The organism is Edaphosphingomonas haloaromaticamans (genome assembly GCF_001853345.1).
Lineage (GTDB): Bacteria > Pseudomonadota > Alphaproteobacteria > Sphingomonadales > Sphingomonadaceae > Sphingomonas_E > Sphingomonas_E fennica.
This window is the reverse complement of sequence record NZ_MIPT01000001.1, coordinates 2,305,065-2,351,936: the sequence shown is the minus strand read 5'-3', so window position 1 is coordinate 2,351,936 and position 46,872 is coordinate 2,305,065. Positions and strand designations below refer to the sequence as shown.

51 protein-coding genes (1 of these 51 cut by a window edge) are annotated in these 46,872 nt (G+C 64.4%); 31 read left to right on the top strand and 20 right to left on the bottom strand.

Features of this window, described 5'->3' with window-relative positions; all coding sequences use genetic code 11:
• The first annotated feature begins 498 nt into the window (after positions 1 to 498).
• Genes BHE75_RS10950 through BHE75_RS10940 form a run of 4 tightly spaced genes read left to right on the top strand, consistent with a single transcriptional unit; the run spans position 499 to position 2,554 of the window.
• A complete protein-coding gene (locus tag BHE75_RS10950) occupies positions 499 to 1,179 on the top strand; it encodes a hypothetical protein (protein WP_139181706.1) in 681 nt (226 codons plus the stop codon).
• A 29-nt stretch (positions 1,180 to 1,208) separates the two neighbouring features.
• Positions 1,209 to 1,385, top strand: a complete 177-nt coding sequence (locus BHE75_RS24460; RefSeq protein WP_191225185.1) for a hypothetical protein — start codon at positions 1,209 to 1,211, stop codon at positions 1,383 to 1,385.
• 27 nt (positions 1,386 to 1,412) lie between these two features.
• Positions 1,413 to 2,003 (top strand): AlbA family DNA-binding domain-containing protein, encoded by a 591-nt coding sequence (locus tag BHE75_RS10945; RefSeq protein ID WP_070933882.1) that lies wholly within the window; start codon positions 1,413 to 1,415, stop codon positions 2,001 to 2,003.
• Positions 1,967 to 2,554: a hypothetical protein gene (locus tag BHE75_RS10940; RefSeq protein ID WP_070933881.1), complete on the top strand. Its 588-nt coding sequence runs from the start codon at positions 1,967 to 1,969 to the stop codon at positions 2,552 to 2,554. Before BHE75_RS10945 ends, BHE75_RS10940 begins: the two co-directional genes overlap by 37 nt.
• A 112-nt stretch (positions 2,555 to 2,666) precedes the next feature.
• Here the strand turns inward: BHE75_RS10940 and BHE75_RS10935 are convergent, their stop codons facing one another.
• Positions 2,667 to 4,571: a hypothetical protein gene (locus tag BHE75_RS10935; protein WP_070933880.1), complete on the bottom strand. Its 1,905-nt coding sequence runs from the start codon at positions 4,569 to 4,571 to the stop codon at positions 2,667 to 2,669.
• A complete protein-coding gene (locus BHE75_RS10930) occupies positions 4,568 to 6,304 on the bottom strand; it encodes a hypothetical protein (RefSeq protein WP_070933879.1) in 1,737 nt (578 codons plus the stop codon). The genes BHE75_RS10935 and BHE75_RS10930 overlap by 4 nt, the downstream gene beginning before the upstream one ends.
• 274 nt (positions 6,305 to 6,578) lie before the next feature.
• On the opposite strand from BHE75_RS10930, the gene BHE75_RS10925 reads away from it, so the two are divergent.
• The 6 genes from BHE75_RS10925 to BHE75_RS10905 all read left to right on the top strand — a co-directional run bounded on the left by BHE75_RS10925 (position 6,579) and on the right by BHE75_RS10905 (position 13,411).
• Positions 6,579 to 10,619 (top strand): NACHT domain-containing protein, encoded by a 4,041-nt coding sequence (locus tag BHE75_RS10925; protein WP_070933878.1) that lies wholly within the window; start codon positions 6,579 to 6,581, stop codon positions 10,617 to 10,619.
• A complete protein-coding gene (locus tag BHE75_RS10920) occupies positions 10,616 to 10,960 on the top strand; it encodes a lasso peptide biosynthesis protein (protein ID WP_070933877.1) in 345 nt (114 codons plus the stop codon). The genes BHE75_RS10925 and BHE75_RS10920 overlap by 4 nt, the downstream gene beginning before the upstream one ends.
• A 324-nt stretch (positions 10,961 to 11,284) precedes the next feature.
• Entirely contained in the window at positions 11,285 to 11,764 is a 480-nt protein-coding gene (locus tag BHE75_RS10915; RefSeq protein ID WP_070933876.1) for an Hsp20 family protein, read from the top strand.
• A gap of 86 nt (positions 11,765 to 11,850) precedes the next feature.
• Positions 11,851 to 12,372: an Hsp20/alpha crystallin family protein gene (locus BHE75_RS10910; protein ID WP_070935770.1), complete on the top strand. Its 522-nt coding sequence runs from the start codon at positions 11,851 to 11,853 to the stop codon at positions 12,370 to 12,372.
• Complete coding sequence (locus BHE75_RS24680) at positions 12,329 to 12,757, top strand: NADH dehydrogenase ubiquinone Fe-S protein 4 (RefSeq protein WP_084653130.1); 429 nt, start codon at positions 12,329 to 12,331, stop codon at positions 12,755 to 12,757. The genes BHE75_RS10910 and BHE75_RS24680 overlap by 44 nt, the downstream gene beginning before the upstream one ends.
• A 12-nt stretch (positions 12,758 to 12,769) precedes the next feature.
• The gene (locus BHE75_RS10905; RefSeq protein WP_191225183.1) at positions 12,770 to 13,411 is read left to right on the top strand and encodes an HdeD family acid-resistance protein; all 642 of its coding nucleotides are present in this window, start codon (positions 12,770 to 12,772) and stop codon (positions 13,409 to 13,411) included.
• A 65-nt stretch (positions 13,412 to 13,476) separates the two neighbouring features.
• Here the strand turns inward: BHE75_RS10905 and BHE75_RS10900 are convergent, their stop codons facing one another.
• A complete protein-coding gene (locus tag BHE75_RS10900) occupies positions 13,477 to 13,746 on the bottom strand; it encodes an usg protein (RefSeq protein ID WP_014076991.1) in 270 nt (89 codons plus the stop codon).
• Positions 13,743 to 13,976, bottom strand: a complete 234-nt coding sequence (locus tag BHE75_RS10895; protein WP_070933874.1) for a hypothetical protein — start codon at positions 13,974 to 13,976, stop codon at positions 13,743 to 13,745. The genes BHE75_RS10900 and BHE75_RS10895 overlap by 4 nt, the downstream gene beginning before the upstream one ends.
• A 270-nt stretch (positions 13,977 to 14,246) precedes the next feature.
• Between BHE75_RS10895 and groES the strand changes: the two genes are divergently transcribed.
• The 7 genes from groES to BHE75_RS10860 all read left to right on the top strand — a co-directional run bounded on the left by groES (position 14,247) and on the right by BHE75_RS10860 (position 20,637).
• The gene (groES, locus tag BHE75_RS10890) at positions 14,247 to 14,561 is read left to right on the top strand and encodes a co-chaperone GroES (RefSeq protein WP_070933873.1); all 315 of its coding nucleotides are present in this window, start codon (positions 14,247 to 14,249) and stop codon (positions 14,559 to 14,561) included.
• Positions 14,562 to 14,615: 54 nt separating this feature from the next.
• On the top strand, positions 14,616 to 16,238 hold the full coding sequence (groL, locus tag BHE75_RS10885; RefSeq protein WP_070933872.1) for a chaperonin GroEL: 1,623 nt from the start codon (positions 14,616 to 14,618) through the stop codon (positions 16,236 to 16,238).
• Positions 16,239 to 16,335: 97 nt separating this feature from the next.
• Complete coding sequence (locus BHE75_RS10880; protein WP_070935768.1) at positions 16,336 to 17,178, top strand: trypsin-like peptidase domain-containing protein; 843 nt, start codon at positions 16,336 to 16,338, stop codon at positions 17,176 to 17,178.
• A 263-nt stretch (positions 17,179 to 17,441) separates the two neighbouring features.
• Complete coding sequence (locus BHE75_RS10875; RefSeq protein WP_070935766.1) at positions 17,442 to 17,864, top strand: very short patch repair endonuclease; 423 nt, start codon at positions 17,442 to 17,444, stop codon at positions 17,862 to 17,864.
• Positions 17,861 to 19,048: a DNA cytosine methyltransferase gene (locus BHE75_RS10870; RefSeq protein WP_070933871.1), complete on the top strand. Its 1,188-nt coding sequence runs from the start codon at positions 17,861 to 17,863 to the stop codon at positions 19,046 to 19,048. Before BHE75_RS10875 ends, BHE75_RS10870 begins: the two co-directional genes overlap by 4 nt.
• A complete protein-coding gene (locus BHE75_RS10865; RefSeq protein ID WP_070933870.1) occupies positions 19,048 to 19,674 on the top strand; it encodes an Eco29kI family restriction endonuclease in 627 nt (208 codons plus the stop codon). Before BHE75_RS10870 ends, BHE75_RS10865 begins: the two co-directional genes overlap by 1 nt.
• A 12-nt stretch (positions 19,675 to 19,686) precedes the next feature.
• Positions 19,687 to 20,637, top strand: a complete 951-nt coding sequence (locus tag BHE75_RS10860) for an HNH endonuclease (protein ID WP_070933869.1) — start codon at positions 19,687 to 19,689, stop codon at positions 20,635 to 20,637.
• 32 nt (positions 20,638 to 20,669) lie between these two features.
• On the opposite strand, the gene BHE75_RS23275 is transcribed toward BHE75_RS10860, so the two are convergent.
• The gene (locus BHE75_RS23275; protein ID WP_084653128.1) at positions 20,670 to 20,873 is read right to left on the bottom strand and encodes a helix-turn-helix domain-containing protein; all 204 of its coding nucleotides are present in this window, start codon (positions 20,871 to 20,873) and stop codon (positions 20,670 to 20,672) included.
• 120 nt (positions 20,874 to 20,993) lie between these two features.
• Here BHE75_RS23275 and BHE75_RS10855 point away from each other — a divergent pair, with 120 nt between their 5' ends.
• Positions 20,994 to 21,848 (top strand): hypothetical protein, encoded by an 855-nt coding sequence (locus BHE75_RS10855; RefSeq protein ID WP_070933868.1) that lies wholly within the window; start codon positions 20,994 to 20,996, stop codon positions 21,846 to 21,848.
• Positions 21,845 to 22,945, top strand: coding sequence for a hypothetical protein (locus tag BHE75_RS10850; protein WP_070933867.1), 1,101 nt, complete (start codon positions 21,845 to 21,847; stop codon positions 22,943 to 22,945). Before BHE75_RS10855 ends, BHE75_RS10850 begins: the two co-directional genes overlap by 4 nt.
• Before the next feature lie 14 nt (positions 22,946 to 22,959).
• Here the strand turns inward: BHE75_RS10850 and terL are convergent, their stop codons facing one another.
• Positions 22,960 to 23,754 carry a phage terminase large subunit gene (gene terL, locus BHE75_RS10845; protein ID WP_070933866.1) on the bottom strand — a complete coding sequence of 265 codons (795 nt, stop codon included), beginning with the start codon at positions 23,752 to 23,754 and terminating at the stop codon, positions 22,960 to 22,962.
• Between the two features lie 153 nt (positions 23,755 to 23,907).
• On the opposite strand from terL, the gene BHE75_RS10840 reads away from it, so the two are divergent.
• Complete coding sequence (locus BHE75_RS10840; protein ID WP_070933865.1) at positions 23,908 to 24,609, top strand: IS5 family transposase; 702 nt, start codon at positions 23,908 to 23,910, stop codon at positions 24,607 to 24,609.
• Between the two features lie 22 nt (positions 24,610 to 24,631).
• On the opposite strand, the gene BHE75_RS10835 is transcribed toward BHE75_RS10840, so the two are convergent.
• The 3 genes from BHE75_RS10835 to BHE75_RS10825 all read right to left on the bottom strand — a co-directional run bounded on the left by BHE75_RS10835 (position 24,632) and on the right by BHE75_RS10825 (position 26,478).
• Positions 24,632 to 25,282, bottom strand: a complete 651-nt coding sequence (locus tag BHE75_RS10835) for a serine hydrolase domain-containing protein (protein WP_217494720.1) — start codon at positions 25,280 to 25,282, stop codon at positions 24,632 to 24,634.
• Positions 25,252 to 25,449 carry a hypothetical protein gene (locus BHE75_RS10830; protein WP_070933864.1) on the bottom strand — a complete coding sequence of 66 codons (198 nt, stop codon included), beginning with the start codon at positions 25,447 to 25,449 and terminating at the stop codon, positions 25,252 to 25,254. Before BHE75_RS10830 ends, BHE75_RS10835 begins: the two co-directional genes overlap by 31 nt.
• Before the next feature lie 132 nt (positions 25,450 to 25,581).
• Positions 25,582 to 26,478 (bottom strand): LysR family transcriptional regulator, encoded by an 897-nt coding sequence (locus BHE75_RS10825; RefSeq protein WP_070933863.1) that lies wholly within the window; start codon positions 26,476 to 26,478, stop codon positions 25,582 to 25,584.
• Between the two features lie 103 nt (positions 26,479 to 26,581).
• On the opposite strand from BHE75_RS10825, the gene BHE75_RS10820 reads away from it, so the two are divergent.
• The 10 genes from BHE75_RS10820 to BHE75_RS10775 all read left to right on the top strand — a co-directional run bounded on the left by BHE75_RS10820 (position 26,582) and on the right by BHE75_RS10775 (position 35,496).
• Positions 26,582 to 27,106, top strand: a complete 525-nt coding sequence (locus BHE75_RS10820) for a hypothetical protein (RefSeq protein ID WP_070933862.1) — start codon at positions 26,582 to 26,584, stop codon at positions 27,104 to 27,106.
• Positions 27,103 to 28,248 (top strand): nitrilase-related carbon-nitrogen hydrolase, encoded by a 1,146-nt coding sequence (locus BHE75_RS10815; protein WP_070933861.1) that lies wholly within the window; start codon positions 27,103 to 27,105, stop codon positions 28,246 to 28,248. The genes BHE75_RS10820 and BHE75_RS10815 overlap by 4 nt, the downstream gene beginning before the upstream one ends.
• Positions 28,249 to 28,256: 8 nt before the next feature.
• A complete protein-coding gene (locus BHE75_RS10810) occupies positions 28,257 to 28,979 on the top strand; it encodes a DUF3108 domain-containing protein (protein ID WP_217494719.1) in 723 nt (240 codons plus the stop codon).
• Complete coding sequence (locus BHE75_RS10805; protein WP_070933859.1) at positions 28,976 to 29,638, top strand: hypothetical protein; 663 nt, start codon at positions 28,976 to 28,978, stop codon at positions 29,636 to 29,638. Before BHE75_RS10810 ends, BHE75_RS10805 begins: the two co-directional genes overlap by 4 nt.
• A gap of 43 nt (positions 29,639 to 29,681) precedes the next feature.
• The gene (locus tag BHE75_RS10800) at positions 29,682 to 30,092 is read left to right on the top strand and encodes a c-type cytochrome (RefSeq protein ID WP_070935764.1); all 411 of its coding nucleotides are present in this window, start codon (positions 29,682 to 29,684) and stop codon (positions 30,090 to 30,092) included.
• Between the two features lie 127 nt (positions 30,093 to 30,219).
• A complete protein-coding gene (locus BHE75_RS10795; protein ID WP_191225182.1) occupies positions 30,220 to 31,131 on the top strand; it encodes a DUF1838 family protein in 912 nt (303 codons plus the stop codon).
• Between the two features lie 256 nt (positions 31,132 to 31,387).
• Positions 31,388 to 33,775: a TonB-dependent receptor gene (locus tag BHE75_RS10790; RefSeq protein WP_070933858.1), complete on the top strand. Its 2,388-nt coding sequence runs from the start codon at positions 31,388 to 31,390 to the stop codon at positions 33,773 to 33,775.
• Between the two features lie 81 nt (positions 33,776 to 33,856).
• Positions 33,857 to 34,162: a DUF1330 domain-containing protein gene (locus BHE75_RS10785; RefSeq protein WP_070933857.1), complete on the top strand. Its 306-nt coding sequence runs from the start codon at positions 33,857 to 33,859 to the stop codon at positions 34,160 to 34,162.
• Between the two features lie 39 nt (positions 34,163 to 34,201).
• Positions 34,202 to 34,507, top strand: coding sequence for a YciI family protein (locus tag BHE75_RS10780; RefSeq protein WP_015456860.1), 306 nt, complete (start codon positions 34,202 to 34,204; stop codon positions 34,505 to 34,507).
• A gap of 14 nt (positions 34,508 to 34,521) precedes the next feature.
• Complete coding sequence (locus BHE75_RS10775) at positions 34,522 to 35,496, top strand: quinone oxidoreductase family protein (RefSeq protein WP_070933856.1); 975 nt, start codon at positions 34,522 to 34,524, stop codon at positions 35,494 to 35,496.
• A 45-nt stretch (positions 35,497 to 35,541) separates the two neighbouring features.
• On the opposite strand, the gene BHE75_RS10770 is transcribed toward BHE75_RS10775, so the two are convergent.
• Genes BHE75_RS10770 through BHE75_RS10730 form a run of 9 tightly spaced genes read right to left on the bottom strand, consistent with a single transcriptional unit; the run spans position 35,542 to position 44,474 of the window.
• Positions 35,542 to 36,447, bottom strand: coding sequence for a hypothetical protein (locus BHE75_RS10770; RefSeq protein ID WP_070933855.1), 906 nt, complete (start codon positions 36,445 to 36,447; stop codon positions 35,542 to 35,544).
• Positions 36,444 to 37,208, bottom strand: coding sequence for an enoyl-CoA hydratase/isomerase family protein (locus BHE75_RS10765; RefSeq protein WP_070933854.1), 765 nt, complete (start codon positions 37,206 to 37,208; stop codon positions 36,444 to 36,446). The genes BHE75_RS10770 and BHE75_RS10765 overlap by 4 nt, the downstream gene beginning before the upstream one ends.
• The gene (locus BHE75_RS10760) at positions 37,205 to 38,071 is read right to left on the bottom strand and encodes a polysaccharide deacetylase family protein (RefSeq protein WP_070933853.1); all 867 of its coding nucleotides are present in this window, start codon (positions 38,069 to 38,071) and stop codon (positions 37,205 to 37,207) included. The genes BHE75_RS10765 and BHE75_RS10760 overlap by 4 nt, the downstream gene beginning before the upstream one ends.
• Positions 38,071 to 38,904 carry an SDR family NAD(P)-dependent oxidoreductase gene (locus BHE75_RS10755; protein ID WP_015456855.1) on the bottom strand — a complete coding sequence of 278 codons (834 nt, stop codon included), beginning with the start codon at positions 38,902 to 38,904 and terminating at the stop codon, positions 38,071 to 38,073. Before BHE75_RS10755 ends, BHE75_RS10760 begins: the two co-directional genes overlap by 1 nt.
• The gene (locus tag BHE75_RS10750) at positions 38,904 to 39,209 is read right to left on the bottom strand and encodes a hypothetical protein (RefSeq protein WP_015456854.1); all 306 of its coding nucleotides are present in this window, start codon (positions 39,207 to 39,209) and stop codon (positions 38,904 to 38,906) included. The genes BHE75_RS10755 and BHE75_RS10750 overlap by 1 nt, the downstream gene beginning before the upstream one ends.
• A gap of 21 nt (positions 39,210 to 39,230) precedes the next feature.
• A complete protein-coding gene (locus BHE75_RS10745; RefSeq protein ID WP_084653120.1) occupies positions 39,231 to 40,547 on the bottom strand; it encodes an amidase in 1,317 nt (438 codons plus the stop codon).
• Complete coding sequence (locus BHE75_RS10740) at positions 40,544 to 41,917, bottom strand: phenylacetate--CoA ligase family protein (protein WP_015456852.1); 1,374 nt, start codon at positions 41,915 to 41,917, stop codon at positions 40,544 to 40,546. The genes BHE75_RS10745 and BHE75_RS10740 overlap by 4 nt, the downstream gene beginning before the upstream one ends.
• On the bottom strand, positions 41,914 to 43,221 hold the full coding sequence (locus tag BHE75_RS10735) for an MmgE/PrpD family protein (RefSeq protein WP_070933852.1): 1,308 nt from the start codon (positions 43,219 to 43,221) through the stop codon (positions 41,914 to 41,916). Before BHE75_RS10735 ends, BHE75_RS10740 begins: the two co-directional genes overlap by 4 nt.
• The gene (locus BHE75_RS10730; protein WP_236626825.1) at positions 43,218 to 44,474 is read right to left on the bottom strand and encodes an MmgE/PrpD family protein; all 1,257 of its coding nucleotides are present in this window, start codon (positions 44,472 to 44,474) and stop codon (positions 43,218 to 43,220) included. The genes BHE75_RS10735 and BHE75_RS10730 overlap by 4 nt, the downstream gene beginning before the upstream one ends.
• Before the next feature lie 44 nt (positions 44,475 to 44,518).
• Here BHE75_RS10730 and BHE75_RS10725 point away from each other — a divergent pair, with 44 nt between their 5' ends.
• Positions 44,519 to 45,277, top strand: coding sequence for a GntR family transcriptional regulator (locus tag BHE75_RS10725; RefSeq protein WP_084653491.1), 759 nt, complete (start codon positions 44,519 to 44,521; stop codon positions 45,275 to 45,277).
• A gap of 1 nt (position 45,278) precedes the next feature.
• Here the strand turns inward: BHE75_RS10725 and BHE75_RS10720 are convergent, their stop codons facing one another.
• Both BHE75_RS10720 and BHE75_RS10715 read right to left on the bottom strand, forming a co-directional pair.
• Positions 45,279 to 46,367: a CaiB/BaiF CoA transferase family protein gene (locus BHE75_RS10720; RefSeq protein WP_070933850.1), complete on the bottom strand. Its 1,089-nt coding sequence runs from the start codon at positions 46,365 to 46,367 to the stop codon at positions 45,279 to 45,281.
• Positions 46,368 to 46,370: 3 nt separating this feature from the next.
• A protein-coding gene (locus tag BHE75_RS10715; protein WP_015456847.1) for a CaiB/BaiF CoA transferase family protein crosses the window boundary here: on the bottom strand, positions 46,371 to 46,872 show its end. It continues 692 nt past the right edge of the window; 502 of the gene's 1,194 nt are visible here — the last part of the coding sequence; its start codon lies off the right edge, out of view — the gene reads right to left on this strand; the stop codon is at positions 46,371 to 46,373.

Here is a 46,872-nt window from a genome sequence, read left to right as displayed (position 1 = left end):
GGCAACCGCGTGGCTGTTCATCGCCTCGATCCAGCTCCTTACTCGCCGCATCGCAAGAGCATGAAATCAGGCCCGATAGTTTTGAATCAGACTCTGAGGATCGAGATCCTCTCGTCGGCGATCACGGAATTGATCGAGGGTGCCGAAAAAGATGCTGAGGCGGTCTGATCATGGCGAACATCTGCTAAGTCNGACGGTCCGGAAAGGCCGCTTTGAGCATGCTGGCAGGCGCGAGCTGCCATTGCTTCAAGGTGGCATCTCGATCGGACGCGCCGCTTAGCCCGGTGAGTTCGCTGATCTCATCGCTTTCCTGACCTTGGATCGCGCCGCCGCGATCCACAGCGCTGAGTTCGTTATCGACGGTGGCATCGTTCGGACTGATTGAAGTCATGCTGAAAGGTCCGCTCCTAGGCCAACAACGATGCCGTAGATGCCCCCCTGCCTCCGGTTGAGACTTACTGTTTGCTATGGGAAGACATAGCGAACGGGGGAATCGTCGTGACATGGCAGACATTATTGGGGCTAAGCGTGCTCGTTGCGTTCGTCACAACGATCGGCAGTCTCACTGCGCTCTTCTTGAAGGAATTTGTCGCCGCGACTTGGCTAGAGGGCTGGAAAACACGTCAGACCCTGATCGGCGCCTACCGCCGCTATCAGATGCCGATCTTCCGAGCCACCGAAGAACTTTCCAATCGCCTTTATGGCCTGTCGCGCGAAAATAACGATCGCGATGAACGTGAGATCGGCTTCGCGGTTTTACGAAGCCCGGTCGTGCGCGAGCCGAGCGCTGCCGCGAACGATCATTACATACGCTACCGTTTCGTCAGCAATGTCTATCGATTGTGCGCCTTCCTCGGTTGGGTCGAGCTGTACCGGCGAGATATCGGCATGCTGAATGTCGAAGAGCTCGACCGCAATCGCTGGCTCGACGCATGCCTGCGCAATAATCAGAGCGTACTCGCCGATGGTTGGATCAACCAACATGATGATTGGCGGGACTGGCGCGACTGCCTGGTCTTTCGGGAGGAGCTGCGTGCGATCGGCCACGCCATGGCCGCTCCCGGCGACGGCCTTTGCATTCTCGATTTCGGCAGCTTCACTACTGCGCCGAAGATGATCCCGATGGGACGGGACCGGCGCGCTGGTTCGTTCAGGCCGCTCTGTTCTACGAATGCCTAAAGCGCGAAAAGGACTTCCGGCTCATCCGGATGCGGATGTTGGTCGTCTATCTTACCGATCTCATGGAGTTGCTTCAGCCCAAGCGGATCGATCGCAGCCATGTCGCGACCGCCCGGCAGTATCGGCTGAGCTTCGACGCTATCACTGGCGGGACGAACTGGGCGCAAACCCCGCTTCCGGCCGGTGCGCTGCCGGTCCACCAGTAATTTTCCGTCTACACAGGAAGACCGCACATGATCGACCAGCCCATCGACGCAATCGACGAAGCCACCTTGCAGCGCTTGATAGACAACCAGGTTGCCGAAGGCCGCGACCTAGAATTCAAACGCGAACTACCTGCCGGCGGCGACGAGGCGAGCCGTGAATTCCTCGCCGATGTCACGGCCTTCGCCAACGCCCTAGGCGGAGATATCGTTTACGGCCTGGACGAGGCCAACGGAGCGGCGGCGAGCCTGCCCGGTGTGGAGGTCGATGACCCCGACGCCGCCATTCTGAGGCTCGAGGGAAAGCTCCAGACCGGGGTTGACCCGCGCCTAATCGGTGTCCGAACGAAATGGGTGCCGCTAGCCAACGGGCGCGGAGCGCTCGTACTGCGCGTTCCCGGCAGCCTTAGCGCGCCGCATCGCGTCACTTTCAAGAATGGGGCACGGTTCTACGGGCGCAACAGCCGCGGAAAATATGAGCTCGACGTTCACGACCTCCGGCACGCCTTACCGAATCCGCGCAGCTCCCACAGCAGTTCCGTCAGCTTCATGCCGAGGCAATCGCGGCATCGCAGGGCGCCGATATGCCATTTGCCATCGAACAGGCGCCGACGGCCGTGATTTCGGTCGCGCCGCTCGGCCTGTTCCGCGAAACACGTCAGATTACAGTCACCCGGGACAATGCCGTCGTGCCGGTCCGCGTCGGCGCATTCACCTCTCTCGACACAATCGAAGGTGTGCTCATGCATGCGCCGATCGGTGAGGAAGGTCGCGTTGGCTCTTATGCGCTCACCCATCGGAACGGGCGGACGGATTCCGCCTTCGTCATTGGAGGCGTACGGCAGGATAATGGCGAAGAACGCCGCACCGTCTGGCCGACAACCTTCGAGCAAGGTCTCATGAGCATGACGAACGCCACACAGATGCAGCTGCGCCAGCATGGCATCGAGGGGCCTTGGGTGATCCTCACCAGCATCATCGGCGCGAAAGGCTTCCGCATGATCGTCGGGGACGGCTATCCGACCCCAGTAGCGTTCCGAAACAATGTTCTGCTCGGTCAGCACATCGTCGAACATATCGACGCCGAATCTCTGATACCGTACGCCGAGGCATTCTGGCTATTGTTCGGGGTGCAGCGGCCGGCCAATCGGGCGCTCGGCGCCGAACGGTAGGAGGTGCCCATGGATGATGCCAACTGCGCTGTCTCTGCCCTTCGTTTGAGCAACCCAACCACGTCAGGTCGGAATAACTGACAAGCACCGGACCGGTGCAAATCGCAGCTGCTTAATAACCTTCGGCGTCGCCTAGCGCGATGTGCATCGAGAAAGCGCGCGCGGCCTCAACCGTGTCGAGCGTCGCGGCCGCGACAGCGGTCCAGCTAGTGCCTGCCCGCAACATTGGTCGCCAACGGTGCCGGGGAATGGGGCCGCGTGTCGGCTGTGGGCGGCCTGATGCAGCGCTTTGGGTTGGATCCGGGTGATTGCCGTCTTTGGCGAACGCGTCGACTATATCGAGCCAGAGCTGCGGCGGCACCGGCATGCGGTGTACGCGGCATGCGGTCAAGACGATCGGCCAATGCCCAAGTTCGACCACCGACAGCCGGTCATAGTCGGTAATGGCCTCGCATTCGCGCCGCGCCATGAACAGCGTACGCGCCTCGCCCTTGATCGGTGTGACATCGCACAGGACCGAGCCATGGCGATCGTCTCCGACATAGAGCTGCGCTTCGCTGTCCTGGTCGAGGAAGAACATCTGGAAATTGCAATGCGGCAGGTCGTCGGTTTTGAAATCGACGATCCGGTCGAGCACATCGCCGCGTTCGAGCACTTCGGCCCAAAACGCGAGCATTGGAAAGAGCACGCTACCCTCGGTCGCCTCCTGGCGATACTCATCGCTGCTGCTCGCTGGGTGCGACACCAGATACCAGTAGCTTGCGTGCCGCGTGGGATAGGCTCCGTGCGTCCGATAGGCGAACCACGCCTTGTCCGACAGGCTGTCCGCCCATTGTCCGATCGCGTCGTGGAACGGCTTGCGGCAGGCTAGGAAGGTGATCGCGAGACCGATGTCGATCGCCTGCCAGTCGGCGATCGGCGTCAGCAGCGCCGGGTTGTTGCGAATGAGCGCGACCAGCTGGAGCGCGAGTTCGTCGATGACTTGCGCGTCTTCGCCATCGGCTACCGGCTGCGGCGCCTTGGCAAAATCATTGGCCATCCACACCAGCCACAGGCCCCGGAGCGCAATCCGTCCGACCATGTCGAACAGCTTCAAATTCACATCGACCGCACTAATCGAATGGATCGCCGACGATATCGCATGCTGGGTATCGACGTGCGGCAGAATCGTCTTGGCGTAGAGTTCGTCCCAGATCGCATGATGCAGCTCGACCAGCGCGTTGAAAGCAAGCCCCGCAGCTTCACCGGCCTGAGTCGTCTTGCCGAGTTCCTGCTTGAGCAGCTGCCAAGCGTGCAGCAGCGCTATCTCGCTCGCGCGATAGGGCGCCTCGACATTCTCGGCCTCGCGCGCCCAGCCGAACATGATCCAGAGCGACAGGGTCATCTGCCGCACGCGGCGCAGCCGGTCGGTGCTTTTCGGCTTGGCTTGCTCGGTCAGCACGCGGATCAGCTGCCCGAAATGGCTCATCGCCACTTCCGGCTCCTCGACCATCGCCACCGCCTTGCGCAAATGGCCGCGCAGGTCGCCGGACATCAGCCCTTCGCGTAACGGGCCTTCGTCGATCAGCGCGGCGAGATGGTCGCCGTCCCATTGCCTGAAGCTGACGCGGTCGTTCGTGTTGAAGTCGATATAGCCTACGACATCCGAACGGACGCTCTCGTCGATCCCGCCGCCGAAGGTGAGGCAGATGACGACGGGAAGATGCACGTGCTCGACCGGAAGCCGCGCGCGCAGATAGACATGAAGGATCTCGTCGAGCGAAGGTTTGAGCGCCTGCTGCCCGACATTCCAGTCCTGGCGCGTCAGATTGCCGGCCTTGACCGAGAACAGGAAGACCTTCTCCTGCCCGTCAGTGTCGCGGCCAACCGCGCCGATATCGACCCCATGCTGGCGCGTGCCGACGCTCGGGCGCGAAAAGACTCGATAGCCCATCTCGGTCAGGAGATCGGGCAGGATCGCATCCAGCTCGCCGCGCTCGCGCAGCGACGCCAGATACTCGCGGATCATCAGCCTCATTTCGGCAGCCGCTCGACGCGGAAATGCCGCAGCATGAGGTCGATCCCGTGCGGATCGACCACGATCATGCGCGCATATTCGTGGCTATGATGGTGGCTCTGCATCTCGGTGACCATGCGCCGCTCGGGGCCAGGCTCATCGCCGAACGGCGGGACATAGGTGATCGAGCGGTTGCCGTAGAGCAGCACGACCTTGGTCGCGAGCTGCGAGAAGATCGACTCCTTCTCGCCGGCCTTCATCGCGTCTTCCATCTCCTGCTGACGGCGGCGCCATTCGATCATCCGCTCGCGCTCGGACGGGTCGAGCGCCTTGACGCGGCCAACCGCGCGCAGCCCGTCGAGATAGGTCTCGAGCTGCTGGAGCGCTGCCGCGACATGCGGGCTCGCCGGATCGTTCATGTCTTTGGCGGCTTCCCGCAGATGCTCGCCCAGCTCGCCCGAATAATTGACCAGCAGCGGATCGAACAGCAGCTCAGTCGCGCCCTTGATGGCGTCGCTGACGCCGGTTCGCATGATCGCCATCAGCAGCGATGCCGCGCTGATCGGGGTCGTGAAAAGATAGCCGACCGCCTTGCGCGCCAGAAAGATGAGTTCGGCCAGTCCATAGCCGAACGGCGTGAGGTCAGGGCGCAGCACCATCGGCGCGCCATGGACCTTGCACACCAGCGCCATCACCGCTTCGCCGAGCGCACGATCGCCGCTCACGAACCATTCGACCGTGAGCGTGTCGAACCGCGCGCGATGCTTGGTCAGCAGTTGATGCTCGAAACTGTCGAAGCTGTGGACGGTGAGCGTGCCGCGATTGGCGGACAGCACAGTGCGCACGATCGCGATGGCGCGCTCGACATGCTCGCCCGACGTCATCTGGTAAAGCGCATGGTCGAGATGATCGACCGCGACCGGATCGCTGCCCTCGACCGTCTCGGCGATGCCGATGAGCTGGTCGAGGATCGCCGGGGTGATGGCCTTCCACTGGAACCAGAGCGCCTGCATCGCCCGGCGGCGCATTTCGGTGCCGCCGCGCGTCGCGGCGATCGCGACGATCTTTGCAGTGTCGGCCGGGTTGGCCTGTTCGCCGCGGCCGTGCAGCTCGATCGCGGCATAGATGCCGAGCCCGAGGATCTGATCGTCGGCTTCGTGTTCGAGCTGGTCGCCTAGTGCGGCGATCGCATGCGTTGCGAGCGCCGGGGTTGGACCAAGCGAGCCCAGCGCTTCGAGCGCAGCGATGCGCTGAGGTCCGGGTTTGTCCGCGATCAGCGCGAGCGCCCAGTCGAGCGCACCGCCGGGATCATTTGTCGATGCCCCTTCGAGCGCCAGGCGAAGATACCAGCCGTCGCGCGGTGCGGAGAAATCGAGCAATGCGGCGATGGCGGTGGCGCGGCCGGTGCCCTTGCACCAATCGCGGAAGGGCAGCGCGATGAAGGCGCCGTCGCGGTTGGGACCGCCTTCCTCGCCCAGCCGCCTGACCGCCTTCAGCATCTCCTCCGGTTCTGCCGCAAGTTGCGGGAGCGCGTCGGAGTAGAATTGCTGGATCTCGTAGAAACGGAAACTGTCGCCATCACCGTCGAACCCGTCGATCGCGGTCAGCAGATCGAAACGGCCAGAATTGTGAAGACCAATGGCGAGTGCGCGCATCGACGCTTCGTCGGCGTCGTCGCGCAGATTATAGCCACTGACGAAGTCGAGCCATTGGCCCGCTTCGAGCGCCTGGATGATCTCGTCTTCGAGCGTCATGAATCCCCTTTGCCCTGATCGGTGAAGATGGGGTCGACAAGCCGATCCGGCAATGACCTTTTCTCTCTTTGTTCTCCCGTCTCGCATGCGAGCATGCGACCGCGCTCTATGATGCGCTGCGCGCCGCCGAGCGTTTTGCCCGACGGGAATTGGACGACCGTAGCCGATCATCTCGACCGGGTCGCGGCCCACGAAGCACGCCTGTTACGCAGTCGAGGTGTTATGCGGACGCTGCGCGTTGATTGAAAAGAGCAGCAATGATTAAATTAATATCATGGCGGATGTGAAACCAAGTATCGAGATCGACCGGAGGCTGGAGCGCGAAGATCCCACTACGCGCGCGCCGGTCATCATCGATCAGGCGGCGATCCTTGATCTTGATGGCCCCGTCGTCATCCTTGGCGATCCGGGCCTAGGCAAGAGCGTGCTGGCGCAGGCGATCGGGCGGCAGACCGGCTTCGTCTATGTCCGCGCGGCGAGTTTTGTGCGGAATGCTCAGCCTGAACGCTTGATCCCCAACGGCGAATGCCTTGTCATCGACGGTCTGGATGAGATCGCGTCCGCGACCGTGGGCGGCGGCGTTGATGCCATCCTCAGCCAACTGGCGAAGCTTGGTTATCCCCGCTTCATCCTGTCGAGCCGCGAAGTCGACTGGCGCGGGGCGGCCGATCGAATCAAGATCGAGGATGATTATGGGCGACCCGCCATTCTCCTCCACTTGCTGGCGTTCGACCGCGATGACGCGACGCTCTTCCTTCGCCGTAATTTTCCTTCCGTAGATGCCGAGGGCGTGCTCACCCATCTCGCCGACCGTGGTCTTGAAGAAATCTACAAGAATCCACTGACGCTGCGGCTGATCGGCGAGGTCGCGGCGAGCGACGAGGCATTGCCGAACAGCCGCGCGCAGTTGCTCGATCGCGCCTGTCAGCTTCTCGTACAGGAAGAAAATCCGCGCCATCACGACGCCGCGCACGCACACGCCGAGGCTGAAAAACTGCTTCTTGCCGCCGGTGCCTATGCCGCAACCCAATTGCTGTGCGATCTTGCGGGGCTGTTTAGCGGCCCGGCGGGAAAGTTGCCTGATGGCTGCGTCCATGTCGGCAGCCTCGCCGCGCTCCCGCACGCCGAGGCGATCGACGCCGCGCTCCACACGCGGCTGTTCGAAGCGGAAGGCGGTCAGCGCTTTCATCTCCTGCACCGGGTCATCGCTGAGTATCTCGGCGCGAAGTGGCTCGCGCGCTGTTTCCAGTCCGGCGTTTCGGCGCGCCGGCTGTTCTCGCTGTTCGGCCAGGGCCACGGCGTACCGACATCGCTACGCGGGCTGCACGCCTGGTTGGCCCATTTCGATGACACGCTGGCGGAGGTCTGTGTTGCCGCTGACCCCTATGCGGTGCTGCGCTATGGGGATGCCGAGACGATGACCGTCCATGTCGCGCGCGGCTTGCTGGGCGCCCTGGCCGCGCTGTCCGATCGCGATCCGTTTTTTCGCGCGGAGGATTGGGGCCGGCATCCGGCAAGCGGTCTCATGCGCGTCGAACTCAAGGACGACATTCTTGCCCTGATCGGGACGCCCGATCAGCATACGCACCTCACGCTGTTGCTGGTCGAGGCAATGGCGGGAAGCGAACTGACCGCGGCACTGGAACCGGAATTGCGCGCGATGATGTTCGACTCGGCCCGCTATTATGGCGAGCGCAGCCGCGCCGCCGATGCGCTGCGTGAACTGGGCCGGATCGACAAACCCGCCGAGACGATCGAACGGCTGCTGGCGCAAGGTGGCGAGGATGATCGGCGGCTGGCCTGGGAGGTGCTGCACGACCTCGGGCTCGGTACGGTGTCCATGGATCTGGCCGTCCGCACGCTCTACGCGCATATCGGCGTCACGGTAAGCGATGTCGATCAGAGTGACGACCGGATCGATCATGCGCATCTCAGCGACAGCTTAATCGAGGCCCTGACGAGCACCCAGCTGATAGAGCTGCTTGACGCAGCTCGGGATTATGGCGAGCCGCTGGTCAACAACAGCGATCACTCGGCCAAGGCGCAGGTTGCCGATCTGGTGCACCTGGCAGGACTTTGCGCGCTGAGGCTCGATCCCGAGATGGCCGCGGCTGACATCTGGCGACGGCTGCACTGGGTCGATCACAACCAGGGCTACAAGCGCGAGACGATCAATGCGCTCACCAAATGGTTCGGCGCACATCCAGCTGCACGGCGCGCGGTCCAGAGCTACGTCGTGTTCGACGCTGGCTGCGAGCATGTCCGCGACGCCGCCTATGCCTTCTATAAATGCGGTCTCGACCTCTATCCCAAGGAGGATGAGGTCATTGCGCTGATCGAGGAGTTCGACCGTCGTCGCGGTGACGGAGCCGCTGATCTGGAAATGCTCGAGGAACTTGTCCTGCTCGCACCGCGCCGAGACGGGATTACCGCGACTGTTCGGGAGGCAGCGGCCAAGATCGGAGCTGGCTCGCCCGCATTTATGGCGAGGCTCGAGGAGCTGTCGAAGCCGCTCGTCTATGAATGGGAGGAGAAGGAAGCGGCGGCCAAGAAGGAAGCCGAGGCACGGCGGGCCGCAATCCATCAGACCTTTCGCGACAGCATCGCCAAGGATCTTCTAGCGGTCGACGCGGGCGCACCGAACCTACTGTACGATCCCGCCAAGGCCTATCTCGGCCGCTTCAGCGACTTCGACCGGGAAGCCCCGCCCGAGACGCGCGTGATTGCGTTTCTGGGCGAAGACCTAGGCGAGCGGGTGCTGCAGGGCTTCATGGCGAGCTTCGATCGTAACGACCGGCCATCCGCAAAGGATATCGTCGAGACGCACCTCAACGACAGGATCTACTTCGCCGAACTTAGCCTGGTGTGCGGGGTGGCCGAGCGGCTGCGACGCGGCCTCGGTGTTGATGATGTGACGGTCGAAGCGCGCGAATCCGCGTTCATGGCATGGAGGCGGACGACCGAATCCCAGATTTCCGGCGGCACCGACCTGAAGCCGCTTGAGGATGCCGTGCTCTGCGACGACGCCGCGATCGAACGGTTCTTCCGCACGTCGATCGAGCCGCAACTCGAGCGCAAGGCCGGTCATGTCTCTGACCTTTATTTTCTCGGCAATGATCCGCGCTGGCGGCCATTAGCGGGACGATTGGCGGTGGAGTGGCTGCGCCGTTTCCCGTCGCTTCCGGCAACGGTCGAGGCGGAACTGCTCGGCCACGCGACCCGCCATGCCGAGCTGACCGAACTGCAGGCTCTGGCGCGTGAAACCCGCAGCCGCCTGCATCGCGACTATGAAACGATGCTGGCGTGGCTCGCGCTCGATTTTCTGGTCGATTTCGATGCGACCTTTGACTGGCTCGTGGAAGCCGCGGCGGATGATCGCGACTTTCTCTGGTTCATTAGAAACCGCGTGTCCGGCGAACGGGACGACGCAGATCGGCGGCTTTCGGTCGCCCAGCGCCAGTTTATCGTCGAGCGGTTCAGCCATGCCTGGCCGCGAACCTCGCGTCCGCATGGCAATTCGAGCGGCGATACCAATCCCTGGGATGCGACATCGACGATAGAGAACAGCGGCTACGCCCTCGGCGGCGACCCGTCGCGGGACGCGACCACCGCGCTCGAACATCTGATCGCCGTGGCCGATCCGAGCTATGTCGATCCGCTGCGGCATGCCCTGGCGCTCCAGCTGCGTGCCCGGCGAGATTCGGAGTTCACGCCAGTGTCAGTTGCAGGTCTCGCCGCCGTCGTCGGCGGCGGACTGCCATCGACGATCGACGATATGCGGGCATTTTTTGGCGACCGCATCAAAGCCCTCGACGACCGGATGCATTCAACAGCAACCGACATGTGGGAAGCCTATTGGGACGGCGCCAAACCACGCGGCGAGAATTTCTGCCGCAACCGCCTGGTCGAGCATATCTCCGGCCAGTTGCCCGACGCGATCCGCTTCGCGCCGGAAATGCACATGCCGCAGCAGAAGCGCGCGGATATTGCCGCGATCCTCGGCAGCATCGGTCTGCCGGTCGAGATCAAGGGGCAGTGGCACCCCGAGGTCTGGACCGCACCGGTCGAGCAGCTTGCCGCACGGTATCTGCATGACTGGCATGCCGAAGGCCGGGGGGCCTATATCGTCCTGTGGTTCGGCGATGTGCCGGGAAAGAATCTGCCCGCCCATCCCGACGGGTTGGCGCGACCGAAGACCCCGGACGACCTCCGGACGATGCTCATCGACCGGCTGCCCGAGAACCTCCGCGATGTGATCGATGTCTATGTCGTCAATGTCTCGCGGCCCGCTGAGAAAGCATCTCCAGCCACATGATCAAACCCGCTTTTCTCAAAGCGCAGATGGCGAAGGCCAAGGCTCGCCGCAGAACACCGTCATTCCTGCGACGGCTCGTCGCGCAGGCGATCGATGCGACGGCACGGGCACATTATGGCGAGGCCTATTCGATGAAATGCCTGCAAGCCGCGAAAGCGCTACAGACCGCGCTCGACCGCTTCGGAATCGGCGGTCGCATGTGGATGGGCGCATTCTGTTCGGTGGAAGTCTATGCGGCCGCCGGCCATGACACCTGGGGCGGCTTCTGGGGTGCCGAACACCATGTCTGGTTCGTCACGGGCTTCAATGAGCTGGTCGACCTCACGACAGGCGACAATTAGGTCGCGGCGCGGAAAGCGCAAAGCGAGCTTGCACATTGGGCAGGATTTGACGGTCCTAATCTCGGTAGATGGTGGTGGCTTTGTTGGCGATTCCCTCTTTCCAGAGGCTGGCAACGGAGGAACGGTCCCGGCGATCTGAGGGCGTGTTGTGCCCCCGCGAACGAGCAAGCCTCAGGGGCTCCTCCTGAAGATCTTGAAACCGCAAAATCAGCTTCTAACTCATCCTTGCCGGGCGCCGTGTTCGGGTCCGGTGGGACATAGAGGGCGTCGGCTCTCCTTTACCGACGTAGCTCATGCCCAGATCGCTTTTAGGAGGATTTGGAAATGAGAACCAACTTTGACTTCACGCCCTATCGGCGTTCCACGGTCGGCTTCGATCGTCTGTTCGATTTGCTCGAGACCGGCATGCGCGGCGACGCAGCCGATGGCTATCCGCCCTTCGACATCGTGAAAGAAGGCGAGGACAGCTATCGTATCACGCTTGCGGTGGCTGGCTTCCGCCCCGACGAAATCGAGGTGGTGGCCCAGCAGAACCAGCTCACCGTCACCGGCAAGCGCGCCGATGAGGACGGCAAGGGCGAATATCTGCACCGTGGCATCGCGACGCGCGCGTTCGAGCGGCGCTTCCAGCTTGCCGACCATATCGAGGTGGGTGAGGCCAGCTTCGACAACGGCCTGCTCAGCATCGCGCTGAAGCGTGTGGTTCCCGAGGCGATGAAGCCGCGCCGCATCAAGATTGGCGGGGCGAAGCCCGCTGGCGAGCGGATCGAGGCGCCGAAGGAAAAGGCGCTCGAAGCGGCCTGATCCATAAACAAAAGTGACTTGCCGGCGCTGCCTTCGGGCGGGCCGGCGGGTCATGCCAATTCCAGCCAGAAAAGGAGATGAATATCATGGCATTGCGTGATCTGATTCCCTGGAGCCGGCAGGAGAACCGGCTGCCCGCGACGGTTGAACCCGAGCGGGAAGCGGCGTTGGAGTCCCATCCCCTGCTCTCGCTCCATCGTGAGGTGAACAGGCTGTTCGACGACGTTTTTCGTGGCTTTGGCGTGCCCGCTTTCGCCGGCTTGGGCCGCACGGCGAGCTGGCCGCAGGTGGAACTGGACGAGAACGACACCGAAATCCGCATCACTGCGGAATTGCCTGGCCTCGACGAGAAGGACATCGATATCCTGGTCGAGGATGGTGTACTCACGCTGCGCGGCGAGAAGCGAGCCGAGGTCGAGGACAAGAAGCGCGGCTATTCGGAGCGCAGCTACGGCCGTTTCGAGCGACGCATTGGCCTGCCGCGAGGGATCGAGCGCGACAAGGCGCAGGCAAGCTTCCGGAACGGCGTGCTCACCGTCACGCTGCCCCGCTCCGCGGAGGCGAATGAAAATGTCCGGCGCATCCCGGTCAACGCGAAAGCGGCGTGATCCGTCGGTCCGGGGCGTGAGCCCCGGGCCGTGCCGTTACGGTCACGCACCGCGGCAATCGGCGGCGAATGATAATCGCGCTGCTCATCCGACGCGGGGAAGCACTTTCCCACCGGACGCGTACGCGATCATCGAGCCGATCCGGCTGCTCGGCGATCGCGTGCCACGCAAGCTGCGCGACCAGTGGCGTCTGCGGTTCGAGCAGAGGGCGCCGGCGTTCGCCGACCCGCTGACCGGGTGGACCGGTGGCAGCGATCCTCTCGTCCATGTTGGACTGCGCTTTCCCAACGCGGAAGCGGCGGTTGGATACTGCATGCGCCAGGGATTGCCCTATACGGTGCGGGCTTGGCCCGGGGATCACAATCAACGTCATATCAATAGGTGAAGGGAGAAGAAGATGACTGCATCATCCGCTACTCTCCCGCTCCAGGAATCGGGGCGGGACAACCCGTCTGAGCCGGTGCTGACCACCCGTCATCCCGACTGGTTCATTCTGCGCGGCGTCCTTGCGCTTGCGCTCGGCGTCGCGGCGTTCCTGTTCCCGGCGAATGCGCTGTTCGCCTTCACCTTGCTGCTCGCGGCCTATGCCGGCGCGGACGGCATCCTGTCTTTGATCGCCGGCATCCGGCGCGCTTCGCGCAAGGAAAAGCGCTGGTGGAGCGCGCTGCTCCGGGGCGTGGTCGGGATCGTCTGCGCCGTGATCTTTGTGATCCTGCCTGGTCTCGCCGTGGTCAGCTATGCGCTCGTGACGCTGGGCACGGTGATCGCCTGGGCGCTGCTGACCGGCGCCTTCGAGATCGCGGCCGCGATCCGGCTGCGCAAGGAGTTCGAGGGCGAATGGCTGCTGGGTCTCTCCGGAGCGCTGTCGTTCCTACTTGGCCTGGGTGTCTGGGCGTTCCTCTGGCTGCACCCGGTCGCGACCATCTTCTCCGTGGGGACGATGATTGCCGTCTGGGCACTGTTCGCCGGGTGTGTGTTGATCGCGCTCGGGCTGCGTCTGCGCAAGCGCGAGGCTGGCAAGAGCGAAGCCGCCGCCTGAAGCGGACGCCAAAGAAAGGCCCGTCATTCCGGAAGCGGGACGGCGGGCCTTTGGCGCGTGGTCATTCAGTCGAGCCGAAGCTCGCCACGCGCGGCACGCCATTCCGTCGGCCGGACCAACTGGTCATGAGCGATGCGGATGGAATGGAGCGCCGCCTCGATCTCCCGGTTCCAATGGTCGATGAAATCGAACAATACCGGAAAGTCCGGCGCCAGGTCATATTCCTGCCAGACGAACAGTTGCAGCAGCGACGGCGCATCGGGGCGATAATAATGGATCTCGGCCGTCGTCAGGCCATAGCCCTGCAACCGCATCATGAACGCGCGATCGGTCATTGCAGCGACGTGTGATCCGGCCGTTCGTCCAGCGTCCGCATCGCGGCGAAGATGTCGTCGACCGGCACGGCACGGCGGGCACCGGGCGGTTTGCGCATTGCCGGCTGATCCTTCACCGCCGACCGATCCGATGCCCATGAAGCGAGGATGGCGCGCTTCACTTCCGGCTCCAGGCTCGGATGGCGCGCAACGTCGAAGGGGTGCAGGAAACGGGAAAATGGCTGCGACATGGCTGTTGCCTCCTTTCCTGATGTCGCTCCTTTCACGAGTGCGGCGCGCTGCCGCGCTGGCAAATTTTGGTACCTGGATGAGTCGCGTCAAGAGCGGAATTGGCGACTAAGCCACCGACAACAAACAGATTGGCACTTTGTGCAGGAGAGTGCCAAAAATTTCATTCCGGCTCTTGAATGGAAAAATATGACTTCCTAGCTCCGCGAAACCTGTCGTTCGCATGAACGGCCAGGGCCATCACATCCTGTTTTGCATCTGGAGGTTTTGCCATGCATTTCCGCCCCTTGCACGACCGTGTGGTCGTCCGCCGCATCGAAGCCGAGGAGAAGACCTCGGGCGGCATCATCATTCCCGACACCGCCAAGGAAAAGCCGCAGGAAGGCGAAGTCGTCGCCGTCGGCCCGGGTGCCCGTAACGATAGCGGCCAGTTGGTAGAGCTGTCCGTCAAGGCCGGCGACCGCGTGCTGTTCGGCAAATGGTCGGGAACCGAGGTCAGGATCGACGGCGAGGATCTGCTCATCATGAAGGAGAGCGATATCCTCGGCGTCCTCGACAACGTCGTACCGCTCAAGCAGGCGGCCTGAATAGCCCACCATCGTCAACATCAGGAAGGACATCGATAGAAAGGAGCAAGGCAGATGGCTGCCAAGGAAGTGAAGTTTGCGTCGGACGCGCGTNATCGGATGCTGCGCGGCGTGGATACGCTTGCGAATGCAGTGAAGGTGACGCTGGGTCCCAAGGGCCGCAACGTCGTCATCGACAAGAGCTTCGGCGCGCCGCGTATCACCAAGGACGGGGTGACGGTCGCCAAGGAAATAGAACTGGCCGACAAGTTCGAGAATATGGGCGCGCAGATGCTGCGCGAAGTCGCAAACAAACAGAATGACAAGGCAGGAGACGGCACGACCACCGCAACCGTGCTCGCCCAGGCGATCGTGCGCGAAGGCGCCAAGGCCGTTGCCGCGGGCATGAATCCGATGGACATCAAGCGCGGCGTTGATCTGGCGGTGAACGCGGTCGTCAAGGATCTCGAAGCCCATGCCAAGAAAGTCAGCGCCAACAGCGAGATCGCGCAGGTCGCGACCATCTCCGCTAACGGCGACGCCGACGTCGGCCGCATCCTCGCCGAAGCAATGGAAAAAGTCGGCAACGAAGGTGTCATCACCGTCGAGGAAGCCAAGAGCCTGGAGACCGAACTGGAAACCGTCGAGGGCATGCAGTTCGACCGCGGCTATCTCTCGCCCTATTTCATTACCAATGCCGAGAAGCTCAAGGTGGAGCTGGATGACCCCTACATCCTGATCCACGAGAAGAAGCTGTCGAACCTTCAGGCGCTGGTGCCGTTGCTCGAACAGGTCGTGCAGTCCGGCAAGCCGCTCCTCATCATCGCCGAGGATGTGGAAGGCGAGGCGCTCGCCACGCTGGTCGTGAACAAGCTGCGCGGCGGCCTCAAGATCGCGGCGGTCAAGGCGCCCGGCTTCGGCGATCGCCGCAAAGCGATGCTGGAGGATATCGCCATCCTCACCGGCGGCAACGTGGTTAGCGAGGAACTGGGCACCAAGCTCGAAAACGTCACGATCAATATGCTGGGCCGGGCCAAGAAGGTCACGCTCGACAAGGACAACACGACCATTATCGACGGTGTGGGCCAGAAGTCTGATATCAATGGCCGGGTTGCGCAGATTCGCCAGCAGATCGAAACGACGACCAGCGACTATGATCGCGAGAAGCTGCAGGAACGTCTTGCAAAGCTCGCGGGTGGCGTCGCGGTCGTCCGTGTCGGCGGCTCGACCGAGGTCGAGGTCAAGGAAAAGAAGGACCGCGTCGATGATGCGCTTCATGCGACCCGCGCCGCGGTCGAGGAAGGCATCCTGCCGGGCGGCGGCATCGCGCTGCTGCGCGCGCTGAAGGCACTCGACGGGCTGAAGGCGGCGAATGATGATCAGCAGTCGGGCATCGACATCGTCCGGCGCGCATTGCGCGCGCCTGCGCGCCAGATCGCCGACAATGCCGGCGAAGACGGTGCCTGGATCGTCGGCAAGCTGCTCGAAGGCGACGACTATAACTGGGGCTTCAATGCCGCGACCGGTGAGTATGAGGATCTCGTCCAGGCGGGCGTGATCGACCCGGCCAAAGTCGTGCGCACCGCATTGCAGGATGCGGCCTCGGTTGCTTCGCTGCTCATTACCACCGAAGCGCTCGTCGCCGAACTGCCGAAGGACGAGAAGGCATCGCCCGCCATGCCGGCGATGGATTTCTGAGAAAAGGCGGGGCCGGCTCCGCGCCGGCCCCAAACGCGATTCCAGAGATGAAGCGGGCTCCGCGTGGCAGCGCCTTTTTCGCATGGGAGACTTGGTCGTGAACCGGGGATCGGCATCATCCGGGCGTTCGCGGAGCTTCGCGCTCGCGCTTCTCGCCATCTGCGGGCTTGGCGGTTTTGCCGGTGGCGCCGCGATGACCATACTGTTCGAACAATGGGAAGCGCAGGCCGCCGCCGGGCCTCTGCCCGTTAGTACGGTTCCTCTCGATCAGCTCACGCTGGCGCCGCTCGTCAGGCAGGTGTCGCCGGCAGTGGTCAACATCGCCGTTCTCCAAGCGTCGCCCCATCTTCAGAATCCACTGCTGCGCGATCCCTATTACCGTCTGTTCATGGGTGTTCCCGACGAAGCGCTGGCGCCGCGCGTCTCGGCAGGGTCAGGGTTCGTTGTCGATGCGGCGCGCGGACTGGTGGTCACCAACCACCATGTGATCGCCAATGCCCGCGCCATCGCGGTAGGCATCGGTGATCGCAGGGTCGAAGCCGAGTTGATAGGCAGCGATCCGCGCACCGACCTTGCGGTGCTCAGGATCCCGGCGCGCGACCTGCGCCAGCTTCCGCTGGCCGAGGCGCGACGCACCGAGGTCGGCGACTATGTCGTGGCCATCGGCAATCCCTTTCAAGTCGGTCAGACCGTGACGTCCGGCATCGTCAGCGCGATCCGCACCTCCTCTGACGGCCGCTATCGCTATGTGCAGACCGATGCGCCGATCAATCCGGGTAATTCCGGCGGGCCGCTCATCAACATGCGCGGCGAGGTGATCGGCGTGAACAGCGCCATCATCACCCCGGGCGACGGCAATGTCGGCATCGGCCTTGCCGTACCGGCGGATGTTACCCGCACCGTCGTGGAACAGCTTACGGGGACGAAACTGCCCACATAGATGGTGGATAACTCAAGCGCATCAAATTGAAATGCGCAGGTAAATTGACTCTTGCTAGTCTCTAGAGGGGAAAACAGTGGGTTTCGAGCCTGATCGTGGTCAATGTAAGCGAAGGAAGCAAGAGCCCCATCCATGTAGCCGCTGAACCGATGGCGGATAGCGGAACGTGCAATTGGCATGGGAAGACGGCTTCGTTCGCGCTTCCCAATACGACGCCCAGCATGCGAATGGCACATTCTGGTTAATGTCTTAAAGCCATGGTCATGGCCGATACGCTCACTCCCTCCGCCCGAAGCGAACGCATGGGTCGTGTGCGCGGCCGCGATACCAAGCCAGAGATGGTCGTCCGTCGCCTGATCCACGGCGTGGGCTATCGTTACCGCCTGCAGGCCAGAGACCTGCCCGGTCGTCCCGACATCGTGTTCCGCAAGCGCAAGAAGGCAATTTTCGTTCACGGCTGCTTCTGGCACCGGCATCCTGATCCATCCTGCAAACTCGCACGGCTGCCGAAAACTCGTCTCGACTTCTGGCTTCCCAAGCTCGAGGGTAATAGAAAGCGGGACATCGCTAATGTGAAGCGGCTCGAGGAAATGGGATGGCAAGTCCTTCTTGTCTGGGAATGTGAGTTGCGCGATAGGGAACAATTAAAGAACGTGCTGCGGCGATTCATCGAGGGGGACACATGAAGGCGATCGAACTGTTCGCTGGCGCCGGAGGGCTGGGACTTGGCGTGGGACGCGCCGGGTTCAAGGCCGTCGACGTGGTCGAATGGGATCGCTGGTGCTGCGACACGCTGCGCGAGAACCGCGCGCGAGGTTCGAGCATCATCCGTCATTGGCCCGAACCGCGCGAGGGCGATGTGCGGGGCTTCTCGTTCTCGGCGTTCGAGGACAAGGTCGATCTTGTGACCGGCGGGCCACCCTGCCAGCCTTTTTCCCTGGGCGGGCGACATAGGGCGCACCAGGATCATCGTGACATGTGGTCGGAGGCGGTTCGCGCGGTGCGCGAGACGCGTCCAAGCGCCTTTATCTTCGAGAACGTCAAGGGCCTCACGCGCGCGACATTCCAGACCTATTTCTCCTATATCTATCTGCAACTTTCCTATCCCGAGATCACGCTTCGCGATGGAGAGAACTGGATCGACCATCGCGCGCGGCTGGAGCAGCATCACACCTCCGGCGGTCGTTCTGGGTTGTCTTACAGGGTTCTGCCACCAAAGGTCTTGAACGCCGCCGACTATGGCGTTCCCCAGAAGCGCGAGCGCGTGTTCTTCGTGGGCTTCCGAAGCGATCTCGGCATCGAATGGTCGTTCCCGTTCGAGACGCACTCCCGCGATGCCTTATTGTGGGATCAGTATCGCGCTGGCGACTATTGGGATCGCCATTCCGTTTCCAAGAAAGCGAAACCCGTCGACCGCAGAGGAAGCCAGGCGGCGAGCCGCATCCGCGAGCGACCCGAGGAATTGCCGTGGCGCACCACCCGCGACGCGCTCCTGGGCTTGCCGGATCCCGAGCTCAATCCGCGCGGCTGCGCGAAATTCCCCGACCACCGGTTCCAGCCGGGCGCGCGTTCCTATCCGGGGCACACGGGCAGCCCGCTTGACGAGCCGGCCAAGACGCTGAAGGCGGGCGTCCATGGCGTGCCCGGCGGCGAGAACATGCTGCGGCGCCCGGATGGCTCGGTTCGCTATTTCACCATCCGCGAAAGCGCGCGGCTGCAAACCTTCCCGGACGATTTCGTGTTTCATGGCTCGTGGACCGAGACCATGCGACAGCTCGGCAACGCCGTGCCGGTCGATCTCGCCGAGGTGGTCGCCCGTTCGGTGCGGGAACATCTGGATATCGGCCTGGCACGAACGGCCCGTGCCTAATGACCGAGGTCTACAATCCACTCGACAAGATAAATCTCGGCAAATCCGTCGCCGACGCGCTGCTTGAGCAGCCCGTTCATCCGCTCGACGCCATTCCGGCCTTCGAGGGCGCGGGCATCTATGTGCTCTATTACCGGGGCCCGTTCCCCGCCTACGCGCCGATCGCGGCGGCGAACGCCGAGGAAGCGCGCTGGCCGATCTATATCGGCAAGGCCATTCCCTCGGGTGGTCGCAAGGGCGCGAGCCTGACCGCCAGCGCGCGGGGTACGCCGCTCTACAAGCGGTTGGCGGAGCATCGCGATACCATTCGGGAGGTGGAACATGGATCGGGCACGCTCGCCGTGGCGGATTTCCAGGCGCGCTACCTGACCGTCGACGATATCTGGATCCCGCTGGGCGAAAGCCTGCTGATCGCCCGGTTCCGGCCTATCTGGAACCGTGCGCTCGACGGGTTCGGCAATCATGATCCGGGTAAGGGCCGCTACAATGGCATGCGCCCCTTGTGGGATCATCTTCATCCCGGGCGCGGCTGGGCCACGCGCTGCGCGGCGCGGAACGAAACCATCGCCGAGATCGAACAGCGTCTCGCCGATTATCTGGCCGCGCATCCCCTCGCGGACGAGTAGGCCGAGTATCCGATGGCGAAGGCGGTGTTCACGACGAAGGTTTCGCCGGTTTACGACGACCTTCCCGAGCACCGTTATCATTTCCCCAAGACCTATCTGAACCAGGTCGAAAAGGCGGTCGGCGATTGGATCGTCTATTACGAGCCGAGGCGTTCGACGGGCGACCTTTCCAGCACGGGTGGCCGACAGGCCTACTTCGCCACCGCGCGGGTGGACCGAATCATTCCCGATCCGGTGCGTTCGGACCACTATTACGCCGAGGTTTCCAATTTCCTGCCGTTCACTCGGCCTGTGCCGTTCCGGGAAGGCGGCCACACCTACGAGTCCATGCTGGCAAAACCGGATGGCTCGACCAACAAGGGCGCTTTCGGCCGGGCGGTTCGGAACATCTCGGACCGGGAATATGATCTTATATGGCGCTCGGGGTTCGGCCATGTGATCGGCCTCGACGAACGGCCGCGTCCCGCTCCCGACGCTCCAGAAGAGCCGTGGAAGCCGACCTCGCTGGTGGCGGAAGAACGGGCGCCGTTCCGGTTCGACATTCCGGAGGAGCAAGACCGTCGCATAGTCGAGCAATTGGTCTCGCGTCCTTTTCGCGACCGGGCCTTCGCGGCGGCGGTAAAGGATGCGTATCATGACACCTGTGCCATGACAGGGCTTAAGATCATCAACGGTGGAGGGCGGTCCGAGGTTCAGGCGGCCCATATCCGGCCCATCGAACATCGAGGTCCCGACAGCGTTCGAAACGGTATCGCCCTGTCTGGCACGGTGCACTGGATGTTCGATCGTGGTCTGCTCTCGATCGATGATGATTATGCCATGTTGGTCGCCCGGGATCGCCTACCGGATACGGCGACGCGGTTGCTCAATGCGGACGGCAAGCTCCGGTTACCCGGCCGTGCCGATCTGCTCCCACATCCCAAATTTCTCGAATATCATCGTCGAGAGATCTTCAAGGGCTGAGTTGACGTCGCGAGAAACGCCAGTCCTGAACTTCAATCCAGCAATTCACCCGGCTTTACGTCCAGTGCCCTCGCGAGCCTGTCAACGACGGTAATCGTGGGATTGCGCGCACCACGTTCCAGGTCGCTGACATAGGTGCGGTGAATATCCGCGCGAAACGCAAACTCTTCCTGCGACCATCCTTTCTGCTGGCGCAGGCGACGAAGATTGCGGGCAAGGCGCTGCGTGACATCCACAGCGGAACGGTGCCGTTCATGTCGACGATCAATCTACAGACGATGAGTGACATTCGTGCTTGACTTCGCTGGGGTGAACAAGCGTCAGTCGCTGTCACTGTTCGTCGACACGAGGTAAATATGACAGCACATGATGATAGCGCGAGCGTCGCATCCCCGGCCGGCGTCCCCCGGACCATTCGCACCGACACAATCGGGAAGCACACCCTCCGGCTGGTCGCCGTCGGCAAGACGTTCGCTGGCCTGCTGATAACGGCGGGCAAGCAGAAAGCGCGTATCGATGGCGAAGATCCCGATGCGGTATGGAGAGAGCTGAAAGCGCTCGTCGGCAAGAGCAGCGACGCCTATTTCGGGTTTGAGGGGGCGCTGACCCGCTTCCGGATCTTCTTCCCGGATGGCTTCCAGTCCGCGCATTTCGACAAGAGTGAGCGCGATTACAAGCTCGAGGCGAAGCGCAGGCTCGACGAGCAGGCGCCGCTGGACGAGGCGTTGACCGGAACCGGCTATGGCGAGGCGGCGCTGGCCGCCTTCCGAGCGACAAACCTCCTGTCTCCCTATGAGAAGACCAGGCTGCAGCCGCTGCTGCGTGGGCCCGACGCCGATATATTTGTGCAGGCGGCGGCACGGTTCGCGACAGGTGACGTCGCGCAGGCGCTGGCAATGATGACTCCTGCGCTGGCCCGGCATGACTGCGCCAAATGGACGGTGGTGACATATCTGCCGTTCCTGTGGCGCCCGGAAAACCACATGTTCCTGAAACCGGTTGTCACCGGTGATTTCGCAGAGCGTGTTGGGCATCCGTTCGCCCATGAATATCAGCCAGCGCTCGACCCTGCTGTTTATTCGAGCCTGCTCGACCTCACAGAGACGACCCGCGAAAACACTAGAGTGTTGAAACCCCTGGACAATATCGATCTGCAGAGCTTCGTCTGGGTTGTCGGCGAATATCGCGAGGAATGGAGGCATGCCGAATGATGCCCGGCTCGCTTTACATGGTCGGTGCCGATGGCGAGCTCCAGCGCATGCGGCCCTCCGCACCGGAAAACGAAGATCATATGCAGATGCTGGTCGCGCGATATCCTGAGCTGATCAGCGATGGCGATGGGGAACTGCTGCTGATCCGCCGTGAGCAGGCTATCACGGACAGTGATACGGGATATGGCCGATGGTCGCTGGACCACCTCTTCGTCACCCGTGACGCGGTGCCGGTCCTCGTCGAACTCAAGCGCGCGATCGACACGCGGCTGCGGCGCGAGGTTATAGGCCAGATGCTGGACTACGCCGCCAACGCCACGGCTTACTGGCAAACTGGCAGGATCGCCGACAGCTTTGCGCAAACCGCCCTGCAGGCGGAGCAGGAGCCGGAAGAATTGTTGCGGGCCTTTCTGGGTGACGAGGATCCCGATCGGTTCTGGCAGCAGGTCGATGCCAATTTCAAGGCAGGCCACATCAAACTGGTGTTCGTCGCCGATCAGATACCTCGCGAGCTTGCCCGGATCGTCGAGTTCCTCAATGATCAGATGCGCGCCGATGTCCGGGCCGTTGAACTGCGATGGTTCGCGGGAGGCAACGGCGCCATCACTCTCAGCCCGAGGGTAGTCGGCGAAACGGAACGCGCGGCGGCGGCCAAACGCCCATCAGCGGCGCTGGAACCGGTTTCCCCGCCGGAATGGCTGGAAAGGAATCTGGCCGCGATGGGCGCTGGCGTGATTCCGGGCGCGAACATCTACATGTCCATGATCGAACGCCTTGGAGGCGCAGTGGGCATCCACCCCTCACAGGGCTCGATCTATGCAAGCTTCGTGGGCGAGGACGGGAAGATCCTCTATCCGTTCCACCTCTGGAAAGACGCCCACCTCTCATTCACCCTGCGCTTCATCCACGCGCGTGAAGGGCTGCAGGACGAGAAGGTCCGCATCGGTCTGCTGGACGAGCTCGTCGAAATCGTCGGTCCCCTGAAGACGATGAACACGAAAGGCTATCCGGCCTTTCCTGTCGCCCTTTTGACGCAGCCATCAATTGCCGCAGCAGTGGAGCAATGGATGGCGAGGGTGCTGGACCATATCCGATAATGATCCAGAGGGTGTCAGCGTCGCCGGGCCTGATCGGCCATATAGAGTAACCGGCCTGTATCGAGAGCGGCCAGGAACTGGACGACGCTGTCCACCTGGTCATCGTGCTTGCCATGCGGGAAGCTGGCAAGTTCGTCCTCGAAGGTCTGGAGCCAGGAAGCTTCGCGGGGGACCCAGATTTCTCCGCGTTCGAACTTCGGCGATTGCTGGGATGCCCTGTCTTCCTTGGAACCCTCAGGTCTCTTCGCATCAATCCATCGATGCCCGGCCCGACGGATGTTCTGGCAGAGGCTGGTCCCTGATCCTACATTTTCGACGATCACGAGGTCAGCTTTCCACTTCTCCCGCTGGGTAAGGACAGCCTGCTCAAGAGCATAAAATTCCAGGCGTTCCCGATAGACGTCCAGAAGATAGCAGTCCTTCCCGGATAGCGCCCATGTGGTGCATACACTATAATCGTTGCCGTCCTTGATATCATAGGCGGTATCCCAGGACTGGAATATGCCCTGAACTTTGCGCGCCGGTGGCCGCTCATCATAACGTGAGAGCCACTGCAGTTTGAACAAGGCGCCGCCCGGCGGCATCGGGCGCTGATTATACTGAGCCTCGAAATCCCGCTCACCCATGAGCGCCCGAAGCTGGACGATTTCTTCCTCGTCAAACCGTTCTTCATGGAGGATCTGCCCGGCGTAGAAATCGATGTAGGCGCTCTTCGACACTGAGATTTCAAGATCCCGGTCGGCGATGAGCGGTAAGCGCAGTTCATGCCAGCCACCGTGAGCAATCAGCTGACCGGGTAAGTCTTCCATGTGGAGACGTTGAGCGATGATCGCGATCTTGCCCTTCTTCGGGTTGTTAAGAGCCCGATCGGAAATTAAGTTGAGTGGTATCAGCAGGTTAGCTTGACGGCTGAGCCTGTCGTTGATTCAGGGGTTTCGCCAAAAACTGCCGTGGATTCAACGATGTGGACCGATACCACTCGCGCTCTCCATGCGCGAAGCGGGCTGGCTTTGCCAAGCGATTTGACCGATGCCGAATGGGCCTTGCTGGNGCCGCTGCTTCCGCCGGCCTCGCCTGTCGGGCGGCCNCGCNAGTGGCCGATGCGGCGGATCGTCGAGGCGATGCTGTATCTGCTGCGCGGCGGCCTGCCCTGGCGGATGCTGCCGCCGTGCTTTCCTCCGGTCTCGACCGTGCGGCACTGGNTCTNCCTGTGGCGCGACAACGGTCTGTGGCCGAGCATCNACCNCGCCCTGCTGCTGGCGGCGCGCGAGGCGCGCGGCCGTGAGGCCTCGCCCAGCGCCGGCGTGATCGACAGCCAGAGCGTGAAGACCACCGAAAGCNGCGGCCCGCGCGGCTACGACGCCGGCAAGAAGATCAAGGGACGCAAGCGGCACATCCTGACCGACACCGAGGGCAACCTCGTCCATGCCGTGGTCCACGCCGCCGACATCCAGGATCGCGACGGGGCGCCGCTGGTGCTCGGCGCCGTCGTCCGCCGGTTTCCGTGGCTGCGCCACGTGTTCGCCGACGGAGGCTACGCCGGACGCAAGCTCGAGCAGGCCCTGCGCCNCGCCAAGGACTTCGAGCAGACCGTCGCATCGGCAACCGCGTGGCTGTTCATCGCCTCGATCCAGCTCCTTACTCGCCGCATCGCAAGAGCATGAAATCAGGCCCGATAGTTTTGAATCAGACTCTGAAGAAATCCGCCTTGCCATAGCGCGCGTAAATGGCATTGAGTTCGCGGGGTGTACGCTGATCCGTGAAGTCCGCCAGCACCGTGTTCGCCTGTTCCGGCAACATGTTTGGCAGGCCGCTCGTATGCGACAGCAAGTGACGGATGCGGATGGGATCGCCCTTGTACTGCAGGTTCGGATAGTCCCCGTGCAGATATATCCGGACATCGTCGTCCAAACCCAGCCTGTGCTCCAGGACGGCATTTGCCATTAGGGTTCCCGCCAGGGTCTTGCCCAGCGAACCGATTTCGTAAAGGGTCGCATCGGTGGGAGGGCCCGGCTTCCCGGCTTCCATGTCGCCGCGATGACGGATGAATTCCTTGCCCCGATATACGACTCCGATCGAGGTCGAATGGAGCAATGGCTGCTCTATCAGAATTGCGGCGACTTCATCGATGTCCGCGCCAAGATCCTTCGCCGGTACAAGCTCGCGCGTGCAGCCAGTGGCCAAGAGCGCGGCGGACAATAGGAGGTAGTTGAACCACCGCCTGTTTTGAACAGTTATCGAAATCGCTTGCATGCGCCAGCCCTTGATTATGGTTTCCTGTTCTTCGTCGCCAGCACAAGCCAGTTTCAGAAATTGTCGCTCGCAGGTTCCAGCCATTCTACCGCGTTCAGCCTGCGGGCCACGCTCTTGCCGATCACGCCCTTGGCCAGAGGGAATACGACAGGGTGATACACAAGATGATCGCCATCGGCATTCACCATATCCGGCATGCTGCCAAGCTCGGCCTTCGCCAAACAATCGAGCAACCACAGGTTCGTGAACATCGGCCCTGGTACCGGCAGTGTTCAAGCTCGCCACATCCACCGGTCCGCCGCCTATTTGCAGCACTGCCCAAGCATGTCCAGCGCGTCACCGCGCTCTCGCTCATGCCTCAGACCATTCCAGTGGCATCCGGATCACCCCGCAAGCATCGCAATGCGCAGTTCATCGACGAGCGCGCTTACCAGATTGTTTCCAGGGCCGCGCTTGCGCGTGGCGACGATCAACGGGCGCGTCCAGTCGGCATCGACATCGATCCGCGCGAAACGCCCGCGCGCTATTTCTCGGGCGACCATCATTTCGGGCAGGATCGCCAGATGCGTGCCGCCATCCAGCATGGCGAGCGCGAACTGAACCGAGGTGGTTTCGATCTCGGATCGAAAGCGATGCACGCCCGCTGCGCGGAAGCTCGCTTCAATGTTCCGCTCGACCGCGCCGATATCCGCCCCGACCAGCCATCCCGTCGCCGGCAGGTCCGCCAGCCTCACTTTTCCCCGGCCCGCCAGATCATGGCTGGCACCCGCCACGACGATGTAGCGCACGTCGCCCAATAATTCCTCGTGCACCAGCGCATCGGACCGGTCGATCTGGCGCAGCGCCAGCACCACATCCAGCTTGCCCAGGATCAGATCCTCCAGCATCGTCTGGTAGATGCCGGCCATCACGTTCAGCCGGATATGGGGCCTCTTCTGCGTCAGCCGCGTCACCGCGGTGGCGGCCAGATCGGCCGCCGCGCTGGGGCCGACGCCCAGGCGCAGCCGCCCCTGCCTTCCCCCCAGCATATCGCCGAGATCGGCGCGGAAGCGATCCGCCTCGGCGGCGATCGTCCGCGCATGGGGGAGGAACAGCTCGGCATAGGATGTCGGCCGCACGCGCCGGCCGTCCCGTTCGAACAGGCGGACGCCCAACTGCGCCTCGAGCCTCAGGATGCTCTTGCTGATCGCCTGCTGGCTCAGCCCCAGCCGATCGGCCGCCGCAGCGAAGGTGCCGGCATCATAAGCGGCAAGAAAATGACGGATCTGGCGCGATTCCATAGGGCTCAATAGCCCAACCTTTCATTGGTCAAAAAGACAATTTGTTGTTGGAAGCGCGGCCGCCCGATCGCGATCATCGCCTCACAGAGGGAGAAGGGCGCGCATGCAGATCATCGCAGAAAAGCAGCCGATCGTCGCCGACCAGGCAGGGGTGTGGGAGGGCGAATATGTCCACCTCGACGCCGATCACAACGTCATCGATCGCCACAAATCGCGGCTCGTGTGCCGGCTGATGGACGGTGCGGACGGCGTTGCGAAGCTGAGCCAGACCAACATCTACACCTGGGCCGACGGATCGCAGGAAATCCGCTACTTCGACGGCACCTTCCAGGGCGATCGGGTATGGATCCGCAACGAGCTGATCGATGGATGGACGGGCGCCGTCAGCCTGGACGCCACCAACCGCACGATCATGGTGGGCTGGACCCGCGCCCACGAGCCCGATTTCCGTTATTATGAGATGATCACCGTCGCCGAGGACGGCGATGCCAAGAACCGCACCTGGCACTGGTATCGCAAAGGGCGGCTGTTCCAGCGGACGATCATCAACGAGGCCCGCGTGTCGCGCGACTGGCGGGCCCATGACGATCCCAGCTATTACAGCTTCCAGCCGCGGGCCGCACGATGACGGCGGCGGCGCTATCGCGGCGGAACTTGCTGGCGGCGGCGGGGGGCCTGGGCCTCACCGCCGCCGTCGGCGTTTCCGAGGCGGCATCGGCCGCGACGCCGCGGGAAAAGGCCGGCGATATCGCCCCCGCTCCCGACGGCCGCTACCCGGTGGCGCCGCTCGCCCGGGAAAGCTGGACGCTGGGGGTGGCCCAGGCCCGGTCTATCCCCGTCGACCTCGCCCGCGTCGATGCCAGCCGGCGGGACAATCTGAACCACATGATCGGCCTGATCGACGCCGCCTTCGCTTTCGGCGCCGGACCGGACCTGATGTTCTTCCACGAATTTCCGATCACCGGCTTCGGCGCGGGCTGGACGCGCAAGGACGTGCTGAAGGTCGCGATCGAGATTCCCGGCGAGGAAACCGAAGCCCTCGCCAAAAAGGCCCGCGAAAAGGGCATCTACATCGTGTTCGGTTCCTATGCCCGCGATCCGGCCTGGCCGGGGCACGCCCTCTCCATCACCACGATCATCGGCCCGGACGGCAGGATATTGGCGCGCGACTGGAAGGCCCGCAACATCAAGGGCGCCTTCGGCGGCGAGATCGAGCTGTTCACGACGACGATCTACGACGTGCTCGATCGCTTCGTGGAGATGTATGGCCGCGATGCGATCGTGCCGGTGACGCGCACGCCGATCGGCAACATCTCCACCAGTTCCGTGCAGCGCGAGCCCGAATTGTTCCGGGCGATGGCGATCAAGGGGGCGGAGGTGATCCTGCGCACCGCGACCGGTGGCTTCGTGCCGGCCGATATCGCGGTGACGTCGCTCTACAATGGCGTCTACACCGCCGTCGCCAACAACGCGATCTCGCCCGGATCGCCCTTCTTCGAGGATACCAATGCCGGCGGATCGGCGGTCTACGGGCCGGATGGCGAGCCGCTGGCGATTGCCAGATCCCCCAACGAAACATTGGTGACGGCGCGCATCCCGATCGGCGCCTTCCGGGCGCGACACCGCCAGCCGACCATCCATCCCGATCTCTACATGGACGTGCTGAACGGCTATTCGCCGCGCTTCCCGCCCAACCTCTTCTCGGACTATGTGCCCACCGATCTCAAGGATGCCGGGCGCTACCTTCGTGACAAGGGCCGCTGGCAATGAACCGGGGCGTGACGCGCAGCATCACCGGCACGATCCTTTACACCAGCGCCAAGCCGGAACGACTGGGCGCGGGGCGCGGGCGCGAGCATTTCCGCATCGACGTCCATCGCGACGGCAGCCGCACCATCGCCGCGCATGGCGAGATCGACGACGCACCCGCCGTCGTGCGGGACGTGAACCTGCGGGTCGACGCGGGCGGGCTTCCCCGCGAGAGCTTCGTGCGGATCGCCGTGGGCGGGGAGTTCCGGGGATCGGGCTGGTTCCGCTTTTCCGACACGCTGGCCGAGTGCGAGGCCTGGACCGCGATCGAAGGGCGGGTGTCGCAGAAGATGGAGCTGGCAACCCCTCTCCTCGCCTTCGGCAACCATGCGATGGTGAACGACGGCTACCTGCTGAACCTCTACGATCTTGCCCGGGGACCCGGCGTGCAGGTCTTCAGGACCATCCTGCTGTCCTCCCCCGACCATCGCGGCGCGACCGGGCCGATGCTGTTCCCGATCGACCTTGCCATCGAATTCGTCGGGCGCGAGCGGCTGAAGGTGGCGGCGGGGAAATTCGATGCGCTGCATTTCCGCTTCGTGGACATCCCCGGCCTGCCGCTCGAACATCCGCCCTACGATCTGTGGTGCACCGACGATGGCGATTATGTGCTGCTGAAGGCGGCGGTGGGTGGATATATGCAGACGGCCTACGAATTGACCGCCTACGACCGGACGGGAGAGCCGGCATGATCCTGGCCTGGCTGCTTGCGGCGCATATCGCCGTGCTGGGCTATTGGCTCGGCTCCGAATTCGTCATCAACAGCACCTATCGCTACGTCTCCTACAGCGACCGGATGCCGTTTCCCGAACGGGCGCGGCTGATGGAGCATGTGATGCATGTCGACCAGCATGTCCGCTATGCGCTGGTGTTGCAGGCGACGCTGGGCACGGCACTGGCGGCGCTTTACGGCTATGTGCCGGGCGGTGAGACAGTGGCCATCGGGGCCGGCACGATCGGAATCGTCTGGCTGGGCTTCGTCGAAGCCGTGCACAGGCTGCGCCACGCCCCGATCGGCAGGACGCTCGCGGCGATCGACCGGGCCTCGCGCTACGCGCTGATGGCACTGCTGGCGGCCATCGCGATCGGGCTTGTCGGCGGCGGCTGGCCGATGCCCCTGTGGCTGCGCTGGAAGCTCGCCCTCTTCGCCTGCGTGATGATGTGCGGCGTGGGCATCAGGCTGGCGCTGATCGCCCATTTCCGGACCTGGGCGGTGATGGCCCGCGACGGGCCGACCGATGCGACCAACGCGGTCATCAGGCGCACCTACGTGCGCGCGACGGCCATATTACTGCTGCTCTGGCTTTTCATCGCGGGGATCGCGGTGCTGAGCGTGGCAAAGCCGCTATGAGGCCGGACAGCCAATATCCCGGCATGAGAATGGATTGACCCTGATGCGCTTCCCCGTCCCGCTGATCGTCGCGATTATAGCATTGCCGCTTTCCGCCTGCGGAGACGGAAACAAGGGCGTCGGCAACGAAGGCGCCACCACCTCGCAGGCGGACAGTTCCGCACGACGGGTGCTGGCGCCCTGCGCAGCCTGCCACACCTTCAACGAAGGCGGCGGCCGGCGTGCCGGTCCCAACCTGCACGCCATCATCGGCCGCACGGCCGGAACGCATCCCGGCTTCACCTATTCGGATGCGATGAAGGAGAGCGGGATAGTCTGGACGCCGGAGACGCTCGACGCCTTCATCGCCAATCCGCACAAGCTGATCCCGCGCAGCCGCATGGCCTATCCCGGCGAACCCGATGCAGCCAGGCGCAAGGCGATGATCGAGGCGCTGGGGGATGGAGCCGAATGACCTTGCAGGCCGCCTTCCGCCCGCCATGGCGCGGTCCAGCGGGGCAGCGCAGCAAAGTTGTCCGGACATATTTACAGTTTTTGTTGATCGTGCTTACTCTTGACCTGGAGCAATGGGGAGCCAGGTGATGATGAAGAGCTTTCGGATCGTCCGCGCGGGGCTGGCGTTTACGGCGATCATGGCGGCGCTGCCGGCCGACGCGCGCGTGCTGGATCCGGCCAAACCGGAAGACGCCGTCGAGGTCATGAAGCGCGCGCAATGCGGCCCAAAAGACGGAACGCCCGCCGTCTATCACTGGTCCGGCAGGATATATTCGCGGGTGGAGGGCGAGCCCGATCGGCTGCTGCTGGCCGGCGAGGGCATGAACATCCGCCAATGCGTCACCGTCACCGATGCCAAGCGCGGCACCGGATATCGCCAGGTCAGCCGCGAAGTGATGATCTTCACCGATCCGAAGACCGGGGAGATCGTCCGCAACTGGACCAATCCGTGGACGGGCGAGACGGTGGACGTGATGCACATCGCCAACGACCCGGTGAACGTGCCCGCCGCCTTCCCCTATGGCGCGGACGGCAAGCCGTTCCGCCCCGGATTCAGGCGCATGGGCCCGTGGCTGGCGATGCCGATGGAAGTCCCGCTGTTCTACAACAATGTGCTGGCCGGCGATTATCAGGATTATGTCGGCGGCAAATATCACGCGATGGAGATTTTCGACTTCATCGCGCCTGCGGCCGAGATCCTGGACACCCGCAATCCGACCGCCCATCCCTCCATTTCCTGGGTGCGGATATCCGACTGGATGCCGTGGATGAAGATGCGCGGCCGGCAAGGCCAGCTCGTGTTCAATGCGGTCGGCACCAAGCTCAACAGCTTCGACGAGTTGCCGGCCTTGCTGAAGGACGAGATCGCGGCCCGCTATCCCGCCTACACCCAGGCGCCGCCGACCGACGATGCCCGGCCCAATGAGACGACCTGGACCGCCTTCCGCAAATGGATCGACCAGCGGCGCCAGCAGCAGGAGCGGCGGCCGGCAGAATAGACCGCCCTCCCCCTCGGCCTGCGGGCCGGGCAGCGCATCGCCATGCAGGATGACCCTGCATGGCGACCATGCTCATTGGCATCATTCCATTTCATAAAAGATGCATCTTTTCTGCAACACACCCCTCATTAATCAACATTTTCATGATAATTTGTCCGGACATATAATCAATATTTGTCTGGACAACTTTGCAACCGCTCGCAATGCTGCGCCCGCCTGACGGAGGACCGTCGGCCTGGGGAAGGGGCAGTTCATAATGAGGGAAACCAATATCGCGCGCAGGATCGCACTCCTGCTTTCCGGCACCGCATCCGCGCTGGTCGCCATGCCGGCGGCCGCACAGACCGCGGACGCCGCTACGACAGCCGGCGCGGCGGGCGAGGAGACCATCGTCGTCACCGCCCGCAAGCGCGAGGAAACGCTGCTGGAGGTGCCCATCGCGGTGAAGGCGTTCTCCAGCGCGTCCATCCAGGACAAGCTGGCGCAGGACATCGTCGACCTCGCCGATTTCACGCCCGGCTTCCAGATCCAGGAAGCCTTCGGCCGCGATGGCGACCGGCCGGTGATGCGCGGCGCATCGAACATCCTGTTCAGCGATGGCAAGGTCGGCATCTTCCTGGATGGAGCGCCCTATTTCGGCGATTTCTCCTCGCTCGATCTCGCCAATGTCGATCGCGTCGAAGTGATCAAGGGACCACAATCGGCGGTATTCGGGCGCGGCACGCTGAGCGGCGCGATCAACGTCGTGCTCCAGCGCCCCGGCGATGAGCTGAAGGGCAAGATCACGGGCGCGATCGGCAATTATGACCGGCGCGAGCTGAGCGCCTCATTGTCCGGCCCGATCGTCGAGGGCGTGGGCTTCCAGGTCGGCGCCAAATATTTCGACGTGGACGGCCAGTTCAAGAACAGCGCCGTTCCGGGCGAACGGCTGGGGGACCAGAACACCAAGCAGTTCACCGCCGCCCTGTTCCTGGACCCCACGGCCGATATCAGCGCTTCGGTGCGCTGGCTGCATCAGGAGGATGATGACGGCCATTTCGCGATCGGCCTCCAGCCATCCAGCGCGAACAACTGCTACCTCACCACCCGGCCTTATTATTGCGGCGTGGTGAAGGCGCCCAAAAGCTACGGCCTTAACACCGATCGGCTGCTGCATTCGGGGCTGGACCGCAATGCCGATCGCTTCATCGGCGATATCTCCTGGGATATTGCCGGATCGGGATATGAGGCCTCGTTCCAGGCCGGCTACAGCGACCTCGTCGAGGTGCAGGGCGTCGACCAGACCTATGACGATCGCGCCTTCCTGTTCCTGCCCGCCGCCCTCTGCGGCACGTCTTATTATGCCCTGCCGAATCAGGACTGTTCGAAATCCAGCTTCGAGGCCACCAGCGGCCAGCACCGCAAGACCCAGACCTACGAGGCACGCATCGCATCGCCCGGCAAGGATCGGCTGCGCTGGCGGATCGGCATGTTCTGGAGCATCGACAAGACGACGCCCAATGCGGACTATCTGGAGTTGAACGAGGTCGGCCCCGAGCTGCTGGACGATACCAAGCGCGTGAAGAACCGTGCCTATTTCGGCGGCGTCGACTTCGACGTGACGGACAACGTCACGATCGGCGCGGAGCTGCGCCACCAGATCGACAAGGTGCGCAATACGACGCCCAGCTACCGCGTGGGCGATGTGTTCAGCCCCGAATATCTCGCCACGGTGACGCTGCCCGATCCGGACCAGATCGTCGGCACGCCCGGCGTGCGGAAGGCGACGTTCAAGGCAACGCTGCCGCGCTTCACGGTCAACTGGAAGGCGGCGGACGATCTTTCCTTCTACGCCCAATATTCGCAGGGTAATTCGCCGGGTGGGTTCAACCCGGTGCGGGCGCCGGAATCGACCTATGACGAGGAAAAGCTGATCAATTACGAAATCGGCCTGAAAACGTCGAAATTCGGGTTCGATTATCTGAACGTCTCCGCCTTCTGGCAGGATTATAAGAACCAGGTGCTCACCAACACCTATGTGGCGAACAACATCGTCGATTCCTACAGCGTCAACATCGGCCGCACCCGTATTCGCGGTATCGAGGTGGAAGGCGGCCTGCCCATCATCGGCCGCACGCTGAAGCTGCAGTTCAACTACACCTTCCTCGACAGCGAAATCCGCAAGGGGATCGAGGCCGAACGGGCGCTGGAACTGATGGGATCGGCCTGCAAGACGGGCAGTGCCGTGAACCTGGACCTCCCGGGATGCCGGAACGCCGCATCCATCGCCGGCAATCGCCCGCCGCTGGTTTCCAAACATACCGGCTCGGTGGGCCTGCGTTTCCAGCATGACGTGACCGATGGCTGGACCTTCTTCTCCGGCCTCGATGTGATCTACCGCAGCAGCTATTTCGATCAGGTCCTGAACCTTGCGGAAAGCGGCAATTCCACCAAGCTGAACCTGCAGGTGGGCGTGCACGACGATGAAGGCCTCAGGATCACGCTATACGGCAAGAACATGCTGGGCGACGATTCGCCTGCCGGCATCCTGCGCTATCTGGATTTCCCGGCACCGCGCACGCCAACCGGCGATTATGCCCGCGCGTTCGGCATAACGCCCGCGCGCAAGGCGGAATATGGCCTCACGATCAGCAAATCCTTCTGATCCTTGCCCGATCGCGGCGGCGGGCGGCCTTGCGGCCGTCCGCCTGCCGCCTTTTACGTTCCTCGATCATCGGAGTTCACAGTGCCCGCTTATCTGATCGTCACCGCCACCATTGCCGATCGCGAGGCTTTCCTGGCCGGCTATGCCGCCAGGGCCGCGTCGCTCGTCGAGAAATTCGGCGGGAAATATCTGGTGCGGACACCGGGCGCGGTGCTGCTCGAAGGCGACTTCGGCGACGGCGGATCGGTCGTGATCTCGGAATGGCCCAGCCGGGAAGCCGCACTCAATTTCTGGAACTCCCCCGAATATGGCGATGCGCGCGCGCTGCGCCAGGGGGTAGCCCACTGCCAGGTGCTGCTGATCGAGGCGCCCGCAATCGGCGGCTGAACCACCCTTCCCTACTCCCCGACAGACGAGGATCGGACAATGTCGAAATTCTATGCCATCATCACCCATGATCGGCCCGGCGCCACGCCCACGCGGATGGAGAAGCTGAAGGAGCATCTCGCCCATGTCGAGGCCGGGCTGGACAGGCTGGCCGTGGCCGGACCATTGCGCGATGCGGCGGGCAACTTCACCGGATCGCTGCTGATCGTAAAGGCGGAAAGCGAAGCCGAAGCCCGCGCCCTGCTGGAGCAGGATCCCTATTATCGGGCGGATATCTGGTCCGATATCGAGATCCACGCCTTCGGTGCGGCAGCCGGCGAATGGGTCGGCGGCAAGACCTGGTAGGCGGGAGGAGCGAGATGGCACGCATCGCACGCATCGACGCCACGGGGGGCCCCGAAGCGATCGTCTGGCATGATGAGCCCCTGCCTCCGCCGGGCCCAGGCGAAGTCCGCGTCCGCCATACGGCCGTGGGCCTGAACTTCATCGACACCTATCACCGGCGCGGCATCTATCCGGTCGATCTGCCGGCGACGCTCGGCGTCGAGGCGGCGGGCGTGGTGGAAGCCGTGGGCGATGGCGTTGCCAACTTCGCCCCCGGCGATTGCGTGGCCTATTTCGGGCCGGAACGTGGCGCCTATGCCACCGAACGCAACATCGCCGCCGCATCGCTGTTCGCCATTCCCGACGATATCGATGACGAGACGGCGGCGGCCGTGCTGCTGAAGGGCTGCACCGCCGAATTCCTGGCGGAACGCTGCGCGAAGGTGGAGGCCGGCTGGCCGGTATTGGTGCATGCCGCTGCCGGCGGCGTCGGCCTGATACTGGTGCAGTGGCTGAAGGCGATCGGCGCCACCGTGATCGGCACCGTCGGCAGCGAAGCCAAGGCCGCCGAGGCACGGGCCGCCGGCTGCGATCATGTCATCCTCTACCGCACCGAGGACACGGCCGCCCGCGTTCGGGAACTCACCGGCGGCGCGGGCGTGCGCGTGGTATTCGACGGCGTCGGCATGGCGACGTGGGAAGCGTCGCTCGACAGTTGCGGGCTGCGCGGGCTCATCGTCAATTATGGCAATGCCGATGCGCCGGTGGGCGGCGTCAACCTAGGCGTGCTGGCGATGAAGGGCTCGCTCTATAATTCGCGGCCGATGCTCTACCATTATTATGCCCGGCCCGACGAGCGCGCCGCCGGCGTCGCCCGGCTATGGGATATGCTGCGCGGCGGCCGCGTGAAGGTGACGATCGGCCAGCGCTACCCGCTGGCGGAAGTGGCCCGCGCGCACGCCGATCTGGAAGCGCGGCGCACCACGGGATCGACCATCCTGCAACCCTGAAGCGAACCGCCCGTCCCCCGCCCGTAGCCGGGGACGGGCCATCCTTCAGCGCCCGATTTCCAGAAGCTCGATCAACTCGCCCGCAACCCCGCGCACCGTTGCGGCACGGCGGCCACCGTAAAGCGGCCCCTCGCGATGCACCGGCGGCGCGATGAAGGCCACGTCGAGCGCATCCAGATCGTCCACGGCCAGCGTGACGAGCGCGTTTCCGGGCGGAAGCTTGCCGGGATCGCCCTGCCGCACGGTCGCCTCGGCGGGATAATCGTCCACCTCCACGATCGGCAGCCGCCCCTTCTGCACCATGGTGATCGTGGTGCGATAATCGGAAGATAGCCCAAACGCCTTGTTTATCATGGAATAAGCCAGAGTGTAGCTGGTCGATATATCCAGCTTCAGCGCCGCTTCGAACCAGTGGAGGCTCGCCTTGCGATCGGGCGTCGCCAATATGGTGATGAAGATATGATCGGTGAGCGATCCGGCCTTGGGCAGGTCGGACGTCGGCGTATTTTCCGCCACCTCGTTCAGATAGATCATCTCCCGGCCCCGGCCGATCACCTGCATGGGGATGAAATAAGGCAGCCCTTCCAGAGCCTTGGGCGGGCCGACCACCTCGAAGCCGCTGCCCGCCAGCCGATCCGGCCAGCCGAACACGTCCTTGACGGTAAGCTCGAAGGCAGCCCAGCCATAGGTGCGGGTCGGCACGAAATCGGCGGGCAGCGGCGCCTCGACCAGACGGATGAAGCAGTGCGCCCCGCTCAGCGGTCGAAGCGCGGCGAACCGCGCGCCCGCGCTGCCGGGGCAGCCCCAGCTTGCCGCGAGATCGGCGGCGATGGTGCCTTGCTCCGCAAGCTCCAGCCCCAGCCGGCCCTGATAGTCGGCCAGCGCAGCATCGAGATCGGGGGTGGAGACGATGCCGCCCGCGATCCGGCCGTGCTTCAGGTAATCGCTCATTTGAACGCCGCCTTGCGCTTTTCGAGGAAAGCGGCGACGCCTTCGCGGAAATCCTCGCCATGGAATGCCGCGCCGAACAGCGCCCGGGTATCGCCATCGTCGTCCGCCTGCCCGTCCAGGATGCGGCGCACCATCTTCTTGGTCTCGCGCACGCTGTGGGAGGATGCCGCGGCGATCGTTTCGGCAAGGGCCATCGCGGCCGCCACCGGATCATCCTCGACGAACTCGATCAGCCCGATGCGATGCGCCTCCCCGGCCGGCAGCAGCTGGGCGGTGAACAGGATGCGCTTGGCCTGCGCCGGTCCCACCAGATCGACCAGCAGCTTGGTATCGTGCAGCGAATAGACCAGGCCCAGCTTGGCAGGCGTGATGCCGAAGCGCGCGCCGCTGCTCGCGACCCGCATGTCGCAGGCGATGGCAAGGCCGCAGCCGCCGCCGACGCAATCGCCGTCGATCGCGGCGATCACCGGCTTTTCCGCGCGGGCCAGCTTGTGCTGGGCGAGGCGGATCGCCTGCTGGTTGCGATCGCGCCATTCCGGATCGAGCACGCCGGTCGAAAATTCGGCGATGTCCGCACCGGCGGAAAAGGCCCCCGGCGCGGCCGATTGCAGCACCACCGCCCGGATCGCGGGATCGGCCATCGCCTCGTCCAGCAGCGCCGGCAGCGCCTCCCACATCGCCTGGGTGAAGGCGTTGCGCTTTTCCGCCCGGTCGATCAGCAGCCGGGCGACCGCGCCCGTCCTCTCCAGCCGCAGGCTCATGGCTTTTCCACCGTGGCGAGGTGCTGCGCGATCTCGCGCCGGGTGGCAATCCACACGTCCTGCCGGGCGGCGACATGGCGGAAGAATTCCTCCAGCGCCCAGATGCGGCCCGGCCGGCCGATGATGCGCAGGTGCAGCCCCAGCGACATCATCTTGGGATTGCCCGCCTCCCCTTCGCGATAGAGCTGGTCGAAGCAGTTCCTGGCATATTCCAGCCACTGCGTCGGCGTCATCGCCGGATCGGTCCACATCTTCATGTCGTTGGAATCGAGCTGGTAGGGCACGATGGCGATGGGACGTCCGGGCACGGTGCCGCGATCCCAGAAGGGCACATCGCCCGAATAATCGTCCATATGATATTCGAAGCCCTCCTCGATCAGGAGGCGCCGGGTATTGTCCGTATGGAAATAGCGGCTGAGCCAGCCATAGGGCCGGACGCCGACCGTCTTTTCGATCGACTGCACGGCCTTGCGGATGAATTCGCGTTCCTGGGCCTCATCCATCTTGAACTGATGCACCCAGCGCCAGCCGTGGCTGACCGGCTCATGCCCCAGATCGGCGATGGCGCGCGCGATTTCGGGGTGGTTTTCCAGGCTCAGCGCCGCGACCGTCCAGCTTGCCTTCACGCCATGTTCGCGCAGCAGCTTCACCACGCGCGGGGCGCCGGCCTTGATGCCGTAGAGATAGTTGGATTCGTTGCCGTAATTGCGGATCGGCGATTTGATGTGGATGCCCAGCTCATCCACCGGCTCCATGCCGCGGTCGCCCCGCGCCACGGTCATTTCGGACCCTTCCTCGACATTGACGACCACCGATAGCGCCACTTTCGCGCCGTTCGGCCAGTCGATCCGTTCTTCCCGCATCAATGCATCTCCTCCCCGCCCGAGACGTTGAGCGCCTCGCCGGTCACGTAAATCGCGTCGTCGGACGCCAGCCAGGCGCAGGCGGCGGCGGTATCGCTGCCGAGGCCGGGGCGTCCCATCGGGTTCTTCCGCTTCATGTTTTCGAGATAGGCCGCGACCGTATCGAAGCCGAGCAGCTTGGAGAAATACTCGTTCTGCCTCGCCCCCAGCCCGGTGGTGACATGATTGGGGCAGACGGCGTTGACGGTGATGCCATGCTGGCCAAGCTCGATGGCATTGGACCGCGTTAGCCCGACCATGCCGTGCTTCGAGGCGGTATAAGGCGCCATGTGCGGAAAGCCCGATTTCGCCGCCTGGCTGGCGATGTTGATGACCCGGCCGCCCTTGCCCGCCGCGATCATCGCCCGCGCCGCCGCCTTGGTGCCGTGGAAGGCGCCGGTCAGGTTGACGCCGATCACTGCTTCCCACTCGCTGGCGGAGGTTTCGAGGAGGGGCTTCATGATGTAGCCGATGCCGGCATTGTTCACCCAGATATCGAGCGAGCCGAACGCCTGGATCGCGCCCGCCGCCAGCGCCTCGCAGCTTTCCTCCGATCGCACGTCGCAGGGTATCACCGCCACCTGGGCGCCGCGCGCGCGCAGCTCGGCCGCCACGGCCTCCATCTCGTCAGTGGTGCCGATGTCGCCCGCGCCCATATGCTCGGCCGGGCGGCCGAGATCGGAGACGACGCAATTCGCCCCTTCATCGGCAAAGCGCTGGAGGATCGCCTGCCCCAGCCCCTTCTCACGGCCCGATCCGGTGACGACGATCGTCTTCCCTTCGAACCGCCGCATCACAAGGTCTCCGTCAGGATGAACTGCGGATCGTCGGCGAACTGGCGGAACTCGCCGGCCACCTTCTGCACCGCCTCGCTCGCAGCATCGGCGCCGAAGGCCGCCATGTCGGTGATGTCGATCACCTCGAAATAGGCGTAGGGCGAAGGCTGATCGCTGCCCAGCACGCCGGTGGCGCGATGGACCTGGAAATCGCTGACGGAGGGGAGCGCGCGAACGCCCGGAATGTCGGTCGTCCGCGCCCAATTCTCATAGGCGGCCGGATCGGCTTCGGGCTTCAGGTTGAACAGCACGATGATCCGCATGGGGGCACTCCTTCTTCAGAATCAGATCAGCGGGGACGGCACGAAACCGGCAAGGCCGGCGTCCAGCCTGCGGGCGAGCGCGATCAGCCCCGCCTCGCCGCCCGGCGCGCCGACAAGCTGCACCGCCACCGGCATGCCATCGCCGTCCAGGCCGGCGGGAATGCTGATGGCGGGCAGGCCGGCGATATTGGCGAAGGCGGTGAAGGCCGATTGGGTAACGGGCGGGCGGCGGCTATGCGCGAAGGCGGCTTGCGGCGCGGTGGGCATCAGCAAGGCTCCGTCGCCAGCGATCGCGGCACGGACGCCCGCGCGGGTGCGTGCGATCACCCCTTCGGCCCTGGCGACATCGGCGGCGGGGACGCCGCCGGCATAATCCAGCATGAAGCGAAGCTCGTCCGACAGGCTTTCCGGCGCTTGGGCGCGCACGGGGCCGAGATGGTCGATCAGTTCCCGCGCCGCCACCACGAAGCCGGCGAAGCGGATGTCAGCGGCGCCGTCCTCGGGTGCGAATATCGCCTTCGGCATATCGGCCAGCAGCACGGCCGCGCGCTCATAGGCGGCAAGCACGGCGGGTTCGCACCCCAGGCCATCGAAGCTGTCGAGCAGCAGCAGGCGCGCGGGCGGAGGTGCGGCAGGCGCGGGATCGGCCAGCACCGCCAGCACCGCTTCCAGATCGTCGATCGATCGGGCGATCGGGCCGATGCTGTCGAGCCATTCGCTCAGCGGCACCAGCCCGGCGTCGGGGATCGCGCCATGCGTCGGCTTGATGCCGTAGACGCCGTTATAGGCGGCGGGAATCCGCACCGATCCCAGCGTATCGGTGCCAAGCGCCGCCACGCAAAGGCCCGCCGCAACCGCCGCCCCGCTCCCGCCCGATGATCCGCCCGGCGTGTATCCGGCGCGATGCGGGTTCATCGTCCGGCCGAACCAGGGATTGTCCGTCGTCGCCCCCAGCGCCGCCTCATGCATGTTGAGCGTGCCCAGGACGATCGCGCCGGCCGCGCGCAGCCGGGCCACGGCGACGGCATCCTCATCCGCGGCGATGCCGCGCCGCGCCGCCATGCCGGCATTCCATTCCAGCCCGCGGACGGCGATGTTCGATTTCACCGCGACCGGCACGCCTTCCAGCGGGAGCGCGCGTCCCGCCGCGATGCGCGCGCCGCTTTCCACGGCCGCGGCCCGCGCGCCCGCAATGTCGATCCCGACATAGGATCGGATCGCGGGATCGTGGGCATCGATCCGTGCCAGATAATGATCCACCACCTGAGCGGGCGTGACGTCACCCGCGCCATAGGCCGCACGCAGCCCGGCTATGTCGAGCTGGTGCAGCGGCGTCACAGCTTGCGCTCGTCGATCAGGCGGATCGGCTTCTGGCGGACATCGATCTGGGTGGCGGCGGCGGTTTCGCCCACGCCCACCAGGACCACCGAAACCTCCACGCCCAGCCCCTGGCGCAGCAGCCCCGCGATCTGGCCGTGATCGGTCCCGCCGCGGCTTTCCAGCGTCACACGCATATCGTCGCGCCCGGCCGCGTCGCGGCTGACATGGCAGACGAACTCGCCCGTCAGGTCCGGCCGGTTCTCGATCAGCGCGCCGATGGCGTGGGGGAAGACGTTGATGCCGCGCAGCTTCACCATATTGTCGCTGCGGCCCTTGAAGCCGGCGATGCGCTTGAACACCATGCCCGTCTGGTTCGCGCCCGAAAGCTCGTGCGTGATGTCATGCGTGTTGAAGCGGATGCAGGGCGCGATATCGTCCTTGAACAGGCAGGTGACGACCATGTCGCCGGTATCGCCCACGCCCACCGGCACGCCGCTGTCGACATCCAGCAGCTCCAGATATTGCGCGTCCTCCCACACATAGAGGCCGTCGCGTTCCGGGCCTTCGCCGGCGATCGATCCGGTATCGCCCACGCCATACCAGTCATAGGCCTTGGCCCCGCCCCACGCCTTTTCCACGCTGGCGCGATCCTCGGTGCCCAGATGCCCGCAGATCATCTTGATGTTGATGCGGTCCAGCAGCCCCTCGGCCTCAGCCGTCTCGGCAAGCTTGCGGATATAGTCGATGAAGCCGACCAGCACCGACACGTTGAAATCGGCCATCAGCCCGACCTGGTTGACCGATCGCGTCTCGATCCCCGTGCCGGCGGACAGGAAGATCGAGTTGGTGAAATGCGTCACCGCCTCGCGGATATAGTGGCCGCCGTTGATCATGCCGTGGCCGTAGACGGACTGCACGACATCGGACGGGCTCACGCCCTGCCAGCGATACATGCGGCCGACGAGCAGGTTGGTGATCTCCCGCCCCTTCGGGCCGAACAGCAGCGCCTGCGGCCGGCCGGTGGTGCCGGATGTGGTGTGGAAGATCACCGGCGCCCGATCCGGGGAAGTGCCGACACCGCCGAAATCGCCATAAGGCGGATGATCGGCGATCGACGCCATCAGATCGCTCTTGTCGTAGACGGGCAGGCTGGTGATGTCCTCCAGGCTCCGGATATCGCCGGCCTCGATGCCCTTCGCGCCCCACAGGCGCTGGTAGAAGGGGATTTCCCAGCCGCGCTTCATCAGCTTCAGGAAGCGCCGGTTCTGCAGGGCGTGCAGCTCGTCCCGGCTCATCGCGGTGTAGCGCGCGGTGAAGGCGTCGCCGACCGGATAGTCCTCCAGCATCTGCTTGGCATCGAAGGCTTCGAAATAGGTCGGGAAGGTCATGCTGGCTCCGGACGTGTGAAATAGGAAAGCGGGTCGGAAAAAAGGCGCGGATCGGGCTCGGCGCGCGCCAGTTCGCGAGCAAGGTCGCGCTTGGCGGCGGTCTGCCCGGCGCTCATCGCGGCTTCGGGGTGGCCCAGCGTATTGGGGATGGCGCGTTCGATACGGGTGCCGTCGCGCAGGGTGATCGCCAGGCGCTGCGGCGACAGCGCGTTGAGATCGGGATTGTCGTCGACGGTGATCGCCAGCCGATCGGCCAGCGCCAGGATCGCGGGATCGACAAAGGTGGCGGCGGTGAAGCGGCGCGGATCGATCCGTTCGTCCGTCAGCATCAGCGCCACCAGCAGCGGCAGGCAAAGCCGCGCATAAGCGGGCGTCATGTCCCGCTTCATCGGGCGGCCGACCAGCCGGGCGATCAGCGGCGGCACGAAGGCCTCGATGCGCTCGATCGAAACGGCGTCGATCGCCCCGTCGCGCATCAGCATGTCGATCGTCGCCAGAACGGCATGGCTGGCGCGGCCGGAAGGAAAGGGCTTGATCGAAACCTCGGCGATCCGCCAGGTCCGCCCCAGATCGCGCGCATAGGCCGCCGGATCGCCCTCGTCGAACAGGCGGAAATAGCCGAAGGGACCTTCCAGCGCGTCGTGCGGCCCGGTCAGGCCGGCCTTGACGAGATCGACGGCGGCAATGGCCGATCGCGCGGCGCCGGCGATCTGAAGCGGAAGGGCTATCGATCCTTCGACATGCGCCTGCATCGTGCCGGCGCATTGCGAATAAGCCAGGCCCAGCACGTCGGCCATATTCTCCACGCCCTCGATCCGGGCCACTGCCAGGGCCGATCCGATGCAGCCCGCCGTCGCCGGGCGGAAGAAGCGCAGCGGCGTTTCGGCCGCGAGGCCGAGGCCGCTCGCAATGTCGACGCCCACGGCCAGCGCGACGAGCGCCTCCTCCGGATCGCAGCCGCCGCGCCGGTCGATCGCGGCGAGAAGCGAGGCGGTGACGGTGGAAAGCGCGTGGACGACCGCCGGCTCATGCACCGCGTCCCATTCCAGGCAATGGATCTGGAAGGCGTTGACGAAGGCCGCGCCCACCGCCGGCAGCCGCGCATCGCGCGCGATGATGCGGGCATCCCCGCCCTGCCCCCAGCCGCTGGCGGCGGCGAACACGCCTTCCGCGCCCGGCGCAGTCGATCCGGCGGCGCCGGCCGCCAGCGTATCGCCCAGCAGATGAAGCGCCGCCGCGCGCGCAGGATCGGGAAGCCGATGCTCCGCGCACGCGAAATCCAGGATGCGGGCCGTGGCGCTCACAGCCAGCGATCCAGCAGATCGGTGATGTCGGACACGCGCCCCCCCTCCAGCGCGATGCCGATCGCCTCGTCGATCGCGCCCGCATCGATCCCGCCCCAGGCCATCAGCTCGCGCGCCTTGGCGATCACGCCGTCACGGTCCAGCGGCCGCTCCGGATCACCCAACGTATCGATCAGCGTCACCTCGCCGCCCGCGCTGGTGATCCGCGCACCGAAATGCGCGGGATAGGCCCCCGTCATGTCCGGCGCCTCGATCACCGACACGGCGGCGCGGGCATCGGCCAATGCCGCGATCGCATCCGGCTCGAAGTCCTGAAGGCGCGGAATGCCCCGCTCCATAACGATCGCCACGGCATGCTGGATCGAGAATTTCGCTTCCTGCACGGTGCGGGGCGTCGGCCGATCGCAGAAGACCAGCGCATCGCGATAAGTGGCCAGGGTGACCGGGCCGGAAAGGCCCCCTTCCGCCTTGAGGAGAAGCGCCGCATCGATCGCGGGGTGGGCGTGGCGGCAGGCGCCCCACGGCTTGAAGCTGACCTCGCCGATCCGCCAGGTATCGGCCAGCACGATCTCTCCGGGTGCGGCGCATGTCGCCGCGAACAGCCCCTGCGGGCCTTCCAGCACGTAACGCGGACCGGTGACGCCCGCCATCGCATAACGCGCCGCCGACGTTCCCGTGGCAACCGCATGGGCGAGGTGCCATTGCTTGGCCATCACCGGCTCGTGCCGCATCTGCCAGAGGCCGCCCGCGACCGACCCGGCCAGGCCGAGCGCGGCGACGGTCTGGCCGATGTCCGCCCCCAGCCGGCTCGCGGCAGCCGCCGCCGCGCCGAAGCCGCCCGCCGTCGCGGTATTGTGCCAATGGGCATAATGGCGGCCATCGAACATCGCGCCGATGGTGATCATCGCTTCATAGCCGCGCACGGCGGCGTCCAGCGCATTTTCCAGCCCGTCGTCCACCGCATCCCCGCCGATGCCGAGCGCCGCCGGCCACGCCACCGGCCCCGGATGCAGGATCGCCGTGCGATGGACATCGTCCATCTCCAGCACATTGCCCAGCCATGCCGCCCTGTCGACCGGCCCCACGCCTGCCATGGCGGATTGTATCCGCGCGATTTCGGACGAGCGCGCGCCCGCGACGCAGCCCAGCCAGTCCAGCAGGTGGAGCCGGGCATTTGTCCGGACAATTTTCGGAACGGGGCGCCGCAGATGCTGTGCAAGCCGTTCGATTAGGCTATGATCGGCGGCGTTCACCGGCAAAGCTCCGGGACGTGACAAGTTGGAAGGGGAGTGAATTCTTGTCGGCGACGACTGAACAGGCCGCCGGTAGCAGTGGGCGCAAGCATCGCTACCAGGAACTTGCCGAAGATCTGCGCCAGGGAATATTGCGCGGCGACTTTCCCGATCCGGCGCAATTCCCAACCGAAAGCGTGCTCTGCGCGCGCTATGGGGTAAGCCGCTTCACCGTGCGGGAGGCCCTGCGCGCGTTGCAGAATGAAGGCCTGATCCAGCGCCGGCGCGGTTCCGGCACGGTGATCCAGCCGGCTTCCGCGCGCGGCGGCGCGCTGCACCAGCCTTTGTCCAACGTGGGCGAAATCCTGCAATATGCGCGCGACACCGAATTCCACTTCACGCCCAAGGGCATGGTGCCGCTGCCCAGGAAGCTGGCCGCGCATGCCGGCATGGCGCCGGGCGGCCGCTGGTATCATTTCCGTGGCCTGCGGACGAGCCGGGGCCTGAAGGAACCGATCGCGCTGACCGACGCCTATATCAGCCAGGACCTGGAGGCCGCCGCGCGCGAAATCCTGCCCAACGAGGCGATCTTCCGCCAGCTCGAGCAATTGTCCGGCGTCCGCATCGCCCGCGTCACGCAGGACATACAGGCCGTGCCCGCCAGCGGCCCCGTGGCCGCCGAGCTGGGCATCCCGCGCCGCAGCGCCTGCCTGCGCATCCTGCGCTGCTATCTGGACGCCAACGGCCGGGTGCTGGAACTTTCGCTCAGCCACCATCCCGGCAACCGCTTCGCCTATTCCATGCATATCGACGTCGACAAATAGATCAGCCATCGGCGCCCAGCTCCGGTGCGGGGCGGGGCGCCCAGGGGGCATCGCCGGCAAAGCGGATCGGCGGCGCGATATGGTGCGCGCCGCCCATCTCGACCACGAGCCCGCGTTCCGCGACATGCGGTTCGGCCAGGGCCTCGCGGAAATCGAGCACGGGCGAAAAAGCGACATCCTTGTCCGCGAACCAGGCGACCCACTGGTCGCGGCTGCGCGTGCGAAAGGTTTGGCGCAGGAAGGCGATCAGCGGCGCCTGCGCCTCGCCCGGCGCCTCGGCACCCAGCGCCACCAGATCGGGCCGGCCGAGCGCGTTCAGCAGGTTGGCGACGAACTTCAGCTCCCGCCCGCCCAGCACGACATGCCGTCCGTCCGCCGTTTCATAGACATTGTAGAAGGCCGCTCCGCCCAGCGACCGCTGGCTGTCCGATCGCGGCGGATCGCCCCCGCCGATCGCCGCGCCGGCGATATGCGCGCACCAGGGGATCATCGCGTCGAACATGGCGATATCGACATAATCGCCCTGCCCGGTCCGATCCCGGCCGATAAGCCCCATCAGCACCGCCGACAGCGCGGTCAGCCCGGCGGCCATGTCGGCGGACGGCGCCCCCGGCACCACCGGCATGCCATCCGGGCCGTCATTGACGGAAAGGAAGCCCGCCATCGCCTGCACCGCCATGTCGTGCGCGGGATGATGGGCCAGCGCGCCCTTCTGCCCGAAGGCGGAGATCGAGCAATAGACGATGCGCGGGTTTCGGGCGGAAACCGCATCATAGCCGAAACCCAGCCGGGCGGTCACGCCGGGGCGGAAGCCCTCGATGAACACGTCCGCGTCGGCGATCAACGCCCACAGCGCCTCGCGCCCGGCATCGGACTTGAGATCGAGCACGACGCTTTTCTTGCCCCGGTTGAGGTTGCGGAACCAGATCGACTGGCCCGCCTCGAACGGAGCCTGATCGCGGGCGGGATCGCCGGCGGCCGGCTCCACCTTGACGACCTCGGCCCCGTGATCCGCCATCATCACCGATAGCATCGGCCCCGGCAGGAACTGGGACAGATCGACGACCTTTATGCCCGATAGCTTGCCCATGCCTCAGATCACGCCTTTCGCCCGGAAGGCCGCGACTTCGGCGGCGGCATAGCCGGCCTCCGCCAGCACATCCTCGGTATCGCTGCCCAGCAGCGGCCCCGCGCGGTTCGGCAGGCGCTGGCCATCGATCCGGATCGGATTGGCGAGCACGCGCATGTCGGCCCGGTCGGGATGGGCCACGGTATCGACCATGCCCGTCGTGCGGAGATACGGATTGTCCAGCGCCTGATCGAGCGAGAAGACCGGCGCCACCGGCATATGCCCGCCCAGCAGATCGACCCAGTGGGCAGTCGGTTGCCGTTCGAACACCGTATCCAGGATGGCAACGAGAGCATCCCTGTTTTCCAGCCGATCGGCGGGCTTCAGGAAACGCGGGTCCTCCGCCAGCTCGGGCAGGCCCAGCCGGTCGAGCAGCACCGTCCAGAATTTCGGGATCTGGGCCATCACGAACACCCAGCCGTCCGCCGTCCGGAACATCTGGCTCGGCGTCACGGAAGGATGCGCG

Excerpts from the sequence above, each read along its gene's own strand:
- BHE75_RS24460 (WP_191225185.1), top strand. The coding sequence starts at position 1,209 with ATGCGGATGTTGGTCGTCTATCTTACCGATCTCATGGAGTTGCTTCAG.
- BHE75_RS10945 (WP_070933882.1), top strand. The coding sequence starts at position 1,413 with ATGATCGACCAGCCCATCGACGCAATCGACGAAGCCACCTTGCAGCGC.
- BHE75_RS10940 (WP_070933881.1), top strand. The coding sequence starts at position 1,967 with ATGCCATTTGCCATCGAACAGGCGCCGACGGCCGTGATTTCGGTCGCG.
- BHE75_RS10935 (WP_070933880.1), bottom strand. The coding sequence starts at position 4,571 with ATGAGGCTGATGATCCGCGAGTATCTGGCGTCGCTGCGCGAGCGCGGC.
- BHE75_RS10930 (WP_070933879.1), bottom strand. The coding sequence starts at position 6,304 with ATGACGCTCGAAGACGAGATCATCCAGGCGCTCGAAGCGGGCCAATGG.
- BHE75_RS10925 (WP_070933878.1), top strand. The coding sequence starts at position 6,579 with ATGGCGGATGTGAAACCAAGTATCGAGATCGACCGGAGGCTGGAGCGC.
- BHE75_RS10920 (WP_070933877.1), top strand. The coding sequence starts at position 10,616 with ATGATCAAACCCGCTTTTCTCAAAGCGCAGATGGCGAAGGCCAAGGCT.
- BHE75_RS10915 (WP_070933876.1), top strand. The coding sequence starts at position 11,285 with ATGAGAACCAACTTTGACTTCACGCCCTATCGGCGTTCCACGGTCGGC.
- BHE75_RS10910 (WP_070935770.1), top strand. The coding sequence starts at position 11,851 with ATGGCATTGCGTGATCTGATTCCCTGGAGCCGGCAGGAGAACCGGCTG.
- BHE75_RS24680 (WP_084653130.1), top strand. The coding sequence starts at position 12,329 with ATGAAAATGTCCGGCGCATCCCGGTCAACGCGAAAGCGGCGTGATCCG.
- BHE75_RS10905 (WP_191225183.1), top strand. The coding sequence starts at position 12,770 with ATGACTGCATCATCCGCTACTCTCCCGCTCCAGGAATCGGGGCGGGAC.
- BHE75_RS10900 (WP_014076991.1), bottom strand. The coding sequence starts at position 13,746 with ATGACCGATCGCGCGTTCATGATGCGGTTGCAGGGCTATGGCCTGACG.
- BHE75_RS10895 (WP_070933874.1), bottom strand. The coding sequence starts at position 13,976 with ATGTCGCAGCCATTTTCCCGTTTCCTGCACCCCTTCGACGTTGCGCGC.
- groES (WP_070933873.1), top strand. The coding sequence starts at position 14,247 with ATGCATTTCCGCCCCTTGCACGACCGTGTGGTCGTCCGCCGCATCGAA.
- BHE75_RS10875 (WP_070935766.1), top strand. The coding sequence starts at position 17,442 with ATGGCCGATACGCTCACTCCCTCCGCCCGAAGCGAACGCATGGGTCGT.
- BHE75_RS10870 (WP_070933871.1), top strand. The coding sequence starts at position 17,861 with ATGAAGGCGATCGAACTGTTCGCTGGCGCCGGAGGGCTGGGACTTGGC.
- BHE75_RS10865 (WP_070933870.1), top strand. The coding sequence starts at position 19,048 with ATGACCGAGGTCTACAATCCACTCGACAAGATAAATCTCGGCAAATCC.
- BHE75_RS10860 (WP_070933869.1), top strand. The coding sequence starts at position 19,687 with ATGGCGAAGGCGGTGTTCACGACGAAGGTTTCGCCGGTTTACGACGAC.
- BHE75_RS10855 (WP_070933868.1), top strand. The coding sequence starts at position 20,994 with ATGACAGCACATGATGATAGCGCGAGCGTCGCATCCCCGGCCGGCGTC.
- BHE75_RS10850 (WP_070933867.1), top strand. The coding sequence starts at position 21,845 with ATGATGCCCGGCTCGCTTTACATGGTCGGTGCCGATGGCGAGCTCCAG.
- terL (WP_070933866.1), bottom strand. The coding sequence starts at position 23,754 with ATGGAAGACTTACCCGGTCAGCTGATTGCTCACGGTGGCTGGCATGAA.
- BHE75_RS10835 (WP_217494720.1), bottom strand. The coding sequence starts at position 25,282 with ATGGCTGGAACCTGCGAGCGACAATTTCTGAAACTGGCTTGTGCTGGC.
- BHE75_RS10830 (WP_070933864.1), bottom strand. The coding sequence starts at position 25,449 with ATGTTCACGAACCTGTGGTTGCTCGATTGTTTGGCGAAGGCCGAGCTT.
- BHE75_RS10825 (WP_070933863.1), bottom strand. The coding sequence starts at position 26,478 with ATGGAATCGCGCCAGATCCGTCATTTTCTTGCCGCTTATGATGCCGGC.
- BHE75_RS10820 (WP_070933862.1), top strand. The coding sequence starts at position 26,582 with ATGCAGATCATCGCAGAAAAGCAGCCGATCGTCGCCGACCAGGCAGGG.
- BHE75_RS10815 (WP_070933861.1), top strand. The coding sequence starts at position 27,103 with ATGACGGCGGCGGCGCTATCGCGGCGGAACTTGCTGGCGGCGGCGGGG.
- BHE75_RS10805 (WP_070933859.1), top strand. The coding sequence starts at position 28,976 with ATGATCCTGGCCTGGCTGCTTGCGGCGCATATCGCCGTGCTGGGCTAT.
- BHE75_RS10800 (WP_070935764.1), top strand. The coding sequence starts at position 29,682 with ATGCGCTTCCCCGTCCCGCTGATCGTCGCGATTATAGCATTGCCGCTT.
- BHE75_RS10795 (WP_191225182.1), top strand. The coding sequence starts at position 30,220 with ATGATGAAGAGCTTTCGGATCGTCCGCGCGGGGCTGGCGTTTACGGCG.
- BHE75_RS10790 (WP_070933858.1), top strand. The coding sequence starts at position 31,388 with ATGAGGGAAACCAATATCGCGCGCAGGATCGCACTCCTGCTTTCCGGC.
- BHE75_RS10780 (WP_015456860.1), top strand. The coding sequence starts at position 34,202 with ATGTCGAAATTCTATGCCATCATCACCCATGATCGGCCCGGCGCCACG.
- BHE75_RS10775 (WP_070933856.1), top strand. The coding sequence starts at position 34,522 with ATGGCACGCATCGCACGCATCGACGCCACGGGGGGCCCCGAAGCGATC.
- BHE75_RS10770 (WP_070933855.1), bottom strand. The coding sequence starts at position 36,447 with ATGAGCGATTACCTGAAGCACGGCCGGATCGCGGGCGGCATCGTCTCC.
- BHE75_RS10765 (WP_070933854.1), bottom strand. The coding sequence starts at position 37,208 with ATGAGCCTGCGGCTGGAGAGGACGGGCGCGGTCGCCCGGCTGCTGATC.
- BHE75_RS10760 (WP_070933853.1), bottom strand. The coding sequence starts at position 38,071 with ATGCGGGAAGAACGGATCGACTGGCCGAACGGCGCGAAAGTGGCGCTA.
- BHE75_RS10755 (WP_015456855.1), bottom strand. The coding sequence starts at position 38,904 with ATGCGGCGGTTCGAAGGGAAGACGATCGTCGTCACCGGATCGGGCCGT.
- BHE75_RS10750 (WP_015456854.1), bottom strand. The coding sequence starts at position 39,209 with ATGCGGATCATCGTGCTGTTCAACCTGAAGCCCGAAGCCGATCCGGCC.
- BHE75_RS10740 (WP_015456852.1), bottom strand. The coding sequence starts at position 41,917 with ATGACCTTCCCGACCTATTTCGAAGCCTTCGATGCCAAGCAGATGCTG.
- BHE75_RS10720 (WP_070933850.1), bottom strand. The coding sequence starts at position 46,367 with ATGGGCAAGCTATCGGGCATAAAGGTCGTCGATCTGTCCCAGTTCCTG.